This is a genomic window from Leifsonia sp. Root227 (assembly GCF_001428745.1).
GTDB lineage: Bacteria > Actinomycetota > Actinomycetes > Actinomycetales > Microbacteriaceae > Leifsonia.
In genome coordinates this window covers 915,441-973,111 of the sequence record NZ_LMIO01000003.1, presented here as the reverse complement: position 1 = coordinate 973,111, position 57,671 = coordinate 915,441, and the positions used below count along the sequence as shown (strand labels likewise).

At 68.9% G+C, this 57,671-nt stretch carries 48 protein-coding genes and 1 other RNA gene (2 of these 49 cut by a window edge); 24 read left to right on the top strand and 25 right to left on the bottom strand.

Translation table 11 applies throughout. The features are described from left to right. Positions 1-146, top strand: the final stretch of a protein-coding gene (locus ASE16_RS14590) for a dihydrofolate reductase family protein (RefSeq protein ID WP_055896265.1). Its footprint begins 391 nt before the window's first position; 146 of the gene's 537 nt are visible here — the last part of the coding sequence; the start codon falls outside the window, past its left edge; the stop codon is at positions 144-146. Between the two features lie 118 nt (positions 147-264). On the opposite strand, the gene dxs is transcribed toward ASE16_RS14590, so the two are convergent. The 6 genes from dxs to dut all read right to left on the bottom strand — a co-directional run bounded on the left by dxs (position 265) and on the right by dut (position 9,558). Further along, positions 265-2,202, bottom strand: a complete 1,938-nt coding sequence (gene dxs, locus ASE16_RS14585; protein ID WP_055896262.1) for a 1-deoxy-D-xylulose-5-phosphate synthase — start codon at positions 2,200-2,202, stop codon at positions 265-267. 131 nt (positions 2,203-2,333) lie between these two features. After that, complete coding sequence (gene acnA, locus ASE16_RS14580; protein ID WP_055896260.1) at positions 2,334-5,147, bottom strand: aconitate hydratase AcnA; 2,814 nt, start codon at positions 5,145-5,147, stop codon at positions 2,334-2,336. A gap of 145 nt (positions 5,148-5,292) precedes the next feature. After that, positions 5,293-7,668: an HAD-IC family P-type ATPase gene (locus ASE16_RS14575; RefSeq protein WP_055896257.1), complete on the bottom strand. Its 2,376-nt coding sequence runs from the start codon at positions 7,666-7,668 to the stop codon at positions 5,293-5,295. A gap of 3 nt (positions 7,669-7,671) precedes the next feature. Then, positions 7,672-8,466, bottom strand: coding sequence for a DUF3159 domain-containing protein (locus tag ASE16_RS14570; RefSeq protein WP_082581463.1), 795 nt, complete (start codon positions 8,464-8,466; stop codon positions 7,672-7,674). A gap of 10 nt (positions 8,467-8,476) precedes the next feature. Further along, positions 8,477-9,103 carry a DUF3710 domain-containing protein gene (locus ASE16_RS14565; protein WP_055896254.1) on the bottom strand — a complete coding sequence of 209 codons (627 nt, stop codon included), beginning with the start codon at positions 9,101-9,103 and terminating at the stop codon, positions 8,477-8,479. After that, positions 9,100-9,558: a dUTP diphosphatase gene (gene dut / locus ASE16_RS14560; protein ID WP_055896252.1), complete on the bottom strand. Its 459-nt coding sequence runs from the start codon at positions 9,556-9,558 to the stop codon at positions 9,100-9,102. The genes ASE16_RS14565 and dut overlap by 4 nt, the downstream gene beginning before the upstream one ends. Before the next feature lie 38 nt (positions 9,559-9,596). Between dut and ASE16_RS14555 the strand changes: the two genes are divergently transcribed. Continuing rightward, positions 9,597-10,043 carry a DUF3093 domain-containing protein gene (locus tag ASE16_RS14555; RefSeq protein WP_055896248.1) on the top strand — a complete coding sequence of 149 codons (447 nt, stop codon included), beginning with the start codon at positions 9,597-9,599 and terminating at the stop codon, positions 10,041-10,043. A gap of 10 nt (positions 10,044-10,053) precedes the next feature. On the opposite strand, the gene ASE16_RS14550 is transcribed toward ASE16_RS14555, so the two are convergent. Next, positions 10,054-10,347 carry a DUF4193 domain-containing protein gene (locus tag ASE16_RS14550; RefSeq protein ID WP_026307201.1) on the bottom strand — a complete coding sequence of 98 codons (294 nt, stop codon included), beginning with the start codon at positions 10,345-10,347 and terminating at the stop codon, positions 10,054-10,056. A 206-nt stretch (positions 10,348-10,553) separates the two neighbouring features. Between ASE16_RS14550 and sepH the strand changes: the two genes are divergently transcribed. Beyond that, complete coding sequence (gene sepH / locus ASE16_RS14545; protein ID WP_055896626.1) at positions 10,554-11,753, top strand: septation protein SepH; 1,200 nt, start codon at positions 10,554-10,556, stop codon at positions 11,751-11,753. Positions 11,754-11,806: 53 nt separating this feature from the next. Beyond that, on the top strand, positions 11,807-13,075 hold the full coding sequence (locus ASE16_RS14540; protein WP_055896245.1) for an acyltransferase family protein: 1,269 nt from the start codon (positions 11,807-11,809) through the stop codon (positions 13,073-13,075). On the opposite strand, the gene ASE16_RS14535 is transcribed toward ASE16_RS14540, so the two are convergent. Then, entirely contained in the window at positions 13,023-14,150 is a 1,128-nt protein-coding gene (locus ASE16_RS14535) for an alkaline phosphatase family protein (protein WP_055896241.1), read from the bottom strand. The genes ASE16_RS14540 and ASE16_RS14535 overlap by 53 nt on opposite strands. A 73-nt stretch (positions 14,151-14,223) precedes the next feature. Here ASE16_RS14535 and ASE16_RS14530 point away from each other — a divergent pair, with 73 nt between their 5' ends. Then, positions 14,224-16,701, top strand: coding sequence for a DNA topoisomerase (ATP-hydrolyzing) subunit A (locus ASE16_RS14530; protein WP_055896238.1), 2,478 nt, complete (start codon positions 14,224-14,226; stop codon positions 16,699-16,701). 91 nt (positions 16,702-16,792) lie between these two features. On the opposite strand, the gene ASE16_RS14525 is transcribed toward ASE16_RS14530, so the two are convergent. Continuing rightward, the gene (locus ASE16_RS14525; RefSeq protein ID WP_055896235.1) at positions 16,793-18,877 is read right to left on the bottom strand and encodes a DNA gyrase/topoisomerase IV subunit B; all 2,085 of its coding nucleotides are present in this window, start codon (positions 18,875-18,877) and stop codon (positions 16,793-16,795) included. Positions 18,878-19,089: 212 nt separating this feature from the next. On the opposite strand from ASE16_RS14525, the gene ASE16_RS14520 reads away from it, so the two are divergent. From ASE16_RS14520 to alr, 3 genes are read left to right on the top strand one after another with little or no spacing between them, the layout of a single operon-like run. Then, the gene (locus ASE16_RS14520; protein ID WP_055896232.1) at positions 19,090-19,326 is read left to right on the top strand and encodes a hypothetical protein; all 237 of its coding nucleotides are present in this window, start codon (positions 19,090-19,092) and stop codon (positions 19,324-19,326) included. Positions 19,327-19,357: 31 nt separating this feature from the next. After that, positions 19,358-20,083 (top strand): alanine racemase C-terminal domain-containing protein, encoded by a 726-nt coding sequence (locus ASE16_RS14515; protein ID WP_157480392.1) that lies wholly within the window; start codon positions 19,358-19,360, stop codon positions 20,081-20,083. Beyond that, the gene (gene alr / locus ASE16_RS14510; RefSeq protein WP_055896226.1) at positions 20,080-21,156 is read left to right on the top strand and encodes an alanine racemase; all 1,077 of its coding nucleotides are present in this window, start codon (positions 20,080-20,082) and stop codon (positions 21,154-21,156) included. The genes ASE16_RS14515 and alr overlap by 4 nt, the downstream gene beginning before the upstream one ends. Before the next feature lie 258 nt (positions 21,157-21,414). On the opposite strand, the gene ASE16_RS14505 is transcribed toward alr, so the two are convergent. From ASE16_RS14505 to ASE16_RS14485, 5 genes are all read right to left on the bottom strand, one after another. Beyond that, positions 21,415-22,131, bottom strand: coding sequence for a type 1 glutamine amidotransferase (locus ASE16_RS14505; protein ID WP_055896223.1), 717 nt, complete (start codon positions 22,129-22,131; stop codon positions 21,415-21,417). Beyond that, positions 22,128-23,402, bottom strand: a complete 1,275-nt coding sequence (locus ASE16_RS14500; protein WP_055896220.1) for a MurT ligase domain-containing protein — start codon at positions 23,400-23,402, stop codon at positions 22,128-22,130. Before ASE16_RS14500 ends, ASE16_RS14505 begins: the two co-directional genes overlap by 4 nt. Before the next feature lie 9 nt (positions 23,403-23,411). Continuing rightward, positions 23,412-24,725, bottom strand: coding sequence for an RNA polymerase sigma factor (locus tag ASE16_RS14495; RefSeq protein ID WP_055896217.1), 1,314 nt, complete (start codon positions 24,723-24,725; stop codon positions 23,412-23,414). A 235-nt stretch (positions 24,726-24,960) separates the two neighbouring features. Further along, complete coding sequence (locus tag ASE16_RS14490) at positions 24,961-26,301, bottom strand: MFS transporter (protein WP_055896214.1); 1,341 nt, start codon at positions 26,299-26,301, stop codon at positions 24,961-24,963. Positions 26,302-26,329: 28 nt separating this feature from the next. Next, complete coding sequence (locus ASE16_RS14485) at positions 26,330-27,262, bottom strand: proteasome assembly chaperone family protein (RefSeq protein WP_055896211.1); 933 nt, start codon at positions 27,260-27,262, stop codon at positions 26,330-26,332. 129 nt (positions 27,263-27,391) lie between these two features. Here ASE16_RS14485 and ASE16_RS14480 point away from each other — a divergent pair, with 129 nt between their 5' ends. The 3 genes from ASE16_RS14480 (at position 27,392) to sucB (ending at position 32,052) form a co-directional block, all read left to right on the top strand. After that, complete coding sequence (locus tag ASE16_RS14480; RefSeq protein WP_055896208.1) at positions 27,392-28,924, top strand: leucyl aminopeptidase; 1,533 nt, start codon at positions 27,392-27,394, stop codon at positions 28,922-28,924. Positions 28,925-29,033: 109 nt separating this feature from the next. Then, complete coding sequence (lpdA, locus tag ASE16_RS14475) at positions 29,034-30,407, top strand: dihydrolipoyl dehydrogenase (RefSeq protein WP_055896205.1); 1,374 nt, start codon at positions 29,034-29,036, stop codon at positions 30,405-30,407. 64 nt (positions 30,408-30,471) lie between these two features. Then, on the top strand, positions 30,472-32,052 hold the full coding sequence (gene sucB, locus ASE16_RS14470; protein WP_055896201.1) for a 2-oxoglutarate dehydrogenase, E2 component, dihydrolipoamide succinyltransferase: 1,581 nt from the start codon (positions 30,472-30,474) through the stop codon (positions 32,050-32,052). Here sucB and ASE16_RS14465 read toward each other — a convergent pair whose 3' ends face one another. Beyond that, a complete protein-coding gene (locus ASE16_RS14465; protein ID WP_055896199.1) occupies positions 32,053-33,894 on the bottom strand; it encodes a hypothetical protein in 1,842 nt (613 codons plus the stop codon). Between the two features lie 110 nt (positions 33,895-34,004). On the opposite strand from ASE16_RS14465, the gene lipB reads away from it, so the two are divergent. From lipB to ASE16_RS14450, 3 genes are read left to right on the top strand one after another with little or no spacing between them, the layout of a single operon-like run. Continuing rightward, complete coding sequence (gene lipB / locus ASE16_RS14460; protein WP_055896196.1) at positions 34,005-34,652, top strand: lipoyl(octanoyl) transferase LipB; 648 nt, start codon at positions 34,005-34,007, stop codon at positions 34,650-34,652. Continuing rightward, positions 34,649-35,638, top strand: a complete 990-nt coding sequence (gene lipA, locus ASE16_RS14455) for a lipoyl synthase (RefSeq protein WP_055896193.1) — start codon at positions 34,649-34,651, stop codon at positions 35,636-35,638. The genes lipB and lipA overlap by 4 nt, the downstream gene beginning before the upstream one ends. A gap of 49 nt (positions 35,639-35,687) precedes the next feature. Beyond that, a complete protein-coding gene (locus tag ASE16_RS14450; protein WP_055896192.1) occupies positions 35,688-36,386 on the top strand; it encodes a DUF4191 domain-containing protein in 699 nt (232 codons plus the stop codon). 110 nt (positions 36,387-36,496) lie between these two features. On the opposite strand, the gene ASE16_RS14445 is transcribed toward ASE16_RS14450, so the two are convergent. Then, positions 36,497-36,934, bottom strand: a complete 438-nt coding sequence (locus tag ASE16_RS14445) for an RDD family protein (protein WP_055896189.1) — start codon at positions 36,932-36,934, stop codon at positions 36,497-36,499. A gap of 139 nt (positions 36,935-37,073) precedes the next feature. On the opposite strand from ASE16_RS14445, the gene glnA (ASE16_RS14440) reads away from it, so the two are divergent. Next, positions 37,074-38,498: a type I glutamate--ammonia ligase gene (gene glnA / locus ASE16_RS14440; RefSeq protein WP_055896186.1), complete on the top strand. Its 1,425-nt coding sequence runs from the start codon at positions 37,074-37,076 to the stop codon at positions 38,496-38,498. A 258-nt stretch (positions 38,499-38,756) separates the two neighbouring features. Here glnA (ASE16_RS14440) and ASE16_RS20275 read toward each other — a convergent pair whose 3' ends face one another. From ASE16_RS20275 to glnA (ASE16_RS14430), 3 genes are all read right to left on the bottom strand, one after another. After that, a complete protein-coding gene (locus tag ASE16_RS20275) occupies positions 38,757-38,888 on the bottom strand; it encodes a hypothetical protein (protein WP_268765813.1) in 132 nt (43 codons plus the stop codon). 110 nt (positions 38,889-38,998) lie between these two features. Further along, complete coding sequence (locus tag ASE16_RS14435) at positions 38,999-42,022, bottom strand: bifunctional [glutamine synthetase] adenylyltransferase/[glutamine synthetase]-adenylyl-L-tyrosine phosphorylase (protein ID WP_055896183.1); 3,024 nt, start codon at positions 42,020-42,022, stop codon at positions 38,999-39,001. A 5-nt stretch (positions 42,023-42,027) separates the two neighbouring features. Further along, entirely contained in the window at positions 42,028-43,365 is a 1,338-nt protein-coding gene (glnA, locus tag ASE16_RS14430) for a type I glutamate--ammonia ligase (protein ID WP_055896181.1), read from the bottom strand. Between the two features lie 103 nt (positions 43,366-43,468). On the opposite strand from glnA (ASE16_RS14430), the gene panB reads away from it, so the two are divergent. Then, the gene (gene panB / locus ASE16_RS14425) at positions 43,469-44,320 is read left to right on the top strand and encodes a 3-methyl-2-oxobutanoate hydroxymethyltransferase (protein WP_082581462.1); all 852 of its coding nucleotides are present in this window, start codon (positions 43,469-43,471) and stop codon (positions 44,318-44,320) included. On the opposite strand, the gene ASE16_RS14420 is transcribed toward panB, so the two are convergent. Further along, positions 44,317-44,529 (bottom strand): SPOR domain-containing protein, encoded by a 213-nt coding sequence (locus ASE16_RS14420; RefSeq protein ID WP_055896176.1) that lies wholly within the window; start codon positions 44,527-44,529, stop codon positions 44,317-44,319. The two genes, panB and ASE16_RS14420, sit on opposite strands and share 4 nt — an antisense overlap. A 12-nt stretch (positions 44,530-44,541) precedes the next feature. On the opposite strand from ASE16_RS14420, the gene map reads away from it, so the two are divergent. The 8 genes from map (at position 44,542) to ASE16_RS14385 (ending at position 54,221) form a co-directional block, all read left to right on the top strand. Further along, a complete protein-coding gene (gene map / locus ASE16_RS14415; RefSeq protein ID WP_055896174.1) occupies positions 44,542-45,408 on the top strand; it encodes a type I methionyl aminopeptidase in 867 nt (288 codons plus the stop codon). Positions 45,409-45,470: 62 nt separating this feature from the next. Next, positions 45,471-46,226 (top strand): polyphosphate--glucose phosphotransferase, encoded by a 756-nt coding sequence (gene ppgK, locus ASE16_RS14410; protein ID WP_055896171.1) that lies wholly within the window; start codon positions 45,471-45,473, stop codon positions 46,224-46,226. A 231-nt stretch (positions 46,227-46,457) separates the two neighbouring features. Next, on the top strand, positions 46,458-46,547 hold the full coding sequence (gene kdpF / locus ASE16_RS19800; RefSeq protein ID WP_157480388.1) for a K(+)-transporting ATPase subunit F: 90 nt from the start codon (positions 46,458-46,460) through the stop codon (positions 46,545-46,547). Beyond that, positions 46,547-48,193 carry a potassium-transporting ATPase subunit KdpA gene (kdpA, locus tag ASE16_RS14405; protein ID WP_157480386.1) on the top strand — a complete coding sequence of 549 codons (1,647 nt, stop codon included), beginning with the start codon at positions 46,547-46,549 and terminating at the stop codon, positions 48,191-48,193. Before kdpF ends, kdpA begins: the two co-directional genes overlap by 1 nt. Positions 48,194-48,196: 3 nt before the next feature. Beyond that, the gene (kdpB, locus tag ASE16_RS14400) at positions 48,197-50,374 is read left to right on the top strand and encodes a potassium-transporting ATPase subunit KdpB (protein ID WP_055896168.1); all 2,178 of its coding nucleotides are present in this window, start codon (positions 48,197-48,199) and stop codon (positions 50,372-50,374) included. A gap of 18 nt (positions 50,375-50,392) precedes the next feature. Beyond that, a complete protein-coding gene (kdpC, locus tag ASE16_RS14395) occupies positions 50,393-51,001 on the top strand; it encodes a potassium-transporting ATPase subunit KdpC (RefSeq protein WP_055896164.1) in 609 nt (202 codons plus the stop codon). Between the two features lie 2 nt (positions 51,002-51,003). Further along, positions 51,004-53,508, top strand: a complete 2,505-nt coding sequence (locus ASE16_RS14390; RefSeq protein ID WP_055896160.1) for a DUF4118 domain-containing protein — start codon at positions 51,004-51,006, stop codon at positions 53,506-53,508. After that, positions 53,505-54,221 (top strand): response regulator, encoded by a 717-nt coding sequence (locus ASE16_RS14385; RefSeq protein WP_055896158.1) that lies wholly within the window; start codon positions 53,505-53,507, stop codon positions 54,219-54,221. The genes ASE16_RS14390 and ASE16_RS14385 overlap by 4 nt, the downstream gene beginning before the upstream one ends. On the opposite strand, the gene ASE16_RS14380 is transcribed toward ASE16_RS14385, so the two are convergent. The 5 genes from ASE16_RS14380 to ASE16_RS14365 all read right to left on the bottom strand — a co-directional run. Next, a complete protein-coding gene (locus ASE16_RS14380) occupies positions 54,170-54,598 on the bottom strand; it encodes a hypothetical protein (protein ID WP_055896155.1) in 429 nt (142 codons plus the stop codon). The genes ASE16_RS14385 and ASE16_RS14380 overlap by 52 nt on opposite strands. 54 nt (positions 54,599-54,652) lie before the next feature. Further along, positions 54,653-55,032: RNase P RNA component class A (rnpB, locus tag ASE16_RS14615), an RNA gene on the bottom strand. 92 nt (positions 55,033-55,124) lie between these two features. Continuing rightward, positions 55,125-55,859: a zinc ribbon domain-containing protein gene (locus tag ASE16_RS14375; protein ID WP_055896154.1), complete on the bottom strand. Its 735-nt coding sequence runs from the start codon at positions 55,857-55,859 to the stop codon at positions 55,125-55,127. A 55-nt stretch (positions 55,860-55,914) separates the two neighbouring features. Next, on the bottom strand, positions 55,915-56,733 hold the full coding sequence (locus ASE16_RS14370; RefSeq protein ID WP_055896152.1) for a Nif3-like dinuclear metal center hexameric protein: 819 nt from the start codon (positions 56,731-56,733) through the stop codon (positions 55,915-55,917). A gap of 10 nt (positions 56,734-56,743) precedes the next feature. Further along, positions 56,744-57,671, bottom strand: the final stretch of a protein-coding gene (locus tag ASE16_RS14365; protein WP_055896150.1) for a purine-cytosine permease family protein. It continues 1,235 nt past the right edge of the window; 928 of the gene's 2,163 nt are visible here — the last part of the coding sequence; its start codon lies beyond the right edge, outside the window; it ends in the stop codon at positions 56,744-56,746.

Genomic DNA, 57,671 nt, shown 5'->3' with positions numbered 1-57,671 from the left:
ACGAACTGCACATCACCTACGTGCCGGTGCTGGTCGGTTCCGGCAAGCGACTGCTCCCCGTTGCGCAGGCGAGCAGCCCGCTGACGCTCGTCGGTACCACCGCGTTCCCGAGCGGGTCCGTGGAGCACGTCTACCGCATCGGCTGACGCCGCTTACGCGGTTCTGCTTGCCCGACGCCGCTTACGCGGCCCTACTCACCCGACGCCGCTTACGCGGCTCTACTCACCCGACGCCGCTTACGCGGCTCTACTCACCCGACGCCGCTTACGCGTCGAGGTGCCGTTCGCTCAGCTCGTCGGCAGGGAGGGGGCGGGCGATCGGGATGCGGCTGCCGAGCACCTGGGCCACGAGGTCGCGGGCGATCTTCTGCGCTGTGAGCCCTGCGTCCTCGAGGATCTGCTCGCGAGTGGCGTGGTCGATGAACTCGTCCGGGAGTCCCAGCTCGTCCACCGCGGTGTCGATGCCTGCCTCGCGCAGGCTCTGCCGCACGCGCGTGCCGATACCGCCGACGCGGATGCCGTCTTCGATGGTCACCACGATCCGGTGTTCCGCCGCCAGCTCCAGGATGCTCGTGGCCACGGGGACCACCCAGCGCGGGTCGACCACGGTCGCTCCGATGCCCTGCGCCGCGAGGCCGTCCGCCACGGTGAGGCCCAGCTCAGCCATCGGCCCGACCGTCACGATCAGGACGTCTTTGCGGTCGGCCTCGCGCAGCACATCCACGCCGTCGTCCGTGCGGCGCACCGCGTCGATGTCGGCGCCGACCGAGCCCTTCGGGAACCGGAGCACCGTCGGGGCGTCGTCGACCGCGACCGCCTCCGCCAGCTCCTCACGGAACCGTGCGCCGTCACGCGGCGCGGCGAGCCGGATGCCGGGAACGACCTGCAGGATCGCGAGGTCCCAGATGCCGTGGTGACTCGGGCCGTCCGGGCCGGTCACCCCCGCCCGGTCGAGCACGAACGTCACTCCGGCCTTGTGCAGGGCGACATCCATCAGCACCTGGTCGAACGCGCGGTTGATGAACGTGGCGTAGATCGCGACCACGGGATGCAGTCCCCCGAACGCGAGACCGGCTGCGCTCGTCGCCGCGTGCTGCTCGGCGATGCCGACATCGTGCACCCGCTCGGGGAAGCGTTCGGCGAACTTGTGGAGGCCGGTCGGGCGCAGCATCGCGGCGGTGATGCCGACGATCTTCTCGTCCTTCTCGGCGAGTGACACGATCTCGTCGGCGAACACGCTCGTCCAGGACGGCTTGCTCGAACTCTCGATCGGCTCGCCCGTCTCCGGGTCGATCTTATTGACGGAGTGGAACTGGTCCGCCGCATCCCGAAGCGCAGGCTCGTAGCCGCGGCCCTTCTGCGTGATGGCGTGCACGATCACCGGGGCGCCGTAGTTCTTGGCCTGCCGGAGCGCTTCCTCCATGGCCTCGATGTCGTGGCCGTGCACCGGCCCGATGTACTTGATGTCGAGGTTGGAGTACAGCGCCTCGTTGTTGGAGAAGCGGCTGAGGAATCCGTGCAGGCCGCCGCGGATGCCTCGGTAGAACGACTGGCCCGGGCCGCCGAGGCGGTCGAACGCCTTGCGGCTCGACAGGTACAGGTTGCGGTAGCTGCGCCGGGTGCGCACCGTGTTGAGGAAACGTGCCATGCCGCCGATGGTCGGGGCGTACGAGCGGCCGTTGTCGTTGACGACGATGATGAGCTTGCGGGTGTTGTCGTCGCTGATGTTGTTCAGCGCCTCCCACGTCATGCCGCCGGTCAGCGCGCCGTCGCCGACCATGGCGATCACGTGCCGGTCGTCCTGCCCCGTCATGGCGAACGCGCGGGAGATGCCGTCCGCCCAGGACAGCGAGCTGGACGCGTGCGAGCTCTCCACGATGTCGTGCTCGGACTCCGACCGCTGCGGGTACCCGGCGAGGCCGCCGCGCTGCCGCAGCTGCGAGAAGTCCTGCCGCCCGGTGAGGAGCTTGTGCACGTACGACTGGTGCCCGGTGTCGAACACGATGGCGTCGCGCGGGGAGTCGAAGACCCTGTGGATGGCGATGGTCGACTCGACCACGCCGAGGTTGGGTCCGAGGTGACCCCCGGTCTTCGCGACATTCGCGACCAGGAACGCGCGGATCTCCCCCGCCAGCCGAACAAGCTCCTCTTCCGAGAGCGTGTCCAGATCGCGGGGACCGTGGATGGTCTCGAGGATGCTCATGCTTCGAGTCTAGGCGCGGACAAATCGAAGCTCGCTCCGAAACGGCAATTCCGGCTCATCATCACGCCCCTCAGGCACCCAAACGGAAGCGGCCGGCGACCATCAGGTCACCGGCCGCTCGCGTGTGTGCGCTAGACGAGGCTCCGCAGCACGTACTGCAGGATGCCGCCGTTGCGGTAGTAGTCCGCCTCACCAGGGGTGTCGATGCGGACGACCGCGTCGAACTCGATCGTCTGCTTCCCGGCAGGCGAATCGCTGCTCGGCTCGGCGACCACGTGCACCGTCTTCGGCGTCGTGCCCTGGTTCAGCTCCTCGAGCCCCGAGATCGATACGATCTCGGTGCCGTCGAGACCGAGCGACGCCCAGCTCTCCCCCGCAGGGAACTGCAGCGGGACGACGCCCATGCCGATCAGGTTCGACCGGTGGATGCGCTCGAAGCTCTCCGTGATGACCGCGCGGACGCCGAGGAGGCTCGTGCCCTTCGCCGCCCAGTCGCGGGACGAGCCGGAGCCGTACTCCTTGCCGCCGAAGATCACCAGCGGGGTGCCCTGCGCCTGGTAGTTCTGCGACGCATCGTAGATGAACGACTGCGGGCCGCCCTCCTGGGTGAAGTCGCGGGTGTAGCCACCCTCGACGCCGTCCAGGAGCTGGTTCTTCAGGCGGATGTTCGCGAACGTTCCGCGGATCATGACCTCGTGGTTGCCACGACGCGAGCCGTAGGAGTTGAAGTCCTTGCGCTCGATGCCGTGCTCGTCGAGGTAGCGGCCGGCTGGGCTGTCCGCCTTGATGTTTCCTGCGGGGCTGATGTGGTCGGTGGTGACCGAGTCGCCGAGCTTCGCGAGGACGCGAGCGCCCGCGATGTCCGTGACCGGGGTGGTCTCCAGCGTCATGCCGTCGAAGTACGGGGGCTTCCGCACGTACGTGGACTTCTCGTCCCACTCGAAAACGGACCCGGTCGGGGTCGGCAGCGACTTCCAGCGCTCGTCGCCCTCGAACACGCTCGCGTACTCGTGGGTGAACATGCCCTCGTTGATCGAGGAGTCGATGGTCTCCTGCACCTCGGCGGCGTCCGGCCAGATGTCCTTGAGGAACACGTCGTTGCCGTCTGCGTCCTTGCCGAGTGCGTCCACCTCGAAGTCGAAGTTCATCGAACCGGCGAGGGCGTATGCGATGACCAGGGGCGGGCTCGCCAGGTAGTTCATCTTCACGTCGGGGTTGATGCGACCCTCGAAGTTGCGGTTGCCGGAGAGGACAGCCGTGACCGCGAGGTCGTTCTGGTTGACCGCTTGCGAGATCTCGTCGATCAGCGGGCCGGAGTTTCCGATGCAGGTGGTGCAGCCGTAGCCGACCGTGTAGAAGCCGAGCTCTTCGAGGTAGCTGGTCAGACCGGCCTTTTCGTAGTAGTCGGTGACGACCTTGGAGCCGGGAGCAAGCGTGGTCTTGACCCACGGCTTGGCCTTGAGGCCCTTCTTCGCCGCGTTGCGGGCGAGGAGGCCGGCGGCGAGCATCACCGAGGGGTTCGACGTGTTCGTGCACGACGTGATCGCCGCGATGGCGACCGCACCGTGGTCGATCGTGAACTCTGTGCCGGACTCGGCCAGGGTGACCGGCGTCGGGTTCGACGCCGTCTTGGGCGAGTGGCTGTGGTGGTGGTGCTCGTGCGTGCTGTGCGTGTCCTCCGGGCTCAGCTCGCCAGGGTCGGACGCGGGGAACGACTCCGAGATGGTCAGGTCGACGATGTCGTGCGAGATCTCCGCGTAGTCGACGAGGTCCTTCTCGAACTGCTCCTTGGCGCCGCTCAGCTCGATGCGGTCCTGCGGGCGCTTCGGCCCGGCGATCGACGGGACGACCGTCGACAGGTCGAGCTCGAGGTACTCGCTGAACACCGGCTCGACGGAGGCGTCGTGCCACAGGGTCTGCAGCTTCGAGTACTCCTCGACCAGCTTGATCTGCTCCTCGCTGCGGCCGGTGAGGCGGAGGTAGTCGAGGGTCACGTCGTCGATCGGGAACATGGCGGCCGTTGAGCCGAACTCCGGGCTCATGTTTCCGATGGTGGCGCGGTTGGCGAGCGGCACCTCGGCGACGCCTGCTCCGTAGAACTCGACGAATTTGCCGACGACGCCGTGCTTGCGCAGCATCTGCGTGATGGTCAGCACCACGTCCGTGGCGGTCACGCCGGTGGGGATGGCGCCGGTCAGCTTGAAGCCGACGACCTTCGGGATGAGCATGGAGACGGGCTGGCCGAGCATGGCCGCCTCTGCCTCGATGCCGCCGACGCCCCAGCCGAGCACGCCGAGGCCGTTGACCATCGTGGTGTGCGAGTCGGTGCCGACGCAGGTGTCAGGGTATGCGAGCAGCTCGCCGCTGACCTCGCGGGTCATGGTGACGCGGGCGAGGTACTCGATGTTGACCTGGTGCACGATGCCGGTTCCCGGCGGGACGACCTTGAAGTCGTCGAACGCGGTCTGGCCCCAGCGCAGGAACTGGTAACGCTCTCCGTTGCGCTCGTACTCGATGTCGGTGTTGCGCTCCAGCGCGTTCTCCGTGCCGAACAGGTCGGCGATCACCGAGTGGTCGATGACCATCTCGGCCGGCGCGAGCGGGTTGATCCTCTTGGGGTCGCCGCCCAGGGCGGAGACCGCCTCGCGCATGGTGGCGAGGTCCACGATGCATGGCACGCCGGTGAAGTCCTGCATGATCACGCGCGCCGGCGTGAACTGGATCTCCGTGTCCGGCTCCGCGGCCGGGTCCCAGCCAGCGAGGGCCTGGATGTGGTCGGCGGTGATGTTCGCGCCGTCCTCCGTGCGCAGCAGGTTCTCGAGCAGAACCTTGAGGCTGAACGGAAGTCTCTTGTATCCGTCGACCTTGTCGATCCGGAATACCTGGTAGTCGGTCGATCCGACCGTCAGGGTGTCTTTTGCACCGAAGCTGTTTACCGCAGACACGTTGCCCTCTCCTTCATCGGCAGGCCTGGTGACGCATGCCTTCGAATGTCCATCTTGGTTGTCCGTCGAACCGAGTTTCCAGCAAGGCAATCCTAAGTCCGCCGCTGGAAAAGATATCTTGACGTCAAGATAAATCTACCACGCGTCAGACGCGATCGAACACCAGGCCACGCCGTCTGGCGAAGCGATAGAACAGTTCGATTCCCGCCGCTCCCACGGCTCCCACCGCGATGCCCCATGCCAGCTCGAGCGACAGCGGCACGTGCATCTGGAAGAACTCCGCCGTGGCCGGGATCACGCACACCAGCACCATCGCCGCCGCGACGGACGCGAGCAGCGCGAGCCGCGGTCCGCTGAGCGGTCTGGTCAGCACGCACAGGATCCACAGCGAGACGCAGAACAGCGCGATCGTCGTCACGCTCCTCGCCTCCCGCAACGGGATGCTCCGATACAGCGGCAGGTAGGCGATCACGGCCGTCGCCCCCGCGATCAGTCCGGTCGGGATGGAGTACCGCAGCACTCGGCGAAGCACGCCTGGCGTGTAGATGCGGGCGTTGGGCGCGAGCGCGAGGAAGAACGACGGGATGCCGATGGCGAGCGTCGAGACGAGCGTCAGCTGCCGAGGCAGGAACGGGAACGGCAGCAGCAGTGCTGCACTGACGAGCGCGAGGACGATGCCGTACACGGTCTTCGCCAGGAAGATGTTGGAGACGCGCTCGACGTTCGCGATCACCCTGCGGCCGAAGGCGAGCACGTCCGGCAGCTTGTCGAAGCGGTCGTCGAGCAGCACCAGCCGACTGACCGCCTTGGTCGCCGCCGTCGCGCTGCCCATCGCGATGCCGAGGTTCGCATCCTTGATCGCCATCGCATCGTTCACGCCGTCGCCGGTCATCGCGACCGTCCTGCCCTGCTCCCGCAGCAGCCCGACCGCGGTGCGCTTCTGTTCGGGGCTCACCCTGCCGAAGATGTCGGCCGTGGCCAGTGCATCGGCGAGAGCTGCGTCGCTGTGGAGCGTGGACGCATCCACTGCCTCGCCGGGAAGGTCGAGGGTGCGGGCGATTGCGGCGACCGTGATCGGGTTGTCGCCGGACATGATGACGACGCGCACCGCCTGCTCGCCGAAGTACCCGAGCGTCTGCCTCGCTTCCGACCGCACGGTCTCGCTCAGCACGATGAGCAGCGCCGGCAGCACCTCCCGGCCGTCGAGCGGCACGTGCGAGCCCGGCGGCAACTGCTGGACGGAGCGGGCGAGCGCGAGCGTGCGCTGGCCTGTGGCAGCGATGGCGTTCGCCCTGGCCAGCTCGTCCGGATGCGCGGCGAGCACCATCTCCGGCGCTCCGAGCAGCCAGGACGACTCCTCGCCGTCGACCGCCATCACGAGCCCGCTGTACTTGGTGGCCGAGGAGAACGGCACCCTCCGCAGCACGCGGAACCGGTCGGACGTGAACGCGCTCGACAGGATGCCGGACGTGGCGTTGCCAGCGTCGTCCGCGCCGAACGCCGCGAGCGCGATCCGCGCGAGTTCCTCGGGGACCGCGTCCCCCGCCGCCTCCGTCCTGTCGAACACCAGCTCGCCCGTGGTGAGCGTCCCCGTCTTGTCGAGGCAGAGCACGTCCACGCGAGCGAGCACCTCGACGGCGGCGAGCTCCTGCACGAGCACCTTCCTCGCGGCGAGCTGGATCGCAGCGACGCCGAACGCGAGGCTCGTCAGCAGCACGAGGCCCTCCGGGATCATCCCGACGACCGCGGCGACAGCATCCAGCAGCGCCCTCCGCCAGCGGGCATCCACGAACAGCTCGCTCCACCCGCCGTACGCGAGCACGCGACCGACCAGGGTGATCAGGATGACGGGGCCGAGAATCCAGGACAGGTACACCAGGATGCGGTTGGTCGCGTCGCGCAGCTCGGAGTGCACGAGCGTGTGGCGGCGGATCTCGCTCGTCAGCTTGCTCGCGTACGAATCGGCCCCGACCGCGGTGACGACCGCGTACCCGGTGCCGGAGGCGACGTGAGAACCGGAGAGCAGCGTTGCGTCGTCGTCCTTGAACACTGGGTCGGACTCCCCCGTGAGCATCGACTCGTCCAGCGACAGCCCTGTGCTCTCGACCACGCGCGCGTCGGCAGGCAGCTGATCGCCTGGTCGCAGCACGAGCAGGTCGTCGAGCACCACGCCCTCGACGGGTACGGTGACCACGGCGCCGTCGCGGCGCACCCTGCTCTCCGGCGCGGCGAGCAGGGCAGCGCGGTCCAGGACGATCTTCGCCCGCACCTCCTGCACGATGCCGATCAGCGCGTTCACCACGACGACGCCGTAGAAGAAACCGTCGCGCAGGTCGCCGAGCACGATCACCGCCACGAAGCAGACGGTCAGAATGCCGTTGAAGAGGGTGAAGATGTTCTCGCGGAGGATGTCGCCGATGGAGCGCGAACTCGGCTGACGCTGGGTGTTGCCGCGACCGTCCCTGTGACGCTCGGCGACCTGTGCGCTGGTCAGCCCCTCCCTGGTTCGCGCATCCAGCATGGCCTACCCCTCTGCTGGCTTCTTCTGCGGTGTCGGGAACTGGCCGCGCACGACGAACCAGGTGATCAGGAGCAGCGGCGCGTAGAGCGGGACGCCCATCAGCAGCTTGGTCAGCGCGAGAGCGCTCGTCGCCGCGTCCGTGTGGGCGAGGTAGAGCGGGACCTGCACGAGCAGCCTGGCGGCGAACAGCAGGAACCAGAGGAAGGTGAGCGCCTGCATCACCCGGAATTTGCTGCGCACGCTGCGCCAGGCGAGGCCGTCGCCCATCAGGTATCCGGCGGCGAGACCGATGAGCGGCCAGCGCACCAGGATCGAGATCAGGAGCGCTGCGCCGTATGCGGCGTTCGTCCAGATGCCGAGGATGAAGTTGTCCTCGCCGCGCCCGGTGATGAGCGCGAGGATCGCGGAGATGCCGACGCCGAGCAGCCCGGCGATGGCCTGGGTCACCGGCGTCTTGCCGATGATCCGGATGGCGGTGAACACCACGGCGACCGCAACGGAGCAGCCGATCGACAGCGGGACGTTCTGCGTGAAGGTGAACAGGATCAGGAAGACGAGACCGGGGACGATCGTCTCGGCGAGACCACGGATGCCGCCGAGCGCGCCGAGCAGGGCGACGCCGGTCGGGGTGTCGCTGTCGGCGAGCTGGCCGAGGCCCGACTTCTGCGCGGCACGGGCGAGGGACTCGCCGATGGTCGCTGCGGCCTTCTCGTCTGGATCCAGCTGCTGCGGGTCGCTCTGCTGCGCATGCTCGGTCGAGCGCTCTGCGTCGTGCTCCCTGTCGGAGCGGTCGGTCACGGTGTCCTGCCTAGAGGGAGGTGTAGCTGTCAGGGCCGGCCTCCGGCGCCGTCGGCATCCGGAGCGGGATGAGGTCGCGCGGCGGCATCGGCGAGTTGCCCCTGACGACCACGATGCTGCGGAACAGGTCTTCGACGAGGGCCGCGGCCTCCGGCTTGATGGCCGCGTCGCCCGCGATCACGCCGCGGAGGAACCAGCGGGGGCCGTCGACGCCGACGAAGCGTGCCACGCGGGTCTCCCCTGGACCGCCTGCTGGGGCGGCGACGGGGATCTCGGCGACGAGCTCCGGTCCGAACACGCCGTCGCGCTCGGAGGTGCGACCGCCCTGACGGTTGACCTGCTCCGTGATCTGCTCGCGGATCTCGTGCCAGAGCCCGCTCGAGCGCGGTGCGGCGAACGGCTGGACCTGCAACGTCGAGTTGGCGTAGTCCAGGCCGACGGCGACGACCCGCTGCGTCTCCTCCTCGACTTCGAGGCGGAGGTGCAGGCCTTCGCGCGGGAGGATCTTGACGCCGCCGAGGTCGACGTACGGACGCACAGGGTTGGCCTCGCTCTCGTCGAGCGGACCCTCCGTCTCGCGGTCCTCCGGCGCCGACTTCTCCCAGCTGTCGCTGCCGGTGTCGTTGCTGTCGCTCAAGCGTGTTCTCCTGACTGGGTGACTGTGTAGCCGGACGAACCGAAGCCCGCTGTTCCGCGGTGGCTGTCCTGCAGACGGTCGACGGGCACGAAGACGGCCCGCGTGACCGGCATGACGATCAACTGGGCGATCCTGTCGCCGACGGCGATATCGTACGGCATCGAACTGTCGGTGTTCAGAACGGTCACGCGGATCTCTCCGCGATATCCCGCATCCACGGTTCCCGGTGCGTTCACGATCGTGATGCCGTGCTTCGCTGCCAATCCGCTGCGAGGAACCACAAAGGCGGCGAAGCCGTCCGGGAGGGCGATAGACACACCGGTCGGCACCGTGTGGCGCTCTCCGGGGGCCAGAGTCACGGCCTCGGCAGCGCACAGATCGGCTCCGGCGTCGCCCGGGTGGGCGTAGACAGGGAGGGTGTTCGCGACGATCGGAACATCAACGGTATCGGTCACGTGTCGAGGGTAGTGCAGAAGTCTGATCGAATAGGAGCATGGACCTGTACCGTGAGCGCCTGTGGGCGGCCCCCTGGCTCTACATTTCGACCGCCCTCGTGATCCCCGCGACCATCCTCGTCTTCGCGCCGATCAACATGGTGGTCGGGATCGTTCTCGCCATCGTCTTCTACCTGGCGATCGTCGGGATGATCATGGCGTCCGCCGCACCTGTGCGCGTGACGAAGAGCGAACTGATCGCCGGGCGCGCGAGCATCCCGCTGGAGTTCGTCGGAGAGCCGACCGCGTACACGGGGGACGACGCATCCCTGCAGCGCGGCCGGCTGCTGGATGCACGGGCCTGGCTGCTCATCCGCGGCTGGGTCAAGCCCGTCGTCAAGGTGCCAGTGCTCGACGCGAGCGACCCAGCGCCGTACTGGCTGATCTCAACAAGAAACCCGGACCAGCTGGTCCGGGTTCTCGATGAGGCTCGACTCGCGTCGTAACTGTTCGCCCTTAGGCGGCGCACTCCACACAGATCGGTCCGAGCTTGGTCTCGTGGTCGATCTGCGAACGGTGCTTCACCAGGAAGCAGTTCACACAGGTGAACTCATCCGCCTGCGGCGGGAGCACCACGACGTCGAGGTCGAGGTCCGACAGGTCGGCTCCCGGAAGCTCGTATCCACCCGGGTTGTCAGCGTCTTCGACGTCGACGACACCGGACATCTTGTCCGGAACTCGCTCCTTGAGGGCCTCGATCGACTCCGAGTCGTCTTCGGTCTTCCGCGGTGCGTCGTAATCCGTTGCCATGCCCATCCACTTCTCGTACTTAACGGCCGATTCTTCGCAATCGGCGGCCATAGTTTGCATCATCGGGGTGCGAATAGCAAACCACTCGGGTGCCTCTCGGCTATTGCTCGGTTTTCAACTTCCGGCACGCCACGGTTATTCCCCGGATTCCGCTCGTTTCCATGGCATCCTGGGCCGGTACGCACGCAGCTGGGAAGGCATCCACCATGCAGGATTTGAAGGTCATCGGGGTCGAGAACGGCGCTCTGCTCGCCGTCGGCGACGACGGTGAGCGGTTCCGCATCGCCGTCGACGATGTGCTGCAGTCGAAGATCCGCCAGGTCAGGCAGGAGACGTCGGCCACCGCCCCGAAGCTCTCGCCGCGCGAAGTGCAGGCGCACATCCGCTCCGGCATGTCCGCCGAGGACGTCGCAAGCGTCACCGGCGCTCCGCTCGACTACGTTCAGCGCTTCGAGGGACCGATCGTCGCCGAACGCGAACACATCGTCGCGAGCGCGCTGAGCGTGCCCGTGCACACCACCGTCGACGTCGATCCCCTCGGCGAGGGCAACACCTTCGGAACGGTCATCCGCGACAGGCTGGCGTCGCTCGGCGTCGCCGGAGAGCGCTGGGCGAGCTGGAAGGACAGCGAGGCAGGCTGGATCGTCAAGCTGGAGTTCACGGCCGACCAGATCGACCACGACGCCCGCTGGGGCTACGACGCCCGCAAGCACGCCCTGGCCCCGCTCAACTCCGAGGCGACAACGCTCTCGCAGGCCGGCGAACTCAAGGGAGGCACCCTCATCCCGCGGCTGCGCGCCGTGATGCCGCACGAGGGCGAACCGGACGAGTCGCGTTTCGACAGCGGAGCCTTCACGTTCCCAGAGGCGCCCGACCTTCTCGGCCCGGAGATCACGCAGCCGCTCGAACCGCTGACGTACAGCCGCACGCCCAACGGCGCCAACAACTCGATCGCCGTCTCCGCCATCAAGCGCGCAGACGACGAGACCCCGCGCGACCTGCACCAGACCGCCGACCTGCTCGAAGCCCTGCGCCGCCGCCGCGGTGAGCGTGAGGCCGCTGTGTACGACGAGCCGGTGGATGTGCGCTCTGACACCCCCGAGCTCGGCGACGCGCCGTTCCGGGTCGTCGACGAGCCGATCGCGATCTTCGACACCCCCATCGACACCGCGCCGCCTGCGCCGGAGTCGCCGGCTCCCGCGCCGTCGTCCTCTGGGCCGTCGTCCTCAGCGCCGAATCCCTCAGCGCCGAATCCCTCAGCGCCGAATCCCTCAGCGCCGAATCCCTCAGCGCCGTCGTCCGACTCCTCGTCCGCGTCAGCGCGTGCGAGCAAGAAGGGCCGCGCATCCATGCCGAGCTGGGACGAGATCGTGTTCGGTGCGCGCACCGACGACGACCTCGCCTGAGAGCCGTGGCCGCCGCGTCCGTTCCTGTCCCGGCCGTCGCTTAGGATAATCGGATGCCATCCGCCCAGGCCTCATCGCGCTCCATCGCAGCCGGCCTGCGCGGTCACGACAATGCGCTGGGCCTCATCCGCCTGGTCCTCGCATTCTTCGTGCTCGTCGACCATACGTTCCCGCTCGGCGGGTACGGCCCCGACTTCGGTGGGCAGTACACGCACGAGCAGGCGAACCTCGGCGCCATCGCTGTCGGCGGGTTCTTCGCCATCAGCGGCTACCTCATCGCCAAGAGCGGCATGTCGACTGATCTGCTGCAGTTCCTCTGGCGCAGGGCGCTGCGCATCTTCCCTGGCTTTCTAACCGTTCTGCTGGTTGCCGCCTTCGTCGTCGGCCCTGTCATCTGGGTGCTGAACGGTCACACGCTCCTGTCGTACTTCTCGTTCGCCCCCGCGAGCCCGTGGCACTACCTGGCCTCCAACTGGACCCTCGCGATCGGCTCGTACGGCATCAGAGACATCTTCGCCGCCACCACGCCGTATGGCGTCCAGACGGGCGCCAGCGTGTTCAACGGCTCGCTGTGGTCCCTCACATACGAGTGGACCTGCTACCTCGTGATCGCCGTCCTCCTCGTGACGGCTGTGCTGCGCAAGGCGCGACCTGTCATCGCCGTGATCGTCGCCGCACTCTTCGTGGCGCAGATCGTGCAGGTCCTCCGGCCGCACGCCCTGGACGCCGTCCTCCCCCTGCTGACGAACGAGTTGATGCTGCGCCTGAGCTACCCGTTCATGGTCGGAGCGCTCATCGCGGTGTACGCCCGTTCCATCCCCCTCGACCACAGGATCGGCGTCGCGAGCGGCGTCGTGGCGGTCGCGACGCTGTTCACCGGCGGTTATGCCGTCTTCGGCGTTCCCGCCGGCGTGTACTTCGTGCTGTGGCTCGGCGCGGTCCTCCCCGCGCCGCTGCGCCGCGTCGGCCGCACGAACGACTACTCGTACGGCGTCTACATCTACGGCTTCCTGGTGCAGCAGACCCTCGCGTACTTCGGGCTGTACAAACTCGGCTTCTTCCCGTTCCTGCTCGGCGCCACCATCGTCACCGCCGGATGCGCGTGGCTGTCCTGGCACATCGTGGAGAAGCGCGCGATGATGCTCAAGGACTGGGGTCCCGGACGCGGGATCGCTCACTGGTGGCAGTGGACCACCGCTGCCATGCGCATCCGCCCCCGGCAGTTGCCGCCGGCGCCGGTCGATCCGAACGAGGCGGAGCTTCCTCCGGTCAGCCCGCAGCCCCGAACCGGAGCAGAGGAACCCGCGTCTCGTCCGCAGTGAGCGAGCCGTGCTGGCCGATCATGCCGCGGCCCGAGTCCAGCGGGTCGCGGGAGTCGTAGTACGCCACCCGCTTGCGCGCACCGACCAGCACATCGCCGATCCGCGGCGCCACCTCCGGATGCACGGACGGCCCGAACCAGCCGGCGTCGACCGCCTCCTGCCTGGTCGCGATCCACGCCCTGTCCCCCTCGACAGCCCGCCAGCGCTCGGCGACGGCGGTCGCCTCCTCCGGACGATCGAGGTGCAGGTGCAGGAAGCGCGGCTCCCCCGCGATCAGCCGAACGCCGTCGATCAATTCCGGCGCGGTGTCGAAGAGGACGTGTCCGCTCACCGGCACGTCCACGACGCCGTGGTCGGCGGTGAGCAGCATCGCCTGCTTCGGGCCGAGCCGTCGCGCGAGCGAAGCGACCAGGCCGTCCAGGGTCTCCAGGGCGGCGGTCCACTCCGGCGACTCCCAGCCCTTGGCGTGGGCGAGCTGGTCGAGCTCCGCGACGTAGAGGTAGGTGAGGCCGGGCCCCGGCGCCTGCAAGACCTCGGTGGCCGCCTCGAAGCGGTCGGCCATCGTCCGGCCGCCGACGAACTCGGCGCCGCGCAGCACGGCAGCCGTGAATCCGGAGTCGCTGTACTTCTGCAGGCCGATCGCGTGGGTGGCGACCCCCGCATCCCGAGCCTGCTCGAACACGGTGCGCGAGCGCTGCCAGGTGGCGGGGTCGAGACGGTCGTCCCAGCCGCTGAGCTGGTTGACCACCCTGTCGTTGGCCGTGTCGAGCACCCGGTAGCCGACCAACCCGTGCTCGCCAGGCGTCGTTCCGGTGGCGAGCGTGGCGAGAGCGGACGCCGTCGTCGTCGGGAACCCGGCGTCGATCGTCGTCGCCTTGCCGAGGAGCGGGGCGAGTGTGCGGGCGTGACCGGAGCGGGCGCGCAACGACGACGCGCCGAGGCCGTCGACGACGAGGACCACCACGTGATCGAGGGCGGGCAGCTCGAGCGCATTCGCGCCGCCACTGAGCGCCGCCAGGGAACTTGGCAGAACAGCGGCAAGGCTCGCTCGCGTGGTGAAGGCGGCCGGTAGCATGGGGGGCATCCGGCCCAGTTTGTCACACCCGTGACCGCCTGCGGCCCCTCTCTCCCCTCCCGAGATTGCACGAATGACACCAGCAGACGACCAGGCCGCCGCGGGCACCACTGAACGCATCGAAGACGTCGACGTCACGACCGAGATGCAGGGCTCCTTCCTCGAGTACGCGTACTCCGTCATCTATTCGCGAGCACTCCCGGATGCGCGCGACGGCCTGAAGCCCGTGCAGCGGCGCATCCTGTACCAGATGACCGAGATGGGCCTGCGCCCCGACCGCGGGCACGTCAAGTCCGCGCGCGTCACCGGCGAGGTGATGGGAAAGCTGCACCCGCACGGCGACAGTGCCATCTACGACGCCCTCGTGCGCATGGCGCAGGACTTCACCCTGCGCGTGCCGCTGATCGACGGGCACGGCAACTTCGGCTCCCTGGACGACGGCCCCGCCGCACCGCGCTACACCGAGGCGCGCCTCGCCGCCGCCGCCCTAGCCCTCGCGGAGGACCTGGACGAGGACGTCGTCGACTTCGTCCCCAACTACGACAACCAGCTCATGCAGCCGGATGTGCTCCCCGCCGCCTTCCCGAACCTCCTGGTCAACGGCGCGAGCGGCATCGCGGTCGGCATGGCGACCAACATGGCGCCGCACAACCTCATCGAGGTGGTCGGTGCGGCCCGTCATCTGCTCGCGCATCCGGATGCGACTCTCGACGACCTGATGGAGTACGTGCCAGGCCCCGACCTGCCGACCGGCGGAACGATCGTCGGCCTCTCCGGCGTCAGGGATGCGTACGCCACCGGCCGCGGCAGCTTCAAGACCCGGGCCAAGGTCGCCGTGGAGTCGATCACCGCGCGCAAGAGCGGCCTGGTCGTCACCGAGCTGCCGTATCTGATCGGCCCGGAGAAGGTGATCGAGAAGATCAAGGACGGCGTCAACTCCAAGAAGCTCTCCGGCATCTCCGACGTCACCGACCTCAGCGACCGCCAGCACGGCCTGCGGCTCGTGATCGGCATCAAGACCGGATTCAGCCCTGAGGCGGTGCTCGAACAGCTCTACCGGCACACGCCGCTCGAAGACGGCTTCTCGATCAACAACGTCGCGCTCGTCGAGGGCGGCCCGCAGACCCTCGGACTGCGCGAGCTGCTGTCGGTGTACCTGGGCCACCGCATCCAGGTGGTCACGCGCCGCTCGCAGTTCCGGCTCGCCAGGCGCAAGGAACGCCTGCACCTGGTCGAGGGCCTGCTGATCGCCATCGTCGACATCGACGAGGTCATCCAGGTCATCCGCACCAGCGACGACACCGAACAGGCGCGCACCAGGCTGATGGACGTGTTCGACCTCAGCACCCTGCAGGCCGACTACATCCTCGAACTGCGCCTGCGCCGCCTGACCAAGTTCTCCCGCATCGAGCTCGAGACGGAGAAGGCTCAGCTCGAAGCAGAGATCGCCGAGCTCGAAGAGCTGCTGTCCAGCCGCGACCGCATCAACGCCCTCGTCTCCGACGAGCTGGAGCAGGTCGCCGTGAAGTTCGGCACCCCGCGTCGCACCCTGCTCACCGAGGCGCGTCCGTCCATCGCGACGGCGTCGGCGCGCGGCAAGCAGCAGGTCGTGCTCGAAGTGGCCGACGTGCCGTGCCGGGTGCTGCTGTCGACCACCGGCCGCATCCTGAGGGTGGACCAGCAGCCGGGAGACGATGGCGGTCTCGACCGCATCGCCGCTCCCGCCAGGCGCAGCAAGCATGACGCGATCCTGTCGCAGCTCGACACCACGACGCGCACCGAGATCGGCGCGGTCACGAACCGCGGCAGGCTCATCCGGTTCTCCCCGGTCGACCTGCCCGCCGCTCCCGTCAACTCGATCCAGCTCGGCGCCGGCGTGAAGATCGGCGACTACCTCGCGCTCGCCGACCGCAAGGAGCGCACCCTGGCCGTCGTGTCCCTCGATGCCCCGCGGGCGATCGCGCTCGGCACGAAGCAGGGTGTTGTGAAGCGGGTCACCGCCGGCGACTGGGCCAACAAGCCGGAGTTCGAGATCATCGCGCTCAAGGCGGGCGACGAGGTGATCGGCGCTGTGCAGGGCGATGAGACGGACGAGCTCGTATTCGTGGCGAGCGACAGTCAGCTGCTGCGTTTCTCCGCCTCCGCCGTGCGCCCGCAGGGACGCTCGGCCGGCGGCATGGCCGGCATCAACCTCGGTGCGGATGCGCGGGTCGTCTTCTTCGGAAGCGTTCCGGCCGACGAGAAGGATGAGACGGTCGTCGTCACCATCGCGGCGGGCGGAGACACGCTGCTCGGCGCAGACCCCGGCAGCGGCAAGCTCAGCGAGTTCGCCGAGTTCCCGGCCAAGGGCCGTGCGACCGGTGGGGTGCGCTCCCAGCGCTTCCTCAAGGGAGAGACCGAGCTGCAGCTCGCCTGGGTCGGTCGCGCTCCGGCGCTGGCCGTCGCCCCCGACGGGGCAGCCCGCACGCTCCCGGACACCCCCGTCCGCCGCGACGCCTCCGGCGCTCCCCTCGACATGGTCGTCGGCTCCATCGGCCGCCGCCTCGCCTGACCCCGCCCCAAGCAATCGAGCCGGGACTTGTGCACGTCCGACACGGCGTGTCGCGTGCATAAGTCCCGGCTCGATTTTCGGGGAGCGCGGGTCAGGCGTCGATGCGGGCCCGGGAGAGGTCGTCTGCTCCTGCGATGATGAACTCCTTGCGCGGAGCGACGTCGTTGCCCATCAGGAGCTCGAAGACGCGCGACGCCTGCTCGGCGTCGGGGACGCGCACGCGGCGCAGGGTGCGGTGGTGGCGGTCCATCGTCGTGGTCGCGAGCTGGTCCGCATCCATCTCGCCGAGACCCTTGTAGCGCTGGATCGGCTCCTGGTAGCGCTTGTTGCGCTTCTTGAGATCGGCGAGCACCGCCTGCAGTTCGGCCTCCGAGTACGTGTAGATGGTCTCGTTCGGCTTCGAGCCAGGGTTCACCACGATCACGCGGTGGAGCGGAGGAACCGCGGCGAACACCCGCCCCTCCTCGATCATCGGCCGCATGTAGCGGAAGAACAGTGTCAGGAGCAGGGTCCGGATGTGCGCACCGTCCACATCCGCGTCGGACATGATGATGACCTTGCCGTAGCGGGCCGTCGCCAGGTCGAAGCTGCGGCCCGAGCCGGCCCCGATCACCTGGATGATCGCCGCGCACTCCGCGTTGGAGAGCATGTCGGAGACCGACGCCTTCTGCACGTTGAGGATCTTGCCCCGGATCGGCAGCAGCGCCTGGTACTCGCTGTCGCGTGCGCGCCGCGCCGTGCCGAGCGCAGAGTCGCCCTCCACGATGAACAGCTCGCTGTTGGCCACGTCGCTCGACCGGCAGTCCACCAGCTTCGCCGGTAGGGATGAGGTCTCCAGCGCGTTCTTGCGTCGCTGCGTCTCCTTGTGGGCGCGTGCGGAGATGCGGGACTTCATCTCGGCGACCACCTTGTCGAGCAGCAGTGCGGACTGCGCCTTGTCGTCGCGCTTGGACGAGCCGAACCGCTCCGCCATCGCCTTCTGAACCACCTGCGCGACGATCGCGCGCACGGCGGGGGTGCCGAGGATCTCCTTTGTCTGCCCCTCGAACTGCGGCTCGGGGAGACGCACCGTGAGCACGGCGGTGAGCCCGGCCATCACGTCGTCCTTGTCCAGCTTGTCGTTGCCGACCTTGAGCCTCCGCGCGTTCTGCTCGACCTGCGCACGGAGGAACTTGAGCATCCCCTGGTCGAAGCCGGTCTGGTGGCTGCCGCCCTTCGGAGTGGCGATGATGTTGACGAAGCTGCGCATCACCGTGTCGTAGCCGGTGCCCCAGCGCAGTGCGATGTCGACCTGGCAGTCGCGCGTGAGCTCGGTCGGCAGCATCGCCCCGCTGTCGGAGAGCACGGGGACCGTCTCGGTGAAGGTGCCGTTGCCCGTCAGGCGCCAGGTGTCGGTGATCGGGCTGTCCGGCGCGAGGAAGTCGACGAACTCGGAGATGCCACCCTGGTACTCGAAGGTGGTCTTCTCCCCCTCATCGCTGCGCTTGTCGTCGATGCTGATCGAGAGGCCAGGCACGAGGAACGCGGTCTGCCGCGCGCGGCCGATCAGGTCCTCCCCCTGGAAGTTCGCGCCCTTCGTGAAGATCTGCCGATCCGCCCAGTACCGGATGCGCGTCCCCGTCACGCCCTTGGCCGCCTTGCCGACCACCCGGAGTTCGCTGTTCTTCACGAACGGCGTGAACGGCGCATCGGGGCTCGGCTCGTTCTTCCCGTCGTCGAAGATGCCCGGCTCTCCGCGGTGGAACGACATCGCCCAGACCTTGCCGTCGCGGTCGACCTCGACGTCGAGTCGCTCCGACAGCGCGTTGACCACCGAAGCGCCCACGCCGTGCAGGCCGCCGGACGCCGCATACGAGCCGCTGCCGAACTTGCCGCCTGCGTGCAGCTTGGTGAAGACGACCTCGACGCCGGACAGCCCTGTCTTCGGTTCGATGTCGACGGGAATGCCGCGCGCCTTGTCGCGCACCTCGACGCTGTCGTCGCTGTGCAGGATGACGTCGATGCTCGTGCCGTGACCGGCCAGCGCCTCGTCGACGGAGTTGTCGATGATCTCCCACAGGCAGTGCATGAGACCGCGCGAATCGGTCGAGCCGATGTACATGCCTGGGCGCTTGCGCACCGCCTCCAGCCCCTCGAGGACCGAGAGGTGTCTGGCCGAATAGTCCGAGCTCGCCACGAGCGCTCCTTGCGATTCCGATGCGCCGGATGGGTGCCGGCGTCACACAACTTCCAGCCTACGTACTCCCGCATGCACGGCCCGCCACCGACACCCGGCTGAGTGTGTGCTACGCGTTCAGCGAAATAGCGGGCAAATCGCGCAGTGTTGCCCGCGGAACGTGGTTCTATAGAGATACCGAGTTCACGGTTGCGATCTGAAAGGAGCATCACATGTCGACGATCACCACGGAGAACGGTGCGGTTGACGAGCTCGCATCGGGGCCGCAACTGACGGCGGCCGACCGTTGCGACAGCTGCGGAGCCCAGGCATACATCCGCGTCGTCGTGAATAACGGCGAGCTCCTGTTCTGCGCCCACCACGGCAAGAAGCACCAGGAGAAGCTCTCGCAGATCGCGCACAGCTGGCACGACGAGACGGCACGTCTCTTCGAAGAGCAGCGCGCGTAACGCGTCCGGCGACGCTGCAGCGACCCAGACGATGAGTGGACGGCCGACCGGCGTGCGAAGGCGCGCCCACATCGACCTCGACTCCATCCTGGCCAACGTTGCAACAGCCGGGTCACCCACCGACCTCACCGCCGACCTTCGCGCCGACGCGTACGGCCACGGGCTCATCCCCGTGGCACGTGCGCTGTCGGATGCGGGGGTCGGCGGTTTTCTCGTCTCCCGGCTCGAAGACGCGGCCGCTCTGGCAGACGCCGGGCTCACCGGGGCGCGCGTCGCCGACCAGAATGCGCGGGGTGCCGCGCCCGGCGCGACCGTGCTCGGCCCCGAGCTGTTCGGTCTGACGGCGGGCGCGCATCCATCGGCCACCGCCATGCGATTGGTCGGCGAGATCATCGCAGTTAAGCGCGTGGCCGCCGACAGCGGCGTCTCATACGGCTACACCTATCGGACCCCGCACGAGACGACGCTCGCGCTTGTCGCCCTCGGCTTCGCCGACGGAATCCCGCGCGTCGCCACCAACAAGGCGCCCGTCCGCATCGGCGAGTACACCGGCCGGGTGACGGGCCGCATCGCGATGGACCAGTTCGTGGTCGACCTCGACGGCCGCAACGCCAGCCCTGGCGATCCTGCCGTGCTCTTCGGCGACGCCGCGCTCGGCGAGCCGACCGCGCTCGACTGGGCGGACGCCATCGGCATCGCCGCCCCCGTCATCACCTCGCGGCTCGGCCGACGCATCGAGAGGGTCTACAGCGCATGACCATCGTCGACGCCATCGCGGAACCGCTGCCGCGCGCGGTCATCGACCTCGCCGCTCTCCGCCACAACGTCTCCCGCCTGGCCGCGCTGATCGCGCCCTCCGAGTTCATGCTCGCCGTCAAAGCGGATGCGTACGGTCACGGCCTGCTGCCGGTCGCCGAGGCGGGCATCGCCTCCGGTGCTGCGTCGCTCGCGGTGCTCGAGATCCCCGCCGGTCTCGTGCTGCGTCACGCCGGGGTCACCGTTCCGCTGCTCGCCTGGCTGCACGGCCAGGACACCGACTGGCGCGCCGGCATCGAGGCTGACATCGAGCTCGGCATCTCCGCGCGCTGGCAGCTCGACGCCATCGCGGCAGCGGGAGCCGACCGCCCGGCCGTCGTTCACCTCAAGGTCGACACCGGGCTCAGCCGCAACGGCGCCACCCGCGAGGACTGGCCAGGCCTGGTGGATGCGGCTGTCGCTCTGCAAAAGCAGGGCATCGTGCGCATCCGGGCTGCCTGGTCGCATCTCGCCGACGCCTCGATCGAGGACGACGAGGCCGCGCTCGCCCAGTTCCGGGAGGCGGTCACCGTCGCCGAGGAGCACGGTGCGACGTTCGAGATCCTGCACCTCGCGGCCAGCTCGGCCGGAATCCGGATGCCGGAGGCGCGCTTCGACCTGGTGCGCGTCGGCATCGCCGCCTACGGCGTCTCCCCCTTCGACGACAGCACGGGAGCCGACCTGGGGCTCGTCCCGGCGATGCGCCTTGAAGCGCCGGTCACCCACATCCACGTCGGCGGCACGACGCACGCGCGCATCGGCATCGGCTACGCGGACGGTGTGCCGACCCTCGGCATCGCCAAGGCGCACGTCGCCATCGGCGGCCTGCCGTGCCAGGTGCTCGCGGTCGACGCGGACTCGATGCTCGTCGACGTCGGCGCGAGCCGCGTGGACGTCGGAGACACGGCCATCCTGTTCGGCCCGGGAGTGAACGGCGAGGTCATCGCCGAGAAGTGGGCGGACTGGGCGGAGACCATCGCCGACGAAATGCTCACCGGCGTCGCTGCGCGCGTCCCCCGCGTCTACGTCGGCTGACGCGCGCACGCCTGCGCACCCCATCCGTATTCTCCTTCCCGACGGAGAACCCGTCGCAAACGAGGCAGAACTCCGTCCGAACGGAGAACCCGACCGCGCGTCGCGCCGGATCTCCTGCGTTACGCAAAACAGGAGCACTTGGCCGACACGCCGTCCACATCTCCGTCCGAACGGAGATACGCGCGGGGATGCCGCAGAACTCCGTCCGAACGGACTGGCACGCGCGAACGCAGCTGGGCGCTGGTGAGGATGCGCGGGCTAGAGCTTGACGCCGAGACGCTCGGCGATCGCGCGGCGCGCGTTGGCCGCGTAGCGGTCGACGCTCTCGGTCTGCGGCACCGGAGGGACCTCCCCGCGCAGCGCGGTGGCGAGCAGCCGGTCGGCGAGCGACGGGTTCATGGGCAGCAACGGACCGTGCAGGTGCGTGCCGATGGATGCGGCCAGCACGACGCCCTCGGTCTGGCCGCCGTCGTTGCCCGTTCCGCTGACGATCTGGCCGAACGGCTCCGCGCCCTCCAGCGTGGTCACCGCAGAGTGGTTCTCGAATCCGGCGACCGTGCCCTGTGCCGTGCGCACGACGATCTCGCCGACGTGCCGGACCGCTCCGAGCTGCGCGCGCGTCGGGAAGACACCTGCGCCGGCGAGGCGTTCGCCGTCCGCCGTGACCAGTTCGCTGCCGAGGAGCTGCCAGCCGCCGGCGATCGCCAGGATCGGGATGCCGCCATCCCGCCACGCACGCAGAGCAGGCGCGATGCGCTGCACGTCCTCCAGCACGGCGCGCTGCGACGACAGCGGACCGCTGCCGATGTGCACGATGTCCGCCGCGTCGGGAAGCACGGCTCCGACCTGGTGCCGCACGACCTCGGTCTCGATTCCGCGCCATCCGGCGCGCTCGACCAGTGCGGTCACATTCCCGGCGTCGCCGTTGATCCCGAGCTCGCCGGGGTACAGGTGCAGGATGCGCAGCACGCTCATCGTTCGCCGCCCTCCAGGTCGAGGAACCCGAGCTGCTTGCGGATCAGCATCATCTGCTCGTAGTTGACGATCATGGTCTTGGTGCCCGTCGCGGGTTTGGGGAGCGCGAGGAACGCGGTGAGCGCCGGCTTCAGCTCCGGCACCACCTGGTCGACCGGGATGCCCGCGTACGCGAAGCGCGTGGCGAACTGCCACGCCTTGGTGCCGGACACCACATCCACGTGCTCGATCGAGGAGAGGTCGATGTCGTAGATCCAGGACGGGTCCGGCGTCCCCTCGTCGACGGCCACGAAGACCTGCTCGGGCGGCGCGCTCAGGTAGTCGAGGTTGAGCTGCAGGCTCGGCGGGTTCTTCATCATGATGATCTCGATGTCCTCGTCGCCGACCCGCAGGGTCTCGCCACGTCCGTACACGGTGCGCAGCGACGCCATCGCGGCGACCACCGCCTCCGGGCGGAACCGCTCTCCGAGCACGCGACGGGCCATCGCCGTCGCCCCCGCCGCATCCACCGCGTAGTGCAGCCCGCGGGCGGGAAGCGCGACCTGCACGTTCTCGCCGCCGAACGCGAGACGGGCGCTGCGCGCGTCCAGCTCGCTGACGAACACCGCGGGTACGGGAAGCGCACCGGCAGGGACTCCGGAGACGTCCTTGACGTTGGCCAGGCCGTTCGGGGAGGCATCGATGATCGACGGCGCCACCGCGAAGGTCGAGACGTCACGCCCCTCGGCGAGCAGTTCTGCTCCGACGCGGGCGAGACTGTCGTCGTCAGCGTTGACCACGACGAACTCGGAGGAGGACGCGCCGATCGACCGCAGCATCCCGACCACCCTGGTCGGCTCGAAGAACCGGTTGAGCTGGTCGATCTGCACGTTGAGCAGCAGAGAGCCGCGCGGCTTGAGGATGGTCGCCAGGTCGACGCCGTACGCCTCGTCCACCTCGATCACGCCGACGTCCGCGCGCACGCGCCCGTCGAGCGGAACCGTCGCGAGCAGCGCGGACGCGATGCCCTGCGGCAGGTTCCCGCCGGACGGATTGGTGAACACGGTCAGCCCGTGCTCGCGCAGGATGCCGGTGAGCATGTTCGTCGTGGTCGACTTGCCGTTCGATCCGGAGACGAACACGACGCCGAGCGGAAGCTCGGCGACGGCGCGTTCGAGGAACTTCGGCGCGATCGCGAGGGCGACCCGTCCCGGCACGGCAGAGCCGCCGCCGCGCAGGCGCAGCAGCCAGCGGGCGAGACGACCGGCGACGACCGCTAGCCTGTAGCGCACTCCCCCGGCCTACTCGAGGTAGTCGCGAAGCGACTGCGACCGGGACGGGTGGCGCAGCTTCGCCATCGTCTTCGACTCGATCTGACGGATGCGCTCACGCGTCACCCCGAACGTGTCGCCGATCTGGTCGAGCGTCTTCGGCATACCGTCGCCGAGCCCGAACCGCATCCGGATCACACCGGCCTCGCGCTCGGACAGCGAGTCGAGCAGGCTCTCGAGCTGCTTCTGCAGCATCGTGAAGCCGACAGCGTCCGCGGGGACGACGGCCTCGGTGTCCTCGATCAGGTCGCCGAACTCGCTGTCGCCGTCCTCACCGAGCGGGGTGTGCAGGGAGATCGGCTCTCGACCGTACTTCTGCACCTCGATGACCTTCTCCGGCGTCATGTCGAGCTCGCGGCTCAGCTCTTCCGGCGTCGGCTCGCGGCCCAGGTCCTGCAGCATCTGCCGCTGGACGCGGGCGAGCTTGTTGATGACCTCGACCATGTGCACCGGGATGCGGATGGTGCGGGCCTGGTCGGCCATCGCGCGGGTGATCGCCTGACGGATCCACCAGGTGGCGTACGTGGAGAACTTGAAGCCCTTGGTGTAGTCGAACTTCTCGACGGCACGGATGAGGCCCAGGTTTCCTTCCTGGATGAGGTCGAGGAACTGCATCCCGCGCCCGGTGTAGCGCTTGGCGAGGGAGACCACGAGTCGCAGGTTGGCACCGAGCAGGTGGCTCTTCGCCCTCTGGCCGTCGCGGGCGACCCACCTGAGCTCGCGCTCGAGCTCCTTGGTCATGTTCGGCGTGTTCGCGAGCTTGTCCTCGGCGAACAGGCCGGCCTCGATGCGCATCGCGAGCTCGACCTCCTCCGCCGCGTTCAGCAGGGCGACCTTACCGATCTGCTTGAGGTAGTCCTTGACAGGGTCGGCCGTCGCGCCGGTGATCGTGGTGGAGTAGACGGGGATGTCGTCGTCCTCGTCGACCGCGCGCAGCACGAGCGCACCCGTCGGGAGGGGCTCTTCGACAACGGCGGGCTTCGCGTCGTCGTCGTCCGACTTCTCGTCGGCGTCGTCGCTGTCGTCTGCGACAGCCTCGACCTCGACCTCAGCCGTCTCTTCCTCGTCGATCTCGACGGCGTCGTCGTCGCCGATCTCGTCGCCCTTGGCCTTGGTCGCGCCCTTCTTGGCGGGAGCCTTCTTGGCCGGAGTCTTCTTCGCGGGAGCCTTCGCCGCCGTCTTCTTCGCTGCTGTCTTCGTCGCGGTCTTCGCCGCTGCCGTCTCGGTGACCTCGGCCTCGGTCACCTCGGCCTCTGGAGCTTTCGTTGCTGCACGGGTTGCCATGTGAACACCTTTCATACCAAGCGGAGGGGCCGAGAATCCGAAGCGCCTTGGCCTGGCTCAGGTTGCGTGCGGACATTACTAAGACCCATGTCAAGTCCTGGGTGTGTGCGCCGAGCATTCAGAATGCTCCGAGCCCCTGGATATGAACGGGTCCGATCAACAATTATTGCACGTTTCATGGGCACCCCCGACCAAACGTGCGCCATCCGCCCTGCGCTGCCGTCCTGCCGGTCCGTCAGCCTGCCACCCCTCGTCCGCGCCTCTTCCACGCGTCGGAGAGTAGAACCCACAACGGGGCCACTTCTATTCCCTCATCCTCGGAGAGCAGGCGGCGCGTGCGGCGCCTGGCGTGGATGAGGAAGCCCACGCCGATGCCGACGATCAGGTACTGGATGGCGAACGCCCAGCGGAACGAATCGAGAGCGTAGAGGTCGGCCGCGCCTCCCGCCGCGATGTGCGCCGTGTTCTGCGCATCGAGGGCGACGCCGATCAGGAACATCATCACGAAGCTGGCCAGAAAACCGCCGACGTTGACGATGCCGTTCGCAGAGCCGAGGCTGTGCAGCGGGTTGGAGGTGCGCGCGAAGTCGAAGCCGATCAGCGAGCCTGGGCCGCCGATCCCGATGGCGACCAGCAGCACGATCAGCAGCCAGAGCGGCGGAGTCCCCGGCCAGAGCAGCACGACGGCCCAGACCACGCCCATCATCGCCACGATCGCGAGCACGAGGTTGCTGCGGCGCAGCGGATACCGCGCCGTCAGCACGCCGAGGATCGGACCGGAGATGAGTCCGGCGACGACGGCGACGATCAGCAGTCCCGAGGCCTCCGCAGGGTCCATGCCGAGCGCGAACACCATGAAGGGCAGCCCCCACATCAGGCTGAACACGGTCCCGGAGGACTGGGTGACGAAGTGCGACCAGAAGCCGAGCTGCGTGCCGGGTCTGGCGAGGCTGATCCGCAACTGGCGAAGCGACTCACCCCAGCTCGCGGGGCGCGGTCCCTCCGTCGAGCCGACCGGGCGGTCGGAGATCGCGACGACGATCCCGATCAGCGCGATGACCGACAGCGAGGCGGCGCTGAGAAAAGCGGTCGTCCAGCCGGCCTGGTGCAGGATGAGCGCGAACGGGATCGCGGACAGCACCTGACCGAGCTGGCCGATGTTGCCGATCCACTGGGACAGCTGAGGCACGAGCCTCCCCCTGAACCACGAGTTGATCAGCCGCATGAGCGAGGTGAAGACCGTCGCATCCCCTGCCCCGACCAGGATGCGCCCGATGATCGCGACCCCGATGGTCGGCGCGAACGCCACGGTCACCTGACCGACGATCATGAGTGCGGTGCCCACCGCCATCAGGGTGCGGGAGCCGACCCTGTCGATGAGCACGCCGACCGGGATCTGCATGGCGGCGTAGACGATGAGCTGCACGACGGCGAGCGTCGACAGCACGGACGCCGTGCTGTGGAAGCGCTCCGTGGCGGAGACCCCGGCGACGCCGATGCTGGTGCGCTGCATGACAGCGACGAGGTACGCGAAGACGCCGACCACGAAGATGAGCCAGGAGCGCCGCGAATTCACCTCACCAGCGTATTACCGCCTGGGTGCCTCAGGATGCGGTCGGGCCGTTCTCCTCGTCGCCGTGGCGACGGAAGGCGAGGAAGTTCTCCAGCTCGGCGGCGATCTCGTCCGCGCTCGGCAGCTCGCCGTCGCGGTCGGTCAGCGGCGACCGGAGCTGGTTGTCCTCCATATAGCTGTCGTGCCGCTCCTCGAGAGTGCCGACCAGGCGGCCGAGCTCCGCGTTCTGGTCGACCTGCTCGTCGATGTTCGCGACGAACTCCCTGTCTTCCTGACGCAGCCGGTCGGTGGGGAAGATCAGCCCTGTCGCGGCGCTGATGCTGTCGAGCGCCGCGATCGCCGCCGCAGGGTATTCGGTGTCGGCCAGGTAGTGCGGGATGAGCAGGATGAACCCTGCGATCGGATACGAGAGCTGCTGCAGCCGGAACTCCAGCAGGTGCAGGGCGTTCGCCGGCACCTGGGTGTGCGGCTTCCAGATGGACATGGAGTCGATGAGGTCGGTGCGGTTGCCGCTGACCGTGACGCCGATGGGACGGGTGTGCGGCACGGGCATCGGGATGGAGTGCACCCAGGTGACCGACTTGACCTTGAGCCTGTCGATGAGGTCGAGGACGGCCTGCGTGAAGCGCTCCCACTGGAAGTCCGGCTCGAACCCGGAGAGGAGGAGGAACGGCTGGCGGAGCTCGTCGTACGCGAGGTAGAGCTTGAGCGACGCCGGCTGGTAGTCGGTGAGGTGGTCCTGGTCGAAGTAGATGATCGGCCTGCGGGCGCGGTAGTCGAGCAGGATGTCCGTGTCGAAGGTGGCCACGACCTCGTTGTCGAGGGTGCCGAGCAGATAGGTGCCGAGCTGGGTGACGCCGGAACCGGCGTCGGCGAAGCCGGTCAGACCGGCGACCAGGTTGAGCCCTTCCGGCACCTCGGAGAGGGGCTCGTTCAGGTCGTACAGCTCGGCCGGATCATGCATATTTCAACTCTAGGCCGACCGTTCCGGCCCGACGCTGCGAACGGGCTTCGAAGTCGCACGCCCACAGCGAACACGCACCCCGACCCCCACCGCACTGGCGCACCGGGGCCGAACGGCTAGATTCGAAGCATGACCGTCCCCTCTCTTTCGCTCTCGTCCTCCTCCGTCGTCTCCCCGGCAGGCGACGTGCTCCTGATCGGCGCGCGCGCATCCGGCGGCTCGATCGTCGTGACGGCCGCCTCGGCCGTCGAAGACGTCGTGCGCGCGGCTGGCGATGTCGCAGCGCAGCTCCAGGCCGTCGGCTTCGGCGGCGGCAAGGACGAGCTGGTGCGGCTGCCTGGCAGCGGGACGGGCCCATCGCTCGCGGTGATCGGACTGCCGGAGCCGGTGGATGCGGACGCGCTGCGGTACGCCGCTGGCAGCGGAATCCGCCAGCTGGCCGGCACGGCCGCGGTGACGGTCGCCCTGCCGACGGACGGCGACGAGCAGCTCGCGGCCGCGCTGGAGGGCGCGGCGATCGGCTCGTACGCCTTCACGGAGTACCGCGAGGCGTCGAAGGCGTCGGTGAAGGCGCCTGTCGCATCCATCGACGTCGTCGGGATGCCTGCCGGCGCATCCGGCGACGACGCATCCGGGGCTGACGCTCTCGTCGCCCGCGCTGTCGCGTCCGCAGAGGCCGTCGCGCTCGTCAAGGACCTCGTCAACGCGCCGCCGCTCGACCTCTACCCGGCGACCCTCGCCGACGCCGCAGAGCGCGCCGCCGCCGGGCTACCGGTCGACGTGCGGGTGTGGGACGAGACGCAGCTCGAAGCAGGCGGCTTCGGCGGCATCCTCGGGGTCGGCCAGGGCTCCGCCAGGCCGCCGCGACTGGTCAAGGTCACCTACGCGCCCGCGGGAGCCGGGAAGCACCTCGCGCTGGTCGGCAAGGGCATCACGTTCGACACCGGCGGGCTCTCGCTCAAGCCGCCGACCGGGATGGTCGGAATGAAGTACGACATGACCGGCGCCGCCACGGTGCTGGCCGTCGTGCTCGCCGCCGCCAGGCTCGCCCTCCCCGTGAAGGTGACGGCCTGGCTCTGCATCGCGGAGAACATGCCGTCCGGCTCGGCGATTCGGCCGAATGACGTACTGCGCATCCGCGGCGGCAGGACCGTCGAGGTGCTGAACACGGATGCGGAAGGCCGTCTGGTGATGGCGGACGGACTGGTCGCGGCGAGCGAGGAGCAGCCGGACGCGATCGTGGACGTCGCGACGCTCACCGGCGCTGCGATGGTCGCGCTCGGCACCCGCTACGCCGCCGTCATGGGAGACGACGCCCTGGTCGGCGAGGTGGTCGAGGCCGCGAAGGCGTCCGGTGAACTGCTCTGGCCGATGCCGCTGCCCGGCGAGCTGCGCGCGACCATCAACTCCGAGGTCGCCGACATCGCCAACGCGAACCCTGGCAACACCGCAGGCGGGATGCTGCTCGCAGCCGTCTTCCTGCAGGAGTTCGTCGGACGCACAGGAGATGCTGAGGATTCGCCGCGCATCCCGTGGGCCCACCTCGACATCGCCGGGCCGGCCAAGGGACCTGCGTCTCCATACGGTTTCACCGGCAAGGGACCGACCGCCGTCACGGTGCGAGCGCTCATCCGGTTGGCCGAGGACTTTTCCCGGAAGTAGTAGGGTCGTATGGGCAAGAAAAATTCTTGCCGCATTCAAACGCCTGCCCACGAGTGACCCCTCGGGGCAGGGTCGTGTCACGAATCTTGATGCGCGAGGGAGTAGCTGGGTGTCTGAGCAGAACTTTGACATTGTGGTACTCGGCGGTGGGAGTGGAGGCTACGCAGCAGCGCTGCGTGCGGCCGAGCTCGGTTTCACCGTTGGGATGATCGAGAAAGACAAGGTCGGAGGCACCTGCCTGCACCGGGGATGCATCCCCACCAAGGCGCTGCTGCACGCGGCCGAGGTGGCGGACTACTCGCGCGAGTCGTCGAAGTACGGCATCGTCACCGAGTTCCAGGGCATCGACATCAACGGTGTGACGGAGTACCGCCAGGGCATCGTCGCCAAGAAGTACAAGGGACTGCAGGGCCTGGTCAAGGCTCGCAAGATCACGGTCATCGAGGGTGAGGGTCGTCTCACCTCCCCCACCACCGTGCAGGTCGGCGAGGACACCATCGTCGGCAAGAACGTCATCCTCGCGACGGGCTCGTACTCGCGCTCGCTCCCCGGTCTTGAGATCGGCGGCCGCGTCATCACGAGCGAGCAGGCCCTCGAGCTGGACTTCGTCCCGAAGAAGGTCGCCGTGCTCGGCGGCGGAGTCATCGGCGTAGAGTTCGCCAGCGTCTGGAAGTCCTTCGGCGCTGACGTCACCATCATCGAGGCGCTCCCGCACCTCGTCCCCAACGAGGACGAGACCATCAGCAAGTCGCTGGAGCGCGCGTTCCGCCGCCGCGGCATCGACTACCGTCTCGGCGTCCGGTTCTCCGGCGTCACCCAGAACGACGACGGCGTCGTCGTCACGCTCGAGAACGGCGACACCGTCGACGCCGAGCTGCTGCTCGTCGCCGTCGGCCGTGGCCCGTCGACGGCCAACCTCGGCTACGAGGAGGCAGGCGTCACCCTCGACCGCGGCTTCGTGATCACCGACGAGCGTCTGCAGACCAGCGTTCCCGGCGTCTACGCGGTCGGCGACATCGTCCCCGGCCTGCAGCTCGCTCACCGCGGCTTCCAGCAGGGCATCTTCGTCGCGGAGGAGATCGCGGGCCTGAACCCGATCATCGTCCCGGATGTCAACATCCCGAAGGTCACGTACTGCGACCCCGAGGTCGCCTCTGTCGGCCTCTCGGAGGCCAAGGCCGTCGAGCAGTACGGCGCTGACAAGGTGTCGAGCTACGACTACAGCCTGGCCGGCAACGGCAAGAGCGAGATCATCGGCACCAACGGTTCGGTGAAGGTCGTCCGCGTGATCGACGGCCCCGTGGTCGGCGTCCACATGATCGGCGCCCGCGTCGGCGAGCTCATCGGCGAGGCACAGCTCGCGGTGAACTGGGAGGCGTACCCGGAGGACATCGCCCCGCTCATCCACGCGCACCCCACGCAGAACGAGTCGCTGGGCGAGGCGTTCCTGTACCTGGCAGGCAAGCCGCTGCACACCCTTTAGTCCGCCGCCGGTCGGCGCGACTGCAATAAACTACTGAACGAATTGGTTTGAAGGAGACAAGCTCATGAGCGAATCCGTCAGCCTCCCGGCACTCGGCGAGAGTGTCACGGAAGGCACGGTCACCCGCTGGCTGAAGAACGTTGGCGACCGTGTCGAGGTGGACGAGCCCCTGCTCGAAGTCTCGACCGACAAGGTCGACACCGAGATCCCCTCCCCCATCGCGGGCGTCATCGAGGCGATCCTGGTGCAGGAGGACGAGACCGTCGAGGTGGGCACTGCGCTCGTGACGATCGGCGACGGCTCCGGCGGAGGCGAGGCTCCGGCCGCTCCCGCCGCCGAGGCCGCTCCCGCCGAGGCTGAGGCTGCACCGGCCGAGGCCGCACCGGCCGAGGCCGCGCCCGCTGAGGCCGCATCGGCACCGGCAACGGAGGCTGCACCTGCGCCCGCCGCAGAGGCTGCCCCCGCACCTGCTGCTGAGGCCGCACCGGCCGCGCCCGTCGCTGCTGCTCCCGCACCGGCAGCGGAAGCCGCACCGGCACCCGCCGCGGCGCCGGCACCGGCTGCCGCACCCGCGCCCGCCGCAGCTCCGGCCGCCGAGGCCGCTCCGGCTCCTGCCGCAGCTCCGGCTCCTGCCGCAGCTCCGGCTCCTGCCGCAGCTCCGGCTCCTGCCGCAGCTCCGGCTCCTGCCGCGGCGTCGGCTCCTGCCGCAGCTCCCGCATCCTCGGGTGGCGCGCACGCCGGCAACGCAGGGTATGTCACCCCGATCGTCCGCAAGCTCGCGAACGAGCAGGGCATCGACCTGTCGACCGTGACCGGCACCGGTGTCGGCGGACGCATCCGCAAGGAGGACATCCTCTCCGCGGCTGCCGCTCCCGCTGCTTCTGCTGCCCCGTCGACCGCTGCTGCTGCACCGGCGCCTGAGGTGTCGCCGCTGCGCGGCACGACGCAGCCGATGTCGCGCCTGCGCAAGGTCGTGGCCGAGCGCGCCGTCGTCTCGATGCAGTCGTCCGCTCAGCTCACCTCGGTGGTCGAGGTCGACGTGACCAAGGTCGCCGCGTTCCGCGACAAGGTCAAGGCCGACTTCCAGACCAAGACCGGCGTCAAGCTGTCCTTCCTCCCGTTCTTCGCTCTGGCCGCCGCCGAGGCGCTGAAGACGTACCCCGTCATCAACGCGACCATCGACGGCGACTCGATCGTCTACCCGGACCACGAGAACATGTCGATCGCCGTCGACACCGAGCGCGGCCTGCTCACCCCCGTGGTGCGCAACGCCTCGGAGCTCGACCTCGCCGGTCTCGCCAAGGAGATCGCGGACCTCGCAGAGCGCACCCGTGAGAACCGTCTGAAGCCCGACGAGCTCGCGGGCGGCACGTTCACGCTGACCAACACCGGTTCGCGTGGCGCGCTGTTCGACACGCCCGTCGTGTTCCTCCCCCAGGTGGCCATCCTCGGCACCGGCATCGTCACGAAGCGCCCCGTCGTCATCTCGGCGGACGGAACCGACTCGATCGCGATCCGTTCCACCGTCTACCTGGCTCTTTCGTACGACCACCGGATCGTCGACGGCGCCGACGCGTCCCGCTTCCTCGTCGCGGTGAAGAACCGTCTCGAGGGCGGCAACTTCGAGGCGAACCTCGGCATCTGATCACGGGAACACCTCCCGCAGTCGCCAGCCGGCCTCGCTCCTGACCATCAGGAGCGAGGCCGGTTCGCTTTTCGGCGTGCGAGCCCTGTCCGGTGCCACGGACACCAGCGCGGCGTCGCCCCAGCGCTGCATGAGCTCCACGGCGGCACCGGCGTAGTCGAACCCCTCTGCGAGGACGGCACCGTCGAGCGCGGCGCGATCGGACTCCGCGAGCGGCGACCCCGCCTGCACGATGTCGTTCAGGCAGGCCGCCTCTCGCGCCTTCGCCGCGAAGCACGCATGGCGGGCACGCAGCAGCACGGGAGCGGCCTCCACGGGCTCCCCGCCCACGGGCGCACCTGCGGCGCCTGGCACCCCGGGCGGTGAAGATGACGGCGGGGACGACGGCGAGGACGACGACGACGACGGCGAGGATGACGGTGAGGACGTGCGTTCATCCTCCGGCGCCGGCCCGGACCGCCCCGATCCCGTCCTCGCCGCCGGCGCACCCGATCGTGTCCCGCTCGCTCCACCCGCTCCCACGGCATCGCTGGCCGCTCCCGCACCGTCCGCATCGGCCGGGCCGGGGAGGAGCACGAGGACGGCACCGATGGCGACGACAGGAGCGACCGCAACGGCCACGAGCTTCTTGCGCACTGCCAGCCAGGCGCGCAGTCGGCCTGTGACGTGTGCGACGGGCCGTCCGTCGAGGAGGACGTCCGTGACCGCCGCGACCGGTTCGTATGCCGACAAGGGGGAGAGCGCGGAGGCGGCTGAGCGGTGCGGCAGCGTCTCCGCCCCTCCCAGGTCGGTCTCCGGCCGACGCTGCTGATCACGTCGCACCGCCGAGCGCCGGGCATGATCGGCGGCGACGCGCAGCCCCGCAGCGACGAGCTCGCCGTGCGTCCGCCGAGGTGTCCGGCTGCCCTCCCCACCGGCGCCCAGGCCGACGACCGGTGCGGACTCTGCGTGCGACTCGACAGCCGCACCCGCCCCGTGAGCTCCGACCTCCCTGGCAGCACCGCCCATCGCACGCATCCCTGCCGCCCCGATCCCTGCCGCAGTCGCTCCTGCCGCGTCCACGTCCTCCCCCAGGCGCACGACGCCGGGCTCGACCACCGCGAGCACACCGGAGATCGCCCGTTCCCACGGGCCGGCATTAGATCCGGCGTGCGGCGCAGGGACCGAGAGCGCGGCATCCACCGCGTCGAGCAAGCGCCAGCCGCCCGGTGAGGGAACGAGCGTGCACAGCCGCTCGGCGATGGCGCGATACGCGCGGCGGTCCGACAGAGCGTCTGCGTCGGTGAGTGGTCGCGCATCCCGGAGCCCGTCGACGGCTGGGCAGCCGTCCGGCCGGAACGCGATGCCGTCGGCGGTGAGGCCGCCCACCGCCCACCCCGCCTCGTGCAGGGCGCCGAGACCGGAGGCGGTGCCGATCAGGATGGTCGCTGCCTCGTCCGCTCTCACCATCCGGCGGCGATCGAGCAGCGCGGACAGCGTTCCGCCCTGAGCGTGTTCCAGCATCAGGAACTCGACAGTGCCTGACCGATCCGTCTCCACGCTTCCGTCGGGCGGCAGCCCCGCCAGTACCCCGACGACGTGCTCCGACCTCGCCTCCCTGCGCGCCGCCGCCTCCCACGCGGAGCCTGGCGCGGCGGCGGCGCGCACCCGCGCGCACAGCACTACGGGATGCGGGCGCTCCGGAAGCAGCACCACCTGGCGGAGCTCCCGCGCATCCACTGACAGGGTCGTGAGCGTCCGCCACCCCCGCTCCCTGGCGCGGGCGGCGGCGAGGCGGGCGAGGTCGGGGGTTCGAGACAGGGTGCCGCGTGCGCGGTGGACGGCGTTCGGTTCGTTCGGCATGACGCCATTTCAGAGCATCCGGGAGCGCATTGGAGCTCGCGCAGCGTATCCGTGGACAACGCGCACCGCCCCCGAGTTGTGGAGAACCGGTGACCACATAGACTGGCTGCGTGGTCGACTACGTCGTCACGGGGCTAAGCGCCAACTCCGTGCCGTATTCCGAGGCCCTTCAGCAGCAGCGTGCCATGCACGCTGATGTCGTTGCAGGCCGGGCGCCAGATACTGTCATCCTCCTCGAGCATCCCTCGGTGTACACCGCGGGCAAACGCACGGAGCCCGACGAAAGGCCGACAGACGGCACACCCGTCATCGACGTCGACCGCGGAGGGAAGATCACCTGGCACGGGCCAGGGCAGCTCGTTGGATACCCGATTCTCCATCTCTCCGAGCCCATCGACGTCGTCGGCTATGTCCGGCGACTCGAGAGCATCCTGATCGACGTGCTCGCCGAACTCGGCGTCACGGGCGAGCGGGTGGACGGCAGATCGGGGGTGTGGATCCGCGGCGTCCAGCGCGACGAGAAGATCGCCGCCATCGGTATCCGCGTCGCAGAGGGCGTCACCATGCACGGCTTCGCGCTCAACTGCTCGAACACCTTCGAGGCGTACGACGCCATCGTCGCGTGCGGCATCCGGGATGCGGGGATCACCTCGATCAGCCGCGTGCTCGGCCGCACGGTCACCCCGAAAGACGTCGTGCCCCTCATCGTGGCCCGCTTCGACAGAGAATTCGACACCGAACGGGAGACCGCCGCGTGAGCGCAGTGCCAGAGGGGCGCAAGATGCTGCGCCTCGAGATCCGCAACGCCCAGACCCCCATCGAGCGCAAGCCGGAGTGGATCAAGACCAAGGCGAGGATGGGGCCCGAATACCAGCAACTGCAGAGCCTCGTGAAGAGCGAGGAACTGCACACGGTGTGCCAGGAGGCCGGCTGCCCCAACATCTACGAGTGCTGGGAGGACAGGGAGGCGACCTTCCTGATCGGGGGCGCCCAGTGCACCCGCAGGTGCGACTTCTGCCAGATCGACACAGGCAAGCCCGCGGACTACGACACAGACGAACCGCGTCGCGTCGCCGAGTCCGTGGCGAAGATGGACCTGCGCTACGCCACCGTCACCGGCGTCGCCCGCGACGACCTCGACGACGAAGGCTCCTGGCTGTACGCCGAGACGATCCGCGAGATCCACCGGCAGAGCCCTGGCACCGGCGTCGAGATCCTGGTGCCGGACTTCTCCGGCAACCCCGACTACCTCGGCGAGGTCTTCTCAGCCCAACCCGAGGTGTTCGCGCACAACGTCGAGACGGTCCCGCGCATCTTCAAGCGCATCCGGCCGGCATTCCGCTACGAACGGTCGCTCGACGTCATCACGCAGGGACGCGCCGCCGGGCTCATCACCAAGTCCAACCTCATCCTCGGGATGGGCGAGGAACGCGAGGAGATCAGCCAGGCTCTGCGCGACCTGCACGATGCAGGCACCGACATCATCACGATCACCCAGTATCTGCGGCCGAGCCCTCGGCATCTGCCGGTGGCCAGGTGGGTGCATCCAGACGAGTTCGTGGAGCTGAAGGAGGAGGCGGAGGCCATCGGCTTCCTCGGCGTGCTGGCCGGTCCGCTCGTGCGTTCCTCGTACAGGGCAGGCCGGCTGTGGGCGCAGTCGATGCAGGCGAAAGGCCGCGACGTGCCGGAACAGCTCCGTCATCTGGCGGATGCGTCGCTCGGCTTCGCGCAGGCCGTATCCTGACCGCGAACAACGTCACTGCGCGGGCAGCGGAGCCGGTATCCTTGTGACTATGGCACGCAAGGACAAGTCCACCAAGGAGCCCGGTCGGCTCAAGCAGATGTGGCAGGTCTTCCAGATGACCCGCCGCTACGACAACCGGGCGGTGTTGTACATCGTGGGCGGCATCGTGCTGCCGATCATCGTCGGCGTGCTGCTCGCGATCTTCCTCTCGGACGGCAACGGCTTCACGATGGCGATGTGGATCCTCGCCGGTGTGCTCGCCGGTGTGCTGGTGGGCCTCATCATCCTCGGTCGCCGCGCCGAGCGTGCCGCGTACTCGCAGATCGAGGGCCAGCCCGGAGCGGTCGGCGCCGTGCTGCGCAGCTCGCTCAAGCGCAGCTGGCGCGGTTCGGAGATGCCGGTCGCCGTCAACGGCAAGACCCAGGATGCGATCTACCGTGCCACTGGCCGCGGCGGCGTCGTCCTCATCAGCGAGGGTCCGAAGACCCGCACCCAGCGGATGATCGACGAGGAGCGCCGCAAGGTCACCCGTGTGCTTCCGAACGTGCCCGTCACGACGATCAGCGTCGGGCCGGATGCGGACGCCACTCCCCTTCACAAGATCCCGCGCGTGCTCGCCAAGATCAAGCCGACGCTGACCAAGGCCGAGGTGATGGCCATCAGCAACCGTCTGCAGTCGCTCGAGAACGCCATGCCGATCCCGAAGGGCATCGACCCGATGAAGGTCCGCGCCCAGCGCGCACGCTAACCACCCGCCCTCCTTGCGCATCCATCGAGTCCGAAGTTATTCACGCCCGCGACCGGCGTGTCGCGTGAATAACTTCGGACTCGATCTTTTGGCGGGCGAGACGGAGTACGTCAGGCTCGGATGAGGACGGTGCCGGCGATCTTGTCGTGGAAGCCGCGCTGGTCGGAGTCCCAGACGAGCGCGGGGATCACGACCGCGAGCAGCAGCGATCGGACGACGGGGCGCCACAGGCCGACCCAGCCTCCGCGGATGGCGACCACGCGCATCCCGAACACCCGGTGGCCGATGCCGCCGCCGATGGTCGGGATGAAGACGATCTGCATGAGCACGAAGATGCCCGTCGTGGCCCAGCCGTTCGCGATTCCGTCGACGCGGAAGAACGCGAACGAAATAAGATAGGCGATCGCCCAGTCGATCACGATGGCGCCGATCCGGCGCCCTACGCGGCCGACGGACCCCCTGCCGGACTCCGGGAGTCCCAGTCGTTCACCGGGATAGCGACTCGGAGCGATGTTGCCGTTGCTGGACGATTGCGGGTTCTGGGGCACTGGACGAGTTTACCGGCCACGGGTATGCGTAACACGCCGGAAACATTTGCGTCACCCCGGGGAAACTCCGTCCCCCTACGTTGGGTCTTGGGCTGCAGGTGCAGTCCACCACCTCAATCCATTTTTGGGAGTCCTCCGCATGTTCCGTGATTCTTCCGAGGTGCTCAAGTTCATCAAGGACACCGACGTCAAGTTCCTTGATATCCGCTTCACCGATCTGCCCGGTGTGCAGCAGCACTTCAACATCCCCGCGTCGACCGTCGATGAGGAGTTCTTCTCCGTCGGCCAGCTCTTCGACGGATCGTCCATCCGCGGCTTCGCGTCCATCCACGAATCGGACATGCAGCTCATCCCCGACGTCTCGACGGCGTACGTGGACCCCTTCCGTGCCGAGCGCACGCTCATCATGGTCTTCGACATCTACAACCCGCGCAACGGCGAGATCTACTCGAAGGACCCGCGCCAGGTCGCCAAGAAGGCGGAGAAGTACCTCGCATCCACCGGCATCGCCGACACCGCGTTCTTCGCTCCGGAGGCCGAGTTCTACATCTTCGACGACGTCCGCTACGAGGTAAACCAGCACTCCAGCTTCTACTCGGTGGACTCCGAGGAGGGCGCCTGGAACACCGGTCGCGTCGAGGAGGGCGGAAACCTCGCCAACAAGACCCCCTACAAGGGCGGATACTTCCCGGTGTCTCCCGTCGACAAGCAGGCCGACCTGCGCGACGACATCTCGCTGAAGCTGATCGACGCCGGCCTCATCCTGGAGCGCGCACACCACGAGGTGGGCACCGGCGGCCAGGCCGAGATCAACTACCGCTTCGACACCATGGTGCACGCGGCGGACGACATCCTGAAGTTCAAGTACATCGTGAAGAACACGGCTGAGCTGTGGGGCAAGGTCGCGACCTTCATGCCGAAGCCGCTGTTCGGCGACAACGGCTCGGGGATGCACACCCACCAGTCGCTGTGGAACGACGGCAAGCCGCTGTTCTACGACGAGGCGGGCTACGGCGGCCTCTCCGACATCGCCCGCTGGTACATCGGCGGCCTGCTCAAGCACGCCCCGGCCGTCCTGGCGTTCACCAACCCGACCGTGAACTCGTTCCACCGTCTGGTCCCCGGCTTCGAGGCCCCGGTCAACCTGGTCTACTCGGCCGGAAACCGCTCGGCGTCCATCCGCATCCCGATCACGGGCACCAACCCGAAGGCGAAGCGCATCGAGTTCCGCGCCCCTGACGCGTCCGGCAACCCGTACCTCGCGTTCGCCGCCCAGCTCATGGCCGGCCTCGACGGCATCAAGAACCGCATCGAGCCGCACGAGCCTGTCGACAAAGACCTCTACGAGCTCCCGCCCGAGGAGGCCAAGAACATTCCCCAGGTCCCCGGCACCCTCGCCGAGGTTCTGGATGCGCTCGAGGCCGACCACGAGTTCCTGCTCGCAGGCGGCGTGTTCACCCCGGAGCTCATCGAGACCTGGATCGACTACAAGCGCGAGAAGGAGATCAAGCCCCTCGCGCAGCGCCCGCACCCGTTTGAGTACGAGCTGTACTTCGGCGTGTAGCCGGCGTCCCGCGTCAGCCCGCGGGAGTCACGACGTCGCGGGCGCGCTGCCCGCACAGAGTCCGCACGAGTTGCAGGACCGGCCGCGAAAGCGACCGGCACCGCAGCTCGTGCGGACTCGTCTGTTTCCAGACCGCGCGTACCCGGGCGGTCGTGTGGTCGCTACCCTCCCGACGGGTTCTCCACCGGCGTCCCGTCGGGATCGGTGCCGTGCTCCGGATCGACGCCGTCCGGATGGCTGGTCGTCTCCGGCCGCTGCTTATCGGTCATCCGCGCCACCACCAGAAGCGGTGTCCTTGCCGTCGTCCGGCGACTCGGCGTCTGTGCCTGAGCCATCGGGCAGGTCGTCCGGGTCCGGATGCGTGGTGTCGCGCTCAACCATGTCGGTCATCTCCTCGTTCGTTTCCTCGTCCGCTTAGGAGTCGGACTGTACGCCGCAGGCTCCGGGATGCTACCCCGGCCCCGTGGCTGTCGGGCTGGCGGCACCGGCGCCGGGTGCGCTCAGACCGAGGGCGTCGGACGGTCGGGCTGGCCGTAGAACGAGCGCTCGAAGACGGCGCGGGCGCGGCGGGTGACGGCGAGGTAGTCCTCTTCGAGGCGGCTGGCCGAGCCCGGCGGGTACTCCATCAGGCGGGCGACGCCGTCGAGGGCGACGCGGTCCGACGGGAGGACGTCGGCCGTCTTGTTGGTCCAGAGTGTCATCGCCGACCTGGCGCGGGAGGCGAACACCCAGGCGTCGCGGAGTTTCGCGGCGTCCTCCGCTGTCACGTACCCGGTCTCGGCGGCGACGCGGAGCGCATCCAGGGTGGATGTGGTCTGCAGATCGGGCACAGCGGCGGCATGCTGCAACTGGATGAGCTGCACGAACCACTCCACGTCGCTCAGCGAGCCGCGGCCGAGCTTGAGGTGCCTGGCCGGGTCTGCGCCCTGCGGGAGGCGCTCGCTCTCGACGCGGGCCTTGATGCGCTTGACCTCGCGGACGGCCTGCTCGGCGATCGCCGCCGGGTAGCGCACGTCGTCTGCCACGCGCTCGAAGTCGTCGAGGAGGCCGGCGTCGCCCGCCACCCCGCGTGCGCGCAGCAGTGCCTGGGCCTCCCAGGTGAGCGACCAGCGCTGGTAGTACGCGCGATACGAGTCGAGAGATCGGACAGGGGTGCCGTTCTTGCCCTCCGGCCGCAGGCCGATGTCCAGGTCGAGCGGGAGGACGTTGTCCTCGGTGAGCCTGCCCAGGTCGGAGACCACCTGCAGGGCCGCGCGGTGCGCAGCATCCTGGTCGTCGCCGAGAGCGCGGAACACGTACATCACGTCGGCGTCGGACCCGAAACCGAGCTCGCGGCCGCCGAACCTGCCCATCCCGATCACCGCGAACTCGAACAGCTCGCGGTCGTCGCGGCTCTCCCTGATCGCCTCCAGCACACCGGCGATCACGTTCTCCGTGACCGCGGTGAGCCCCTGCGCCAGCTCCTCGATCGTGCTGAACCCGAGGATGCCGGAGAACGCCAGGCGCAGCACCTCGCGCCTCCTGGCGGCGCGCAGCGCGGACGCAGCGGACTCCGCTGAGGCGTGACGGCCGAGGATCGCCTTCGTCTCCTCGCGCAACAGCGCGGCCGACCGTGGTCGCAGGTCCTCCTCCGACTCCAGCCACGCCACCGATTCCGGGATGCGCCCCAGCAGCTCCCCGGCGAACCGCGAGCCGGACAGCACCCTGGTCAGCCGCTCTGCCGCCCCGGAGGAGTCGCGCAGCATCCGGAGATACCAGTGGGTGGAGCCGAGGTCCTCGCTGAGGCGGCGGAAGGTGAGCAGACCGTAATCGGGATCGGCGCCGGCTGCGAACCACTGCAGCATCACGGGGAGCAGATGCCGCTGGATGGTCGCGCGCCTGGACACCCCGCCGGTGAGCGCACCGATGTGGGCGAGCGCACCACGCGCATCCCGGAAGCCGATGGCGGCGAGGCGGGCCTCTGCCTGCGCGCTCGTCAGTCCAGCCTGGCCGGTGAGGTTCGTGTCTTCGCTGGGGGTGGAGGCGACGGCGCTCAGCAGTGGCCGGTAGAACAGCCGCTCGTGCAGCCCGCGCACCCGGTGCTTGATCGCGTTCCAGCGCTCGAAGAGCTGCTCGGCGCCGGGTGCGAGCCCCGTGGCCCGCGCGAGCACCCGCTGGTCGCTCTCGTCGCGCGGCATCAAGTGTGTGCGGGACAGGTGGCGCAGCTGCAGTCTGTGCTCCATCAGGCGCAGCGTGCGGTAGTCGCGCGAGAAGTCGGCGGACTCCTCGCGGCCGATGTAGCCCTGCGCGGCCAGCGCGGCGAGGGCGGAGAGGGTGTCGCGCTGCCGCACCAGGTCGTCCGTCTGCCCGTGCACGAGCTGGAGCAGCTGCACCGTGAACTCCACGTCGCGCAAGCCGCCGGGGCCGAGCTTCAGCTGGTAGTGCACCTCATCGTCCGGGATGTTGTCGGTGACCCGCTCACGCATCCGCTGCACGGACTCCACGAAGTTCTCCCTGGACGCGCTGCTCCACACCTTGGGGGCGAGTGCGGTGACGTAGCGCTCCCCCAGGTCGAGATCCCCGGCGAGCGGGCGCGCCTTCAGCAGCGCCTGGAACTCCCAGCCCTTCGCCCACCTGTCGTAGTAGGCGATGTGCGATTCGAGAGTGCGCACCAGAGCGCCGTCCTTGCCCTCTGGACGCAGGTTCGGGTCGACCTCCCAGAGGCCGGGCTCGATGGCAGGATCGTGGATGCCCCGCATGGTCAGCATCGCGAGCCGCGTGGCGATGTCGACGGTGCGGCCGGAGGAGACGCCTTCCTCCTCATCGCCCTCCGCGACGTAGATCACATCCACGTCGCTGACGTAGTTGAGCTCGCGGGCGCCCGCCTTGCCCATGCCGATGATCGCGATGCGCGTCGCGCGCACCTCCGCCTCCGGGAACCGGCCGGGGCCTGTTCCGCTGGTCTGCCGCCTGGCGATCGCCAGCGACGCCTCGAGCGCCGCGCCCGCCAGGTCGGAGATGGTGGCGGCGACCGCGTCGAAGCCGTCGACGGGATCCGCCTGCTCCAGGTCGAAGCTCGCCACCTGCACCAGGCGCCTGCGATACCGGATGCGCAGAGCGGTCCAGGCCTCCTCCTCTGTGACAGAGGCGAAGCCGTCGACCGCGCCGACCGCCTCCAGCAGGTCGTCGCGCAGCTCGGCGGCCGACGGGAGGCGCGTGACGGGCTCGCTCAGCGCATCCAGCTGGTCCGGCTGCCGCAGGAAGAACTCGCCGATCCCTTCCGACGCGCCGATCACCTTCAGGATGCGCTTGGCCGCGGCCCGCTTGCGCAGGTACGGGGCTGCGCGGTCGGGAGCACGGCGCACCAGGGCGAGCGTGCAGCCGAGCGCCGTGTCAGGGTCGGCGGCCACCGAGAACGCGGGAAGCGCGTCCTCGACCGTCACCCCGGTGAGCGCTGCCAGCTCGTCGAGCTGAGCACGCACCGAGCTCAGGCCGACGAAGCCCGACCGCGCGAGAGTGGTCAGTGAGAGCTGGTCGCGCGGCACGGCGCCTAAAGGATCTCGAGGTTGGTGCGCAGCTCGTACGGCGTGACCTGGGCGCGGTAGGCCGACCACTCCTGCCGCTTGTTCAGCAGCACGTAGTTGAAGACCTGCTCGCCGAGGGTCTCCGCCACCAGCTCCGACTCCTCCATCAGCGAGATGGCGTGGTCGAGGCTCGCGGGGAGCTGGTTGTATCCGAGGGCACGGCGCTCAGCGTCGCTGAGGGCCCAGACGTTGTTCTCGGCCTCCGGCGGCAGCTCGTACTGCTCCTCGATGCCCTTGAGGCCGGCGGCCAGCATGAGCGAGAACGAGAGGTACGGGTTGGCCGCGGAATCGATGGCGCGGTACTCGACGCGCGAGCTCTGGCCCTTGTTGGGCTTGTAGAGCGGGACGCGGACGAGCGCCGACCGGTTGTTGTGTCCCCAGCAGACGAAGCTCGGCGCCTCATCGCCGCCCCAGAGGCGCTTGTACGAGTTGACGAACTGGTTTGTCACGGCGGTGATCTCCGGCGCGTGGCGCAGCAGGCCGGCGATGAAGTGACGGCCGACCTTGGAGAGCTGGTACTCGGCGCCTGCCTCGAAGAACGCGTTGGTGTCGCCCTCGAACAGCGACATGTGGGTGTGCATCCCCGAGCCTGGGTGGCCGGAGAGCGGCTTCGGCATGAACGTGGCGTACACGCCCTGCTCGATGGCGACCTCCTTGATCACCGTGCGGAAGGTCATGATGTTGTCGGCCGTGGTGAGGGCGTCCGCGTAGCGCAGGTCGATCTCGTTCTGACCCGGCCCCGCCTCGTGGTGGCTGAACTCGACGGAGATGCCGAGGTCTTCGAGCATCCTGACCGACCGCCGACGGAAGTCGTGGGCCGTGCCGCCAGGCACGTTGTCGAAGTAGCCTGCCGAGTCGACGGGCTCCGGGCCGTTCTCGTCGAACGCCGAAGACTTGAGCAAGTAGAACTCGATCTCGGGATGCGTGTAGAACGTGAACCCGCGGTCGGCCGCCTTCTCCAGCGTGCGCTTGAGGACGTTGCGAGGGTCGGACACCGACGGCTGCCCGTCCGGGGTGGTGATGTCGCAGAACATGCGCGCCGTCGGGTCGATCTCGCCGCGCCACGGGAGGATCTGGAACGTGGTGGGGTCCGGATGCGCGAGCAGGTCGGACTCGTATGCGCGGGTCAGGCCCTCGATGGCGGAGCCGTCGAAGCCGAGCCCCTCGCTGAACGCGCCCTCCACCTCGGCGGGCGCGATGGCGACGGACTTGAGTGTGCCGACGACGTCGGTGAACCACAGCCTCACGAACTTGATGCCACGTTCCTCGATCGTGCGAAGAACGAAGTCGCGCTGCTTGTCCATCCTGCCCCTTTCGTCAGCCTTCCCAGACTAGTGGTTTCGAGGGCTCGATTCAGGCGCCGGGCTCGTCCGTTTCCGAGTCTGAACGCGTCATTAGACTGAGGCCATGTCAGAGCAGTCTCCTATGCCGTCCGCCCACCCGACGACGTCGTCGATGCAGTCGCTCAAGCGCGTCCGCACCAGGCACTTCCAGGCCGCGAAGGAGGAGGGCGCCAAGTTCACCGGCCTCACCAGCTACGACCAGCTCACCGCGCAGATCTTCGACGCGGCAGGCATCGACTTCCTGCTGGTCGGCGACTCGGCGGGCAACAACGTGCTCGGCTACGAGACGACCCTCCCCGTCACGGTCGACGAGCTGATCCCGCTCACCCGCGCGGTGGCCGGTGCTGTCAAGCGCGCGTTCGTCGTGGCGGACATGCCGTTCGGCTCATACGAGACGGGGCCGCTGGAGGCGCTGCACACAGCGGTGCGGTTCATGAAGGAGACGGGAGCGCACGCGGTCAAGCTGGAGGGCGGCGTTCGCAGCGCGGAGCAGATCCGCCGGATCGTGGATGCCGGCATCCCCGTCATGGCGCACATCGGCTTCACCCCGCAGAGCGAGCACGGGCTCGGCGGCCACATCATCCAGGGTCGCGGCGAAGGCGCTGAGCAGCTGCTCGCCGATGCGCACGCTGTCGAGGACGCCGGCGCGTTCGCAGTGGTCATGGAAATGGTGCCTGCTGAGGTGGCGGCGCGGGTCACGGCCGAGCTGCGCATCCCGACCATCGGCGTCGGCGCCGGCCCGGATGTGGACGGGCAGCTGCTCGTCTGGACGGACTGGGCAGGCTTCACCACCGGCCGCATCCCGCGCTTCGTGAAGCAGTACGCCGATCTGCAGGGGGTCCTGACCCAGGCAGCGACCGCGTACAAGGCGGATGTGCAGGACGGGACGTTCCCCGCCCCCGAGCACAGCTTCTAGCGGTTCTCCGCCGCGTCGTCCTCAGCCCACTTGGCGCTGTTCTCGCGCAGCTTCTCGAGGGCGTTCTCCGCCTCGGCGTGCGTGTCGAACGGGCCGACGCGGTCGGGGGCAGGCGACAGGAAACCCTGTTCGACCTGGCCGGTCTTCATGTTGTACCAGAACTTGTGTTCGGCGTCCTGGGTGATTCCGTGGTCATTCTCGCCGGTCATAAGCTTGATCCTATGCCCAAGGATTCCGCCGGTCACCTGATTCCGGGACGCGTAAGTCCCCTGCGCTCCGTCCCCGCCGAGATCGCCAGGCCGGAGTACGTCGGCAAGAAGGAGCCGTCTCCGTACACCGGATCGGACGTGTACACCCCGGACGAGATCGAGCTGATCCGCGAGTCCGGCCGGATCGCCGCCCAGGCCATCGCGCTCGTCGGCGAGAGCGTGCGGCCCGGCGTTACAACGGAAGAGCTCGACGTGATCGGGCACGAGTTCCTGATCGCGAACGGGGCGTACCCGTCCACGCTCGGGTACCGCGGCTTCCCGAAGTCGATCTGCAGCTCGGTCAACGAGGTGATCTGCCACGGGATCCCGGACGACACCGCGATCGAGGACGGCGACATCGTCAACATCGACATCACCGCGTACAAGAACGGCTTCCACGGGGACAGCAACCAGACCTTCATCGCCGGGACGGCCGCCGAGGAGGTCGCGCTGCTCGTCGAGCGCACCCGCGAGGCGCTGAACCGCGGGATCAAGGCCGTGGCGCCCGGCAGGCAGGTCAACGTGATCGGCCGCGCCATCGAGTCGTACGCCAAACGGTTCGGCTACGGCGTCGTGCGCGACTTCACCGGCCACGGCGTCGGCGCGGCCTTCCACTCCGGCCTGATCATCCCGCACTACGACTCCGCTCCATTGCACGACGATGTGATGGAGGTCGGCATGGTGTTCACCATCGAGCCGATGCTCACCCTCGGCACGCACGAGTGGGACATGTGGGAGGACGACTGGACGGTCGTCACCCGCGACAAGAGCATCACGGCGCAGTTCGAGCACACGCTCGTCGTCACCGAACGCGGCGCGGAGGTGCTCACGCTTCCCTGAGCGCCGGCGGGCTCGCGGCAGGGCTCGCACGCCGCGCATCCACTGCGGGGTAGATTCGTGCCATGAGTTCGAAGAACCAGGCAATCGGAATCGACATCGGAGGAACCGGGATCAAGGGAGGTCTCGTGGACCTCGACACCGGAGAACTCATCAGCGACAGGGTCAAGCTGCCGACGCCGGAGGGCGGCAAGCCGGACGACATCGTCGAGACCACCAAGGAGATCGTCGAGAAGCTGGCCGCCGAAGACCCGGATGCTCCTGTCGGCGTCTGCTTCCCCGCCATCGTCAGCCACGGGGTCACCCTGTCGGCGGCGAACGTGTCGAAGAAGTGGATCGACCTGCGCGCGGAGGACCTCTTCGAGAAGGGGCTGAAGCGCGACATCCACTTCGTCAACGACGCCGACGCCGCCGGGTACGCGGAGACCAGGTTCGGCGCAGCGAAGGACAAGGACGGCCTCGTCATCATGACGACGCTCGGCACCGGCATCGGCTCCGCCCTCATCTACAACGGCGTCCTCATCCCGAACGCCGAGCTCGGCCACCTGGAGATCGACGGCCACGACGCGGAGTCGAAGGCGGCGTACTCGGCGAAGGAGCGCGAGGACCTCAGCTGGGAGAAGTGGGCGAAGCGCCTGCAGACCTACTACTCGACCCTCGAGTTCCTGTTCACCCCCGACCTCTTCATCGTCGGAGGCGGCGTCTCCAAGAACTACAAGGACTTCCTTCCCCTGCTCGACCTGAAGACGGAGATCGTCCCCGCCGTGCACCGCAACAACGCGGGCATCCTGGGCGCCGCCGCCCTCGCCGTCCGGTCCTGACGCCACCTCATCGCGTCGCTCGTTAGGGGCGCGTATGGCTTCGGCCGGCGGGCGTTAGGGATGCGTTAGGACCGGCTCCCGGCGCCCGCCCAGGGTGTGGACTCTCACCGTCGCGTCGATCGGCGCGGCATCCTCACGGATGGAGAGAGTCTTGCTGGACGTCGTCTACCTCCTCGGAATCGTCGTGCTCGCGCTTGTCGTCGGGCTCGTCGGCCGGGGGGTCGAGAAGCTGTGATCGTCATCAATGTGATCAGCGCCCTGCTCGCGGTGGCCGCGATCGCCTACCTGGTGGTCGCCCTGGTGAAGCCGGAGCGCTTCTAGTGGTGCTCTGGCTGTTCGTCGCCCAGTTGGCGACGCTCGCGCTGATCCTCGCCATCGCGTACCGCCCGCTCGGCGACTACATGGCGCGTGTCTTCAGCTCGCCGAAAGACCTGAGGGTCGAACGCGGCGTCTACCGGATGATCGGGGTCGACTCCTCCGCGGAGCAGTCCTGGCCCGCCTACCTCAGGGGCGTGCTCGCGTTCTCGGTGGTCGGCATCCTGATCGTCTACGGTCTGCAGCGGCTGCAGGAGTTCCTGCCGTACGCGCTCGGCTTGCCCGCCGTGCCGGAGGGACTCGCCTTCAACACTGCGATCTCGTTCGTCACCAACACGAACTGGCAGTCGTACTCGCCGGAGGCGACGATGGGCTACACCGTCCAGATCGCCGGGCTCGCGGTGCAGAACTTCGTGTCGGCCGCTGTCGGCATCGCCGTGGCCGTCGCGCTGGTGCGCGGGTTCGCCCGCCGGTCGAGCGGCACCATCGGCAACTTCTGGGTGGACATGCTGCGGGCGACCGTGCGCATCCTGCTGCCGCTCGCCGTCGTCGCCGCGATCGTGCTGATCGCCGGGGGCGCGATCCAGAACTTCGCCGGCTTCCAGCACATCACGACGCTCACCGGGGCGACTCAGAGCATCCCTGGAGGGCCTGTCGCCTCGCAGGAGGCGATCAAGCTGCTCGGCACGAACGGCGGCGGGTTCTTCAACGCGAACTCGGCGCATCCGTTCGAGAACCCGGCCGCGTGGACGAACCTGGTCGAGATCGTGCTGATGCTCATCATCCCGTTCTCGCTCCCCCGCACCTTCGGCACGATGGTCGGCGACCGCCGCCAGGGCTACGCGATCCTCGCGACCATGGGCGTGCTGTTCCTCGCCTCCCTCGGCGCGATGACCGCGTTCGAGCTGTCGAGCGGGTCGCTGGAGGGCAAGGAGCAGGTGTTCGGCATCCTGGGCTCCACCCTGTTCAACACCACGAGCACCACCACCTCCACCGGCGCCGTGAACTCGATGCTCGACAGCTACAGTCCGCTCGGCGGCATGATGGCGATGGTCAACATGATGCTCGGCGAGGTCGCCCCCGGCGGCGTCGGCGCCGGGCTGTACGGGATCCTCGTGGTCGCCGTGATCGCGGTGTTCATCGCCGGGCTCATGGTCGGGCGCACCCCGGAGTATCTCGGCAAGAAGCTCGGACCGCGCGAGATCAAGCTCGCGAGCCTCTACATCCTGACCACGCCGACCCTGGTGCTCGTCGGCACCGGCCTGAGCTTCGCCGTCCCTGCGATCAGAGCCGACGTGGAGAAGACGTCGATCTTCAACCCGGGACTGCACGGCTTCAGCGAGGTGCTGTACGCGTTCACCTCCGCCGCGAACAACAACGGCTCGGCGTTCGGCGGTCTCACCGCGAACACCCCGTGGCTGAACGCTGCGCTCGGCACGGCGATGTTCCTCGGGCGCTTCCTCCCGATCGTGTTCGTCCTCGCCCTGGCCGGCTCGCTCGCCGGACAGGCGAAGATCCCGGCGACAGCCGGCACCCTTCCGACCCACCGGCCGCAGTTCGTCGGCCTGCTCGTCGGAACCGTGCTGCTCGTGTCCGCCCTCACTTATTTCCCCGTTCTCGCGCTGGGTCCCCTGGCGGAAGGGCTGCAGTAGACCATGACCACCATCACACCGACGCAACACCCCGCTCCTCACCAGGAGCCTGGGTCGGACGGGAAGCGCCGCACGCCCGCCGGCGCGTTCTCCATCGCTCAGCTCGTGGCGGCGTTCCCCGGGGCGCTCCGCAAGCTCGACCCGCGGTTCATGTGGCGCAACCCCGTCATGTTCATCGTCGAGGTTGGCGCCGTGCTCACCACCGTGCTCGCGGTCGCGCAGCCTTTCCTCGGCAGCGACGGCACCGGTTCGGGAGCGAGCGGCGGCCAGCAGAACCTCGCGTTCACCTGGGGCATCGCTGTCTGGCTCTGGCTCACCGTCGTCTTCGCCAACCTCGCGGAGTCTGTCGCGGAGGGCCGTGGCAAGGCGCAGGCCGCCAGCCTGAGGGCGACCCGCTCGACCACGGTCGCCAACCGCGTCGCCGGATACGACGAGTCCATCGATCCGGATGCGGTCCGCTCCGACATCGAGCAGGTCGCGTCGAGCGAACTGCGGCTGGGCGACCTCGTCGTGGTCACGGCGGGCGAACTCATCCCGGGAGACGGCGACATCGTGCGGGGCATCGCCTCCGTTGACGAGTCGGCCATCACGGGCGAGTCCGCCCCTGTGGTCCGCGAGTCCGGCGGTGACAGGAGCGCGGTGACGGGAGGCACCCGCGTGCTCTCCGACCGCATCCTGGTGCGGATCACCAGCAAGCCCGGCGAGACGTTCGTCGACCGGATGATCAAGCTCGTCGAAGGTGCGTCCAGGCAGAAGACGCCGAACGAGATCGCGCTGAACATCCTGCTGGCGAGCCTGTCGATCATCTTCGTGGTGGTCGTGCTGACGCTCGCTCCTGCCGCAGGGTACTCGAACGCTGCCCCGACGGTCCCCGTGCTGCTCGCCCTGCTGGTGTGCCTCATCCCGACCACCATCGGCGCACTCATCTCGGCCATCGGCATCGCCGGCATGGACAGGCTGGTGCAGCGCAACGTGCTCGCGATGTCCGGCCGCGCTGTCGAGGCTGCGGGAGACGTGACGACGCTGCTGCTCGACAAGACGGGCACGATCACCTACGGCAACCGGCGCGCTGCCGAGTTCACCCCGGTCGGCGGCGCCGACAGCATGGAGCTCATCCGCGCAGCGGCGCTCTCCTCACTGAGCGACCCGACCCCGGAGGGCGTCTCGGTGGTGGCCCTCGCCGAACAGCTGGGCTACAGCCACCAGGGCGACATCCACGGCGAGATCGTCCCGTTCACGGCACAGACCAGGATGAGCGGCCTCGACCTGCCGGACGGCACCAGCGTGCGCAAGGGCGCGGCGAGTGCCGTCGTCGACTGGGTGCGCGAGTCCGGGCCCGCGGCGAGTTCCGTTCTGCACGACCTCGACGAGGAAGTGGAGCGCATCTCCCTGGTGGGCGGCACCCCGCTGGCCGTTGCGACGAGGGATGCGAGTGGCACCGCCAGCCTGCTCGGCGTGATCTACCTGAAGGACGTCGTGAAGGACGGCCTGGCTGAGCGATTCGCCGATCTGCGCAGGATGGGCATCCGCACGGTCATGGTCACCGGCGACAACCCGCTCACCGCGAAGGCGATCGCTGCCGAGGCGGGGGTCGACGACTTCCTCGCCGAGGCGAAGCCGGAGGACAAGCTGGCCCTGATCCGCCGCGAGCAGGAGGGCGGCAACCTGGTCGCGATGACGGGCGACGGCACGAACGACGCGCCTGCCCTCGCGCAGGCGGACGTCGGCGTGGCGATGAACACCGGCACGTCGGCGGCGAAGGAGGCGGGGAACATGGTCGACCTCGACTCCGACCCGACCAAGCTCATCGACATCGTGCGCATCGGCAAGCAGCTCCTGATCACCCGCGGAGCGCTGACCACGTTCTCGATCGCGAACGACGTGGCGAAGTACTTCGCGATCATCCCCGCGATGTTCGTCGGGGCGTTCCCTGGGCTCGCAGCGCTGAACATCATGGGGCTGCACTCCCCCGCCTCCGCGATCCTGTCTGCGGTGATCTTCAACGCGATCGTCATCGTGCTGCTGATCCCGCTGGCGCTGCGCGGCGTGACGTACCGGCCGTCGAAGGCGTCCGCCCTGCTCGGCCGCAACCTGCTGATCTACGGCATCGGCGGCATCATCGCCCCGTTCATCGGCATCAAACTGATCGACCTTCTGGTCGCGCTCATCCCCGGATTCTAGGAAGAGGGAACACCAATCATGAACGGACTCCGTGGCGCGTGGCGTCACTACTGGGTCGCCATCCGGGCGATGATCGTGCTGACCATCGCGCTCGGCATTCTCTACCCGCTGGTCCTGACCGGCGTCGGACAGCTCGCCTTCCCAGCGCAGGCGAACGGCTCGCTCGTCGGCTCGGACGGAAAAACGGTCGGCTCGGCTCTCATCGGGCAGGGCTTCACCGACGCGAAGGGCAACGCGCTCGCCCAGTGGTTCCAGTCGCGGCCGTCCGCCGCGGGCGACGGCTACGACGGCGCTGCGTCGTCCGGCAGCAACCTCGGCCCAAACAACCCCGACCTGGTGAAGGCCATCAAGGAGCGCACGGCCGCCGTGGCGAAGGACGACGGGATCGCGGTCGCCGACGTCCCCGTGGATGCGGTGACCGCATCCGGCTCCGGCCTCGACCCGCACATCTCCCCCGCGTACGCCCGCGACCAGGTGCAGCGCGTCGCAGACGCCCGCGGCCTGCCGGTCGCCGCCGTGCGGAAGCTGGTCGAGTCTAAGATTCAGGGACGGGACCTCGGCTACCTGGGCGAGCCCACCGTGAACGTGCTTCAGCTGAACATCGCACTGGCGAAGATGGACGAGTAGACATGCCACGTGGCCACCTGCGGGTGATGCTCGGCGCCGCGCCGGGCGTCGGCAAGACGTACGCCATGCTCGAAGAGGGCAAACGCCTGCAGGCGCTCGGCAAGGATGTGGTGGTGGCGGTCGTGGAAACCCACGGCCGCTCCGCCACGTCCGCCATGCTCGACGGACTGGAGGTCGTGCCCCGCAAGACCGTCGAGCACCGCGGCATCGAACTGACGGAGCTCGACCTAGATGCGGTCCTGGCCCGCGCTCCGCAGCTCGCCCTGGTCGACGAGCTCGCACACACCAACGCCCCAGGCTCCGAGCACGAGAAGCGCTGGCAGGACGTGGATGCGCTCCTCGCGGCCGGCATCGACGTGATGTCGACCGTGAACATCCAGCACATCGAATCGCTGAACGACGTGGTTGAGCAGATCACCGGCGCCCAGCAGCGCGAGACGATCCCGGATGCCGTGCTCCGCCGTGCGGACCAGATCGAGGTCGTCGACCTGGCGCCGCAGGCGCTGCGCGACCGGCTCGCCGACGGCAACGTCTACCCGGCGGCGCGCATCGACGCCGCCCTCTCCAACTACTTCAGGCTCGGGAACCTGACTGCTCTGCGCGAGCTCGCGCTGCTCTGGCTGGCCGACGAGGTCGACAGCTCCCTGCAGCGCTATCGCGCCGAGCACGGGATCTCCGGCACCTGGGAGGCGCGCGAGCGCGTCGTCGTCGCCCTCACAGGAGGACCGGAGGGAGACACCCTGCTGCGCAGGGGCGCGCGGATCGCTGCGCGCTCGGCCGGAGGTGAACTGCTCGCTCTGCACGTGACCAGCCAGGACGGACTCCGCGATGCGACGCCTGGCGCCCTCGCCGCGCAGCGCGCCCTGGTGGAACAGCTCGGCGGCAGCTATCACCAGGTGGTCGGCAGCGACATCCCGCGCGCGCTCGTCGAGTTCGCCAGGGGCGAGAACGCCACCCAGCTCGTCATCGGCGTCAGTCGCCGCAGCCGCCTCGCCGCCCTGCTCACCGGGCCGGGCATCGGGGCGACGGTGATCAGGGAGTCCGGCGATATCGACGTGCACATCGTGTCGCACTCCAAGGCCGGAGGCCGGTTCTCGCTCCCGCGCATCAGGGGCGGCCTCACCACCAGGCGCAAGGTTTACGGGTTCGCGCTCGCGATCGTCGGAGGACCGCTGCTCACCTGGCTGCTCACCAGCGTCCGCTCCCCAGACTCGATGACCAGCGACGTGCTGTCGTACCAGCTGCTCGTGGTGGTGGTCGCGCTGGTCGGCGGGATCTGGCCCGCCCTGTTCGCCGCGCTGCTGTCCGGCATCACGCTGGACTACTTCTTCGTCGATCCGCTGTACACGATCACGATCAGCGAGCCGCTGCACCTACTCGCGCTCGTGCTCTACCTGGTGATCGCCGCCCTGGTGAGCCTGGTGGTCGACCAGGCGGCGCGCAGGAGCAGGGCGGCGAAGCGTGCGGCTGCGGAGGCCGAACTGCTCGCGACGGTCGCCGGCGGCGTCATCCGGGGAGAGAACGCGCTGCAGGCGCTGGTCACACGCACCAGGGAGGCGTTCGCGCTCACCGGTGTGCGCCTGCTCGACGGCGCCGACGTGGTGTCCACCGACGGCGAGCCGTCCGACGACGAGCACACCCAGAGCATCCCGGTCGGCACCAGGGGCACGCTCGAACTCTCCGGACGCACACTGGAGGCAGGTGACCGTCGCCTGCTCGCCGCGATCGTGGCCCAGCTCGACGCCGCCCTCGAGCACCGCGACCTGCAGGCCACCGCAAGCGAGCTCGCCCCGCTCGCGCAGGCCGACCGGGTGCGCAGCGCCCTGCTGGCAGCGGTCGGCCACGACCTGCGCCGCCCGCTCGCCGCGGCGACCGCCGCCGTCACCACGCTCCGTCAGACCGACATCAGGCTGGCCAAGACCGACAGGGATGCGCTGCTCGAGACGGCGGAAGACAGCCTCGGCAACCTCGCCCAGCTCGTCACCAACCTGCTCGACGTGAGCAGGGTGCAGGCGGGGGTGCTCGCCGTCTCGCTGGCGCCGACCGACATCGACGACGTGGTCCCCGCAGTACTCGACGAGCTCGGCGTCGGCCCGGCAGAGGTCGAACTCGACCTGCCGGACGCGCTCCCGCCCGTCGCCGCAGACGGGGTGCTGCTGCAACGCGTGCTGGTCAACCTGCTCGGCAACGCGCTCCGGTTCAGCCCGGCGGATTCTCCCCCGGTGATCGCCGCCAGCGAGTTCGGCGGTTCGGTGCAGGTGCGGGTGATCGACCACGGACCCGGCATCCCCGACGAGCGCCGCGACGCGGTGTTCGTGCCGTTCCAGCGGCTCGACGACACGGACAACGACACAGGGATCGGGCTGGGGCTCGCGCTCTCCAAGGGCTTCGTCGAGGGGATGGACGGCACGCTCGAGGCGGAGGACACCCCCGGAGGCGGACTGACGATGGTGGTGGCGCTGCCTGTCGCGGCGACTGCCGGACCACTGGAAGGAGAGTCCGCGTGAGAATCCTGATCGCCGACGACGACCAGCAGATCCTCCGGGCGCTGCGCATCCTGCTGACCGCACGCGGCTACGAGGTCAGCATCGCCAGGAACGGGGCGGAAGCGCTCAGCCAGGCCGTCGAGCACCACCCCGATCTCGTGATGCTCGACCTGGGGATGCCGGAGCTCAACGGCATCGAGGTGATCGAGGGCCTGCGCGGCTGGACGTCCGTGCCGATCCTGGTCGTCTCCGGCCGCACCGACTCCGGCGACAAAGTGGATGCGCTGGACGCAGGCGCAGACGACTACGTCACCAAACCCTTCGCCGCCGACGAACTGCTCGCCCGCATCAGGGCGCTGACCAGGCGGCAGACCCCGTCGCCGGACGAGCCGGTCGTGACCTTCGGCGACATCGCCGTCGACCTGGCAGCGCACCAGGTGACCAGGCGGACGGCGGACGGCGACGAGTCCGTGCGCCTGACGCCGACCGAGTGGGCGATCCTCGAGGTGCTGGTGCGCAATCCGCGGCGACTGGTCACCAGGCAGGCGCTGCTCACCCAGGTGTGGGGACCCCAGTACACCAGCGACACCGGCTATCTGCGGCTCTACCTCGCGCAGCTGCGCAAGAAGCTCGAACCGGAGCCGTCGCACCCGCGGTACCTGCTCACCGAACCGGGGATGGGTTATCGCTTCTCGCCGGATGCCGAGCTCGACGCCACTCCCGATCCCGTCTGACGGGGCCGGTTGAGGTCGAGGCGCGCCACGGTGGTCGCAGGGTCGCTCTCGTCCACCCTGTCGACGATCAGCGCATCCGGTGCGCACTGCCAGAGCGTCGACATCGCCCGCACCCCGAGCACGGTGATCAGCAGTGCGAGGCCCAGGGTCACTGTGAAGGCCGCCACCCAGTACGCCAGGTTGCCGACGGCGCTCTGGAAGAGATCTGCTCTGGAGGTGAACTCCACGGAGTCGACCGGCGGCGTCACGAACCGCGGCATCGTGAAGAAGAACCAGACGCAGAACCAGTAGCCGAGCGCGACGAGCACGATGACCAGCGCGGTCAGGGCGCTCGCGATCTCCGCGATCCGCCGCAGGTTCGCCTGCTTCGCCTTCACCCCTGCCTCGATCCGTCCCCTCGAGCATCCACCGCGGCTCCTGCGCCCCGGTGAGGAATGGGCCGGCTGCTACGCCGGGTTCTGTCCAGGTGCGTGAGCACCGTCGACGGCCATCTATCTCGGGACGGCGTTGCCGCCGCCCTCCAGCGGTCTACCCGGAAACTCAGCGAGCAGCCTCAACGTTTCCTGTCTGACCTTGCTCCGGGCGAGGTTTACCGAGCCGACCGGGTCACCCCGGTCGCTGGTGGGCTCTTACCCCACCGTTTCACCCTTACCCCGTGCCGATCCGAGGATCGGCGCGGGGCGGTCTGTTCTCTGTGGCACTGTCTCGCGGGTTGCCCCGGGTGGGTGTTACCCACCGCCCTGCTCTGTGGAGCCCGGACGTTCCTCGGCAGCCTGCCGAAGCAGACTGACGCGACCGTCTTGCCGGCCCATTCGCTCCCACACTATCGCAGCAGCGGATGCGGTCCCCCGCACCCACAGGATGCTCGGAGCAGGCCGCCGCCGGCCGGCGCGAAGAGCGGCCCTAGAGCCCCGACTCCTCGTTCCTGATCAGGATCGCTCCGCTGTCCGGGCAGAGCACCACGTCGTCGTCGGCCGCGCGGCGGATGACGGACAGATCGGACTCGGTGAGCTTCACGTTGCTGCCCATCGAGACGCCGCGCACGAGCAGGGCGGCGCCGATGCCGTAGCGGGCGCGCTGCTTCTCGTACAGCTCGATCAGGTCGGCGGGGATGCCGGAGACGATCGCAGTCCGGTCCTTCGCGAGAGCGGTGCGCTGCGCGTCCAGCTTCCCCAGCTCCTCCGCCTTGGCGGTCTCCAGCGCCTGCACCCGGCCGTCGAGCTCCGCCCGCTCGGCCTCGACGGCGGCGAGCGCGCTCTCCTGCTCCTCGAGACGCTCCATCACGGTGAGCTCGATCTCTTCGAGATCGTCGCGGCGCTTGCCCAGGGCGGTCAGCTCCGCTTCGAGCGCCTGGACGTCCTTGGTCGACGAGGTGTGCTGCAGGCGACCGCTGTCGCGTTCCATGCGGGCCTCGACGACGGCGACGTCGGACTCGACGCGCTTCAGCTCGGCCCGCGAGTCCTCGAGCTCGCCTGTGCGGGCGATCCAGCGGGTGCGGAGCGCATCCACCTCCGGCTGCAGGGCCGCCAGCTGGGCGAGCTGCGGCAGGGTCTTGGCCGCGTGGTCGAGCTGGGTCAGGCGGGTGTCCGCCGTCTGGAGGCGAAGGAGCTCGTTCTGGTCGGTGGGGCTGGCTTTCACGGTGGTCCGCTCTCTCGGTGCTGCTGATGCTCGGTGGTCTGGATGGCTGGGGCGATCACTGCAGGATCGCGAAGTCCCACGGGTCGGTGCGCAGGTCGCTGACCTCGACGACGATGCCGGGGAGCTCGGCTCTGAGCTGCTCGGCGGCGGTGTCGAGCCACAGCCACTCGCTGGCCCAGTGGGAGACGTCGAGGAGGGCTGGCCCTCCCCCGATGGCGGCCTGTTCGCGCGCCTCGGAGGCCGGGTGGTGGCGGAGGTCGGCGGTGATGTAGACGTCCGCGCCGCGGACGGCGTCAGAGCCGAGCAGCGAGTCGCCTGCTCCGCCGCACACGGCGACGGTGCTGACCGGCTGCTGGTAGTCGCCTGCCGCGCGGATGCCGCCGGCGGTGGCAGGCAGGATCTCGGCGAGGCGGCGTGCGAGAGCGCCGAGGGTGGTGGGCTCCGCGAGCGTTCCGACGCGGCCGATGCCCGTGACGCCGTCCGGCGACGGCGCGATCGGCGTGGTGCCGGTGACCCCGAGGAGGCGCGCGAGGACGGCGGAGGTGCCGTCCGCGACGACGTCGGCATTGGTGTGCGCGGCGATGAGCGCGCAGTCCGCCTTGATGAGACGGGCGAGGATCGCGCCCTTGTACCTGTCCTCCGCCACGCTGGTCACGCCGCGCAGGAGCAGGGGGTGGTGCGTCAGCAGCAGGTCGGCCCCGGCGTCGACGGCTTCCTCGACGGTCGCGGAGACCGCATCCACGGCCAGCAGGATGCGCTCGACCTGCGCGCCGGGATCGCCCGCCACGAGGCCGGGTGCGTCCCACGCCTCTGCGCCGGAGAGCGGCCAGAGTCGCTCGACGGTCTCACGGACGGAAGCAAGCGTGTACGGCACGGGATAGAGCCTACTTGCCGAGGGACAGCGCCGCGGTGTCGATCGCCTCCTCCTGTCGGCGCAGCGCAGGCACCCCGGCGACGATCGGCGTCAGGATGCCGATGCCGAGCGCGACGACGACGCCGATATCGGTCATGCCGATGTCACTGTCGGGCGCTATGCCGACCAGCCGGAACAGGTAGCCTTCCCAGCTCAGCCACGGCAGGTCGGACGAGATGAGCCCGAGGCCAACCGCCGAGGCGGCCACGAGCATCCACAGGTTGGTCCAGCGCCAGTCCGGGTATGCACCGCCGCTGTGCAGGAGGGACGGCTGGTGGAACCGTCTGGTGCGCAGCATCATCTCGGCGATGAACAACCCCGCCCAGGCCGCGACGGGCACGGCGAGCGTGGTCGGCAGGCTCCGCACGACGCTCGACAGGTCGCTCACGGTCGCCGCGAGCACGAACCCGGCGAGGGCGATCGCCCCGCCGACCGCCACGGTGCTCCAGCGCCTGCCGAGATGCGCGCCGAGCGCCTCCAGCGTGAACCCGCCAGAGTAGATGTTGAGCACCAGCCCGGAGATCAGGCTGAGCGTCACGGCCAGCAGCAGCGGCACGGGATACCAGGCAGGGAGCCCGAGCTGGGAGAAGGCGCTCACCGGGTTGGCCGCGAAGTCGTCGGCGAGCGCCGTGTCAGAGGCGGCGAGCATCCCGCCGTACGAGATGAGCATGAACGGAGGAAGGGCTGCGCCGAAGGTGGCCCAGAGCATCCCGGTCGCCCCGGACGATGTCGGCCGCTGGTAGCGGGCGACCTCGGCGCTGCTGTTCGCCCAGGCCAGCCCGAGATAGCTGAAGACGAGCACGGCGCCGGTGATGACGCGCAGCCAGATCGCGTCCGGCGCTGCCAGCGCTGTCGGCAGGTCGACGTACCGCCAGGTCGCCGCGATCATCACCACGATC

Bases quoted from the DNA above. Each gene is read 5' to 3' on its own strand.
- dxs (WP_055896262.1), bottom strand. From the start codon at position 2,202: ATGAGCATCCTCGAGACCATCCACGGTCCCCGCGATCTGGACACGCTC.
- ASE16_RS14575 (WP_055896257.1), bottom strand. From the start codon at position 7,668: ATGCTGGATGCGCGAACCAGGGAGGGGCTGACCAGCGCACAGGTCGCC.
- ASE16_RS14555 (WP_055896248.1), top strand. From the start codon at position 9,597: ATGGACCTGTACCGTGAGCGCCTGTGGGCGGCCCCCTGGCTCTACATT.
- ASE16_RS14550 (WP_026307201.1), bottom strand. From the start codon at position 10,347: ATGGCAACGGATTACGACGCACCGCGGAAGACCGAAGACGACTCGGAG.
- sepH (WP_055896626.1), top strand. From the start codon at position 10,554: ATGCAGGATTTGAAGGTCATCGGGGTCGAGAACGGCGCTCTGCTCGCC.
- ASE16_RS14540 (WP_055896245.1), top strand. From the start codon at position 11,807: ATGCCATCCGCCCAGGCCTCATCGCGCTCCATCGCAGCCGGCCTGCGC.
- ASE16_RS14535 (WP_055896241.1), bottom strand. From the start codon at position 14,150: ATGCTACCGGCCGCCTTCACCACGCGAGCGAGCCTTGCCGCTGTTCTG.
- ASE16_RS14530 (WP_055896238.1), top strand. From the start codon at position 14,224: ATGACACCAGCAGACGACCAGGCCGCCGCGGGCACCACTGAACGCATC.
- ASE16_RS14520 (WP_055896232.1), top strand. From the start codon at position 19,090: ATGTCGACGATCACCACGGAGAACGGTGCGGTTGACGAGCTCGCATCG.
- ASE16_RS14515 (WP_157480392.1), top strand. From the start codon at position 19,358: ATGAGTGGACGGCCGACCGGCGTGCGAAGGCGCGCCCACATCGACCTC.
- alr (WP_055896226.1), top strand. From the start codon at position 20,080: ATGACCATCGTCGACGCCATCGCGGAACCGCTGCCGCGCGCGGTCATC.
- ASE16_RS14505 (WP_055896223.1), bottom strand. From the start codon at position 22,131: ATGAGCGTGCTGCGCATCCTGCACCTGTACCCCGGCGAGCTCGGGATC.
- ASE16_RS14495 (WP_055896217.1), bottom strand. From the start codon at position 24,725: ATGGCAACCCGTGCAGCAACGAAAGCTCCAGAGGCCGAGGTGACCGAG.
- ASE16_RS14485 (WP_055896211.1), bottom strand. From the start codon at position 27,262: ATGCATGATCCGGCCGAGCTGTACGACCTGAACGAGCCCCTCTCCGAG.
- ASE16_RS14480 (WP_055896208.1), top strand. From the start codon at position 27,392: ATGACCGTCCCCTCTCTTTCGCTCTCGTCCTCCTCCGTCGTCTCCCCG.
- sucB (WP_055896201.1), top strand. From the start codon at position 30,472: ATGAGCGAATCCGTCAGCCTCCCGGCACTCGGCGAGAGTGTCACGGAA.
- ASE16_RS14465 (WP_055896199.1), bottom strand. From the start codon at position 33,894: ATGCCGAACGAACCGAACGCCGTCCACCGCGCACGCGGCACCCTGTCT.
- ASE16_RS14450 (WP_055896192.1), top strand. From the start codon at position 35,688: ATGGCACGCAAGGACAAGTCCACCAAGGAGCCCGGTCGGCTCAAGCAG.
- glnA (WP_055896186.1), top strand. From the start codon at position 37,074: ATGTTCCGTGATTCTTCCGAGGTGCTCAAGTTCATCAAGGACACCGAC.
- ASE16_RS20275 (WP_268765813.1), bottom strand. From the start codon at position 38,888: ATGACCGACATGGTTGAGCGCGACACCACGCATCCGGACCCGGACGAC.
- glnA (WP_055896181.1), bottom strand. From the start codon at position 43,365: ATGGACAAGCAGCGCGACTTCGTTCTTCGCACGATCGAGGAACGTGGC.
- panB (WP_082581462.1), top strand. From the start codon at position 43,469: ATGTCAGAGCAGTCTCCTATGCCGTCCGCCCACCCGACGACGTCGTCG.
- ASE16_RS14420 (WP_055896176.1), bottom strand. From the start codon at position 44,529: ATGACCGGCGAGAATGACCACGGAATCACCCAGGACGCCGAACACAAG.
- map (WP_055896174.1), top strand. From the start codon at position 44,542: ATGCCCAAGGATTCCGCCGGTCACCTGATTCCGGGACGCGTAAGTCCC.
- ppgK (WP_055896171.1), top strand. From the start codon at position 45,471: ATGAGTTCGAAGAACCAGGCAATCGGAATCGACATCGGAGGAACCGGG.
- kdpB (WP_055896168.1), top strand. From the start codon at position 48,197: ATGACCACCATCACACCGACGCAACACCCCGCTCCTCACCAGGAGCCT.
- kdpC (WP_055896164.1), top strand. From the start codon at position 50,393: ATGAACGGACTCCGTGGCGCGTGGCGTCACTACTGGGTCGCCATCCGG.
- ASE16_RS14390 (WP_055896160.1), top strand. From the start codon at position 51,004: ATGCCACGTGGCCACCTGCGGGTGATGCTCGGCGCCGCGCCGGGCGTC.